Consider the following 55,627-nt stretch of genomic DNA (forward strand, 5'->3'; position numbering starts at 1 on the left):
GGCCGCTGGCAGGGCTTCTTCCGTACGGTGTTCTACCTGCCGGTGATGACCCCGGCGGTGGCCGTCGGCATCCTCTTCCTGCTGCTGCTCAACACCCAGGACGGGCTGATCAACCGCGGCCTGGCGGTGTTCGGGATCGACGGTCCGAGCTGGACCACCGACCCCGACTGGGTGATGCCCGGCATCGTGCTCATGAGCCTGTGGAGCCTCGGCTCCACGGTCATCATCTACCTGGCCGCGTTGCAGAACGTCCCCCGTGACCTGTACGAGGCCGCCGACCTCGACGGTGCCGGCGCGTGGGCGCGGTTCCGGCACGTGACGCTGCCGATGATCTCCGGCTCGCTCTTCTTCACGTTGATCGTCAACACCATCGCGTCGCTGCAGATGTTCACCGAGGTCTACACCATGTACTTCGGGAACCGGCAGACCCAGGGTTCGTTCAGCAGCGACGCCGCCTCGTTCTACGTGATCCACCTGTTCCGGGAGGCGTTCCAGTTCCTGCACATGGGCTTCGCCTCGGCGATGGCCTGGCTGCTGTTCCTGATCATCCTGATCATCACGGCCGTGCAGGTGAAGCTGAGCAACCGGTTCGTCTACTACGAGGGGGAGGACCGGTGACCACGACGAGTCAGCCGGTGGGCACCGGCGTCGCGGGCGCCGTGGCGGCGCCGGCGGCGCCGCCCCGACCCGCGGCCCCGGAGGACGGCCGGCGACCGCGCTGGCAACGGATCCTGTTCGTCGTCGCCCTGGTGGGCGCGGCGGTGATCTTCATGGTGCCGTTCGTCTGGCTGGTCAGCGCGTCGCTGCGGCCCCGGGAGTACGTCTTCGCCCCCGGCCTGCTGCCCACGCCGTTCGCCCCGGACAACTACGCGCAGGCGTGGCAGGCCATGCCGCTGCTCACCTGGCTGTTCAACAGTGTGGTGGTCGGGGTGGCGGCCGCCGCCGCGGCGACCCTGTCCAGCGCCTGGGTGGCGTTCGGGTTCGCCTACTTCCGGTTCCCCGGCCGGAACCTGCTCTTCGGCCTGGTGCTCGCCACCATGATGCTGCCGTTCGCGGTCACCATGATCCCGACGTACCTGATCTGGAACCGGCTCGGGCTCATCGACACCCAGGTGCCGCTCTGGGCCGGCAACCTCTTCGGGTCGGCGTTCTACATCTTCCTGCTGCGGCAGTTCTTCCTCTCCCTGCCCCGGGAGTACTTCGAGGCGGCCCGGGTCGACGGGGCGAGCTACCCGCAGCTGTTCTGGAGGATGGCGTTCCCGCTGGTCCGGCCGGCCCTGCTGGTGGCGTTCGTCTTCGAGTTCAAGGCGAGCTGGACGGATCTCATCAAGCCGCTGATCTACCTGCGCAACGAGCAGCTCTACACGCTGCCCCGCGGGCTCAAGGTGATCCTCGACCGGTTCGGGTACGGCGGCGAGCAGCAGTGGGAGATCGTCCTCGCCGGCAGCGTGATCGCCACCGTACCCATGATCATCTTGTTCTTCCTGGCCCAGCGGCACTTCGTGGAGGGCATCGCCACCACCGGCCGCAAGGGCTGACGGTGATCAGCCCGCCGGCTCGTCGAGGAAGGCGAGGGTGACCGCGGCGAACAGCGGCGAGGTGAAGATGTTGTAGTGGGTGAGCCCGGGCAGGATCGCCAGCGCGTGCCCGCCCTTGGGCCGGCCCTCGTTGCCCCAGCCGCCGTCGCGCAGGCCGCCGTCGAGCAGCCGGAACACCTCCACGTAGTGGCTCGGCGGCGCCATGTCGGCGTCGGCCGCGACGATCAGCGTCGGCACCCGCAGGTCGCCGACCTCGTCGGTCAGGTCGAAGTCCTCCGCCATGAGCGCGCCGATCTTGTCGAGCAGCCGGGGGAAGTCCTCCGGGCGCGGCGCCACCCGCTGGTAGAGCTGGTACATCGGGGTGTCCTTCATGAACTCCGCGGCGGCCCCGGACACCTGGCCCTGCTGCGCCCGCATCTCCGGGTAGACGGCGTCCGACCGCACGTGCGCGGACGCCGCCACGAGCCGGCCGAGCTTCTCCGGGTGGGCCACCGCGGCGCGCAGCGCCACGCCGCCGCCCAGCGAGTAGCCCACCAGGTGCGGCCGGTCGAGCCCGAGGTGGTCGATGAGCGCGGCGATGTCGTCGGCCATGGTGCGCAGGTCGAGCGGACGGTCGACGTCGGCGGTGCGGCCGTGACCCTGCAGGTCGACGGCGATGACCTGGTGCCGCGCGGCCAGCGCGGGCAGCACCGGCCCGAACATCTCGCCCGACCCGAGCCCGCCGTGCAGCAGGATCAGCGGGTGCCCGGTGCCGTGCGTCTCGTAGTAGAGGTTGATGCCGTTGACCTCGGCGTACCGGCCGGTGCCCTCGACGTCCGTGGTCCAGTCAGTGGCGGTCACGCTGACGCTCCTCCCGTGCGCGTTCGGCGGTGCCGACCGTGGCCCCGACGGCGCGGCCGCGAGGTCACGGACTGCGGCCCCACCCTACGCAGACGGTGGCGTCGCCCGCTGCCCGCCGCGCCGGATCAGGAGAAGTGCGTCCGTGGCCGGGGAAGGCGGCTTCCATCCACGACCAGGTCGACCTTCTCGTTGTAGAAGGCGACCAGCCCGGCGATCGGCAGCAGCGCGGCGGTGGGGAAGTCGTACGACCAGGCGAGGTCCGGATGGAGCCGGTCGCTGGCGCGCACCGACCAGTAGCCGCTGGTGCGGCCCTTGTACGGGCAGGCGGTCCGGGTCCCTGACGGCACCAGGTGCCGGAAGCGCACGTCGGTGCGGCTCAGGTAGTAGCGGGTCGGCAGGCCGGTCTCGAAGACCAGCACCGGCGAGGTCGACTCGGCCAGGACCGTCCCGTCCAGTTCCACCCGGACGTGGCGGGTGGAGCGCAGCGCGTCCACCCGGGAGTACGGGTTGCGCGGGTGGACGAAGACCTCCTCGTCCTCCTCGAACCAGGCGTCCAGCGCGGCCCAGTCGAACCGGATGGTGTCGGCCAGTCCGCGGGGCGCGTCGGCGCCGTACCACCGGGCGCAGGCGGCCCGGGCGAACTCGCCGACCCGCAGCCCGTGCAGCCGTGCCGCGCCGAGCGGGGTCTCCTCGGTCCGTCCCTCGTCGACGAGCAGTTCCTGGCGGACGTCGGCGGCGGGGAGGTAGTACTGCGGGTAGGGCGGCCACTCCCACACGTACCGCGCGCGGCCGGTGTCCAGCACCGTCTCGCCGGCCAGGAAGGCGCGGATCCGGCGGGGCGCCGGCTCGATCCGGCCGACCTCGGCGGCCGGCTGCGGGTACTCGGGCACGTGTCTCTCCTCTCGGCGCGACCTGCGGCGGACGGTTCAACGATCCGATGTGACCTGGGGCACCTTCGGCGACCGCGGGAATGATGTCGGCGCCCGGTGATTTGCTGCCAGGTGTGACCACTGCGCAGTCCTCACCCGCCCCGACCGTCGAGACACCCGGTGACCTGATGAGCCGCGGGCAGCAGCTGCGCCTCGTGCTGGTGCTCGGCTCGCTGATCGCGATCGGGCCGCTGACCATCGACATGTACCTGCCGGCGCTGCCGGCCATCACCGCCGACCTGGAGACCACCTCGGCGGCCGTGCAGCTCACCCTCACCGGCACCCTGGCCGGTCTCGCCCTCGGCCAGCTGCTGATCGGCCCGCTCTCCGACGCGGTGGGCCGGCGCCTGCCGCTGCTCGCCGGGATCGCGCTGCACATCCTGGCCTCGCTGCTCTGCGTGGTCGCCCCGACCGTGCAGGTGGTCGGCGTGCTCCGGGTGCTCCAGGGGCTGGGCGTCGCGGCCACCTCGGTGGTCGCCATGGCCGTCGTCCGCGACCTGTTCAGCGGCGCCGCGTTCGCCCGGCTCTTCTCCCGGCTCATGCTCGTGATGGGCGCCGCGCCGATCCTGGCGCCCACCCTCGGCTCCGGGCTGCTGCGCTGGTCGGACTGGCGGGGCGTGTTCGTGGCCCTCGCCGTGTTCGGGCTCCTGCTGGTCGTCGTCGCGGCGGTCGGGCTCCAGGAGACCCTGCCGGCGGAGCGCCGCCGCCGCGGCGGCGTCGCCGCCATCGGCCGGGACTACCGCGCCCTGCTGCGGGACCGGACGTTCGTCGGGCTCGTGCTGGTGGCGGGGCTCGCCATGGCGGCGCTCTTCGCGTACGTGGCCGGGTCGTCGTTCGTCTTCCAGGAGCGGTACGGGCTGGACGAGCAGCAGTTCGGGCTGGCGTTCGGCGCCGGGGCGGTCGGCCTCATCACCGCCACCCAGCTCAACGTGCGGCTGCTGCGCCGGTACACCCCGCAGCGGATCCTGGTCACCGCGCTCGCCGTCGGCACCGCGGCCGGCCTGGTGCTGCTGAGCTTCGCGGCCACCGGCTTCGGCGGCCTGGCGGCCGTGCTGGCCTCGCTCTGGGTGGTGCTCGCCGCGGCCGGGCTCGCCATGCCGAACGCGCCGGCCCTGGCGCTGTCCCGGCACGGGGAGGCGGCCGGCACCGCCGCCGCGCTGCTGGGCGCCGTCCAGTTCGGCGTGGGCGCGCTCGCCGCGCCGCTGGTCGGCGTGCTGGGCACCGGCAGCGTGGCGATGGCCGCCGTGGTCGCCGGCGGCATGGCGGTGGCCCTGGTCGTGCTGCTCACCGTGGTCCGGCCGGCGCGGCTGGCCGAGGTCGAGCCGGTAGCGGTCGCCGTCGCCGCACACTGACCGGCGCCATCGGCCCATTGTTTCCGGGTTGGGTGGCCGATCGGCGGATAGGGTCGGGAACCGTGCGGACCAAGCAGGAGCTGGGAGCGGCCATCCGGGAGGGGCGGCGGGCGGCGCTCGTCGTCAACGCCCACTCCCGACGCGGCCGCCGGCTCTACGAGACCGCCCACTCCCGACTGCGCGCGGCCGGCTTCACGCTGCTCGGCGCGTACCCGGTCGACCGGCCCGGCGAACTGGACCGGGTGCTCGCCGAGGCCGCCGGCCTCGGGCCGGACCTCCTGGTCGCGGGGGGTGGCGACGGCACGATCGGCACGGCCGCCCGGCTGCTCGCCCACCGGGACATGGCGCTGGGCCTGCTGCCACTGGGCACCACCAACAACTTCGCCCGCACCGTCGGGGTCCCGCTCGACCTCGACGCCGCCGTCGGGCTGCTCACCGACGGCAAGGTCATCGACGTGGACCTCGGGCTGATCGGCGACACCCTCTTCACCAACCACGTCGGGATCGGGTTGTCGGCGGACATCATGCTGACCGCGCCGCCACGGCTGAAGCGGGTGGTCGGCCGGCTCGCGTACCCGCTCACGGCGCTGGGGTTGCTGGCCCGGCACCGGCCGCTGCGGGTCACGGTGCGCGCCGAGGGGCGGGAGCACGCCTTCGACACCCACCAGGTGTACGTCGCCAACGGCGGCTTCCACGCCGGCCGCCCGATCACCGCCGACGCCAACGCCGACGACCGGCTGCTCGTCGCGTACCCGGTCGGCGGGCCCAGCCGGCGCGGCCTGCTGCGCGAGACGGCGCGCAACGCGGCGGCCGGCCACCGCCGCACCCTGGGCGACAAGCCGTTCCTCGCCGTCCGCCAGCTCTGGCTGGAGACCGACCGGCCCGCGCGGATCGAGGTCGACGGCGAACCCTACGGGCAGACGCCGGTGCGCATCGGCCTGGACCCGAACGCGCTGCGCGTGATGGCCGCGGCGGACAGCCCGGACCGCTGAACGGTCAGTCCCGGCGGTCCTCGTCCGGGGTCGGGATCTCCTGGTTCTGCTCCACCGCGTCGGCCGGCGTGAGGTCGTCGCGCACCGCGTCGGGCAGGCCGGTGCGGTCGCTGGGCGGGACCAGCACGCCCTGCTCGGCCAGGTCCGCCTCGGTCGCCTCGGGCACCGCGCCCGAGATCGTGTCCGGCGGGCCGACCACCGTCTCGTCCTGCCGCTGCTCCTGCGCGTCGGCTTCCGGCGGCCGGCGCAGCGGCTCCTCGTCACCCACGCTCATCGCCCGCCGCCCGTCACTGGCTGCGCTGGACGTACGGCGCGGTCTGGTCGGCCACCTCGCCGTACTCCGCCGGAAGCTGGGCGACCACGTCCGCGTAGCCGGCCGGGTCGACGGCGTCGCGGAGCACGTCGAAGACGGCCGTGACGCCGTCCTTGGCCCGGTCCACGTCGATGTCGGCGCGCCCGCTGACCCGCTCCACGAAGACGTCGAGCCCGAACCGCTCGCCGGTCTCGCTGCCGCCGAACGCGTACGCCCGCAGCGCCTCGGGGAGCCGGTCGGCCAGATCCCGGGCCTCCCCGCCGTCGATCCGCTCCGCCAGCGTGGTCAACGTGGCGCGCGTGACGGCGGTGGCCTGCTCCGACGACATCCCGCAGCGCTTCGCCACCGAGCCGATGAACTCGTCCTGGTCCACCTCGACGCCTCCCTCTCGGCTGGAGGAAGGCGTGTTCCCGCGCGCCGCCGCCGCAAACGACCCCCGCCCGCCGGCCTCCGGAGCAGGCCGTGGGGCGGCCGTCAGCGGTAGACGTGCACCGGGGTGCCGACGCGGATGGTGGTCCAGAGCCGGTCCATCGCCCGCACCGGCACCCGGACGCAGCCGTGGCTGGCCGGGTAGGCGGGCACGGCTGTCGCGCCGTGCACCGCGTAGCCGCGGTGGAAGTAGTTCGGCCGCCACAGCAGGCCCAGGTCGCTCTGCCGCCAGTCGTCGATGCGCCGGCCCACCGTCCAGTCGCCGGTCGGTGTGGGGGTGCTGGACCTGCCGCTGGAGGCGTCCAGGATGCGGACCACCGCCCCGCGCTTGGCCAGGTAGAGCACCTGCCGGGTGAGGTCGGCCTCGATCGAGTAGCCGGGGTGGGTGTACCGCGGCGTCGGGACGACCGGCCGGTCGAGCGCCGCCCGGGTGCGCGGCCCCACGATGCCGTCCCGGGCCAGCCCGTTGACCTTCTGGAAGGCGACGACAGCGTGGTGCGTCGACGGCCCGAAGATCCCGTCGATCCCGCCCACGTCGTAGCGCAGGGCGGTGAGCCGTGCCTGGAGCGCGCTGACCGCCGCGCCCCGGGAGCCCTGCCGCAGCGTCGGCTGGCCGGCGGCGGCGAGCGTGACGGCGGCGGCGCCGTTGGCTGCGACGGGGGCGGCCGAGGCGGCGGTGGCCGGCACGGCCAGCCCGGCGACCAGGAGGGCCGTCCCGAGCGCGGCGTGCGTGGCGGGGCGGCGGTGGCGAATCGTGCGTGGTGAGACGGGACGCATCGTCCCTCCCTTCCGAGGTCCTACCCGGACGCTAGTTCGGAAGGCGGGGAGAGGTGCCCCTTCGTCCGGTTTACACCCGGTCAGGCCACCCGGGGCGCGGGCAGGGCCGGCAGGACCACGCGCCGGGCCGTGCCCGACACGTCGCCGGTGCGCTCCACGGACGGCTCCGGGACCGCGGCCGCGCTCTCGTCGGTGGCCGTCCCGGGACCGGCCCCGTCGTCCCCGGCCGCGGCGGTGCGGACGGCGGTCAGCAGCGTGAGGAGCCGGTCCACGTCGTCGGCGGGCATCCGGAAGGAGCCGCGGCACAGCGTGCCGTTCCACAGCGACAGCACCACGGCGCCGCGGTCGGGGTGGTAGCTGACCCGCAGCGTCCGGTCCTCGCCGCGCAGGTCGGTGAACAGGTCCCCGAAACCGGGCATCGGTCGCACCTCTCCCATCCACCCAGGATGCCCGGTCGGCGGGCCGGCCGGAAGGGCTCGCCGTGCCGGCCTCCCGCGCCGGGGGTAGCGTGCACGGCGGACTCGCGGCTCAGGGAGGTTCGGAGAGTGCAGACGACGACCGTGGACGTGCCGACCGGTGACGGGGTGGCGGATTCCTTCCTCGTCCGGCCCGACGGCGACGGGCCCTTCCCCGCCGTCCTGGTCTTCATGGACGCGTTCGGGTTGCGCCCGCGGCTGGCCGAGATGGCGGAAGCCATCGCCGCCCGCGGCCACGTGGTGCTGGTGCCGAACCTGTTCCACCGCTTCGGCCGGGCCCCGCTTGTCGACCTCTCCGGCCTCGGCGACGACAGTCGCCGCGGCGCGCTGTTCGCGACGGTGTCCCCGATGATCGGCGCGCTGACGCCCGACGTGGTCGCCCGGGACACCGCCGCCTATCTGGACTTCCTCGCCGCGCAGCCCGGCGTCGCGCCCGGCCCGGCGGCCGTCGTCGGCTACTGCATGGGCGGCACGAACGCGCTGCGGGCCATCGAGGCGCTCCCGGACCGGATCGCCGCGGCGGCCGCCTTCCACGCCGGCCGGGTGGTCACCGACGCCCCGGACAGCCCGCACCTGGGCGTCGGCGCGGTCACCGGCGAGCTGTACTTCGGCCACGCCGACCACGACCCGTCGATGACGGCCGAGCAGATCGCCACCCTGGAGAAGGCGCTCGACGCGGCCGGCGTCACCTACCGCTCGGAGGTCTACACCGGCGCCCGCCACGGGTACACCCAGGCGGACACCCCGATGTACGACGAGCGGGCCACCGAGCGGCACTGGGCCGCCCTGTTCGACCTGCTCGACCGCACCTTCCGGCGCTGACCCCGTCCCGGCCGCCGGCGGGGTGGCGGCCGGCGGCCAGAATGGTGCCGTGGAAACCGATCTGCTGCCGATGATCGCCGCCGAGCGGCGCCGGACGGCCGACCTGATCGACTCGCTCACTCCCGCGCAGCTGGACACCCCGAGCCTCTGCGGCTCGTGGACGGTGCGGGAGGTCGCCGGGCACCTGGTGTCGCCGCTTGTCGGGTCACCGTGGGCGCTCCTGCCGCTGGTGGTGCGCGCCGGTTTCCGGCTGCACGTGGCCAACGCGCGGCTGGCTCAGCAGGTGGCCCGCCGACCCGCCGCCGAGCTGGCCGCCGCCCTGCGCGAGCACGCGGAGCACCGGTTCCGTCCACCCGTGGTCGGATACTTCGGCCAGCTCACCGACCTCCAGGTGCACGGGCTCGACATCCGCCGGCCGCTCGGCCTCCCCGCCGACCTGGACCCCGACCGGGTGCGCACCTCGCTGGACTTCCTGACCGGCGGCCGGGCGGTCGGCTTCGTCGACCGGCGCCGGGTGGCCGGACTGCGGTTCGAGGCCACCGACCTGGGCTGGGCGTCCGGGGCCGGGCCGGTGGTGCGCGGCACCGGCGAGGCGATGCTGCTGACGCTGACCGGGCGCCGGGTGGCCCTGCCGGAACTGGAGGGCGACGGCGTCACGGTGCTGGCCGGCCGCTGGCCCCGCTGACGCCGCGCCGAGCCGGCCGGCGGAGCATGGGCGCCGCAACCCGGACGATTCACCCGCGCCGCGCCGGGTAACCGCCGCCATGGCCGAGGACCGCCCCGACACCGTCCGCTCGCCCCTGGACCGGGTCACCGAGCCGACCGGGCGGGCACTGGCCCACGCCCGCGCCGAGGGCGGTGCGGCCGGCCGGCTGCGGCTGCGCCAACTGGAGGTCACCGTGGTGATCGCCGTCCAGTCCGGGCTCGCCGCCGCGCTCGCCGCGCTGCTCGCCCAGCGCCTGCTCGGGCCCGGCGCGCACGTCTTCGCGCCCGCCGCCGCGGTCGGCACCATCGCCACCGCCATCGGCCAGCGCGCCCGGCGTACCTTCGAACTGCTGGTCGGGGTGGGGCTCGGCATCGTGGTCGGCGACGTGCTGCGCGCCGTGCTCGGCTCCGGGTCCTGGCAGACCGGCCTCGTGGTCACCCTGGCCATCGCGACCGCGCTGCTGGTCGCCGGGCGCGGCGGCGCCCTGGTCGGCCAGGCCGGCGGTACCGCCGTGCTGATCGCGACCCTCGCCCCGGTCGAGCCCGGCCTGGAGCTGCCCCGGATCTTCGACGCGCTGGTCGGCGGCCTTGTCGGCCTCCTCGTGGTGGCGCTGCTGCTGCCGGTCAACCCGCTGCGGGTCCTGGACCGCGCGACCGAGCCGATCGTCACCACACTCACCACCGAACTGGACGCCGTCGCCCGCGCACTCACCACCCGGGACGCCGACGCGGCGGTCCGGTCCCTGGAGCGGATGCGCGGGCTCGACGCCGACGTGGGACGGCTCAACGAGGCGCTCAGCGGGGCCGAGGAGGTGGTCACCCTCGCGCCGGTCCGCTGGCGCCGCCGCGCCCAGTTCCACAGGTACGCCGCCGCCGCGCAACACCTGGAGCGGGTGATCCTGTACGCCCGCTCGGTGGCCCGCCGCTCCGCCACCGCCCTCCAGTACGGCGAGCCGATCCCGCCGACGCTTGCCGACGCCGTGACCCGCCTCGGCGAGGCCGTCCGGGTGATGCGCCGGGAGTGCCGGGACGGCGAGGACCCGGCCGGCACCCGACGGCTGGTCCGGGAGAGTGCCGAGCTGGCGGGGCGGGCCTGGGCGCACGGGGTGCGTTCGTTCGGTGACGGCGTGATCACCGACCTGCGGACGGCGGACAGCGAGCTGCTGCGCGCCACCGGGTGCGACCCGGACGACGCCAACCGCATGGTGCGCCGGGCTGCCGGCGCGGGCGAGGCGGAACGGCGCCCGCCGATGCGGGCGCAGCTGCACCGGCCGGTACGGCGCACCGCGCGGTCCCGGCGGCGCACCTGGCTGGCGCGGCGCGCCCGCGGCCGTCCCGACCCGTTCCGCCCGCCGACGCGCACGCCCCGCCCGGTCTGACCGACGCGCACGCCCCGGCCGGCCTGACTCGGGGCGTCGGCCCGCCCCGCCTGACTCGGCGCGTCGGCCGGCGCGGCCTGACCCGGCGCGGCCGGTGCGGGCGACGAACCGGAGCCACGGGACGCGAACTGGCCCCTCCCACGGTCGGGGCGGCTGGCTAGCGTCGGGCCATGAGCATCGACCGCGCAGAGTTGACCGGGCGGTTCGCCGCGCTGACCACCGCCCACGTCGCCGACGCCTGCCTGCGGGCCGCCGTCCCGGTGCGCTGCGCCCCGGAGGGCGTGCGGCCGGTGCTGGCCGGCGGGCGGCTGGCCGGCGGGGTGCTGCCGGCCCGGCACGTCGGCAGCGTCGACATCTTCCTGGAGGCCGTCGACCGGGCCGCACCCGGCGACGTGCTGGTGGTGGACAACGGCGGGCGCACCGACGAGGCGTGCGTCGGCGACCTGGTGGTGCTGGAGGCGCAGGCCGCCGGCCTGGCCGGCCTGGTGGTGTGGGGCCTGCACCGGGACACCGCCGACATCCGGTCGGTCGGGCTGCCGGTGTTCAGTCTGGGCGCCACCCCCACCGGGCCGCAGCGGCTGGACCCGCGGCCGGCCGAGGTGCTGGCCTCGGCGCGGGTGGGCCGGTGGACGGTCGACCCCGGCGACGTGGCCCTGGCCGACGAGGACGGGGTGCTCTTCGTGCCGGCCGGCCGGGTCGGCGAGCTGTTCGACCTGGCGGAGTCCATCCGGGACACCGAGCGGCGGCAGGCCGACCGGATCCGGGCCGGCGAGCCGCTGCGGGCGCAGGTCGGCTTCGGGGCCTACCTTGCGGGTCGGGCCGAGAACCCGGCGCTGACGTTCCGGGAGCACCTGCGCGCGGTGGGCGGCGCCATCGAGGAGTGAGGCCGGCCGGCGCTCAGGCGCCGCGCGCCCACAGGGCCAGGCGTACCCGGTTCGGGCTGCTCGTCTTGGTCATGAGGCTGGTGATGTGGGTCTTCACCGTGGTGACGCCGATGTGCAGCCGGTCGGCGATCTCGGTGTTGGACAGGCCCTCGGCCACCAGGTCCAGCACGTCCCGCTCGCGTGCGGTGAGGCCGTGCACCGGTCGGGGCGCCCCGGCGCGCGCGTGCACCGCCCGCTGAACCAGCCGCCGCAGCACCTCCGGGCTGAACGGGCTGTCCCCGGCGGCCGCCCGGCGTACGCCGTCGAGCAGGTCGGCCGGGGGCGCGTCCTTGAGCAGGAACCCGCAGGCGCCGGCGGTCAGCGCGGGGTAGAGGTGGTCGTCGTCGCCGAACGTGGTGAGCACCAGCACCCGGGTGGCGGGACGGTCGGCGAGGATCCGGCTGGTCGCGGTGATCCCGTCGACGCCGGGCATCCGCAGGTCCATGACGACCACGTCGGGCATCAGCCGCGCGGCGAGGGTGATCGCCTCCCGGCCGTTGTCGGCCTCACCGACCACCTCCAGGTCCGGCTGCGCGTCGCAGAGCATGCGCAGGCCGGCGCGGATGAGGTGCTGGTCGTCGACCAGCAGGACGCGGATCATGCCGGCTCCGGCGCGTGCGGGCCGGCCGGGCGCGGGCGGGGTGTCGCCGGCTCCGGCGGGCGGGCGGGGGAGTCGGTCGGCTCCGCGACGCCCCCGGCCGGCAGGACCGTGCGGACCCGCCATCCGGCGCCCGTGGGTCCCGCCTCCAGCCGCCCGCCGAGCACCTCGACCCGCTCCCGCATCCCGGTGAGGCCGTGGCCGCCGCCGGCCGGCACCGCGGCCGGCACCGACCCCCGGCCGTCGTCCGACACCTCCCAGTGCACGGCGCCGTCGACCACCGCCACGGCCAGCCGGGCCCGGGCCGCGGTGCCGGCGTGCTTGGCCACGTTCGTCAGTGCCTCCTGGGTCAGCCGCAGGACCGCCTGGCCCCGCACCGCGTCCAGCGACCCGACCGCCGGGTCGACGTCGGCCTCCACGGTGATGCCGGCCTGACGGGCCCGGTCCACCGCCGCGTCGAGCGCCGCCGGGACCGCCGCCGGCTCGATCGCGGTCAGCGTGGCGTCGCCGCGGACCCCCTCAGGGTCGCGCAGCACCGCGACCAGGCGGCGCAGGTCGTTCAGGGCGGCCGTGCCGGTGCCGTGCACGTCGTCGAAGACCTCGCTCACCCGCGGATCGAGGTCCGGCAGCACGTGCCGGGCCACCCCGACCCGCAGCACCATCGACGCGACGTGGTGCGCGACCACGTCGTGCAGCTCGCGGGCGATGGCGCTGCGCTCGCCGGCGCGGGCGGCGCGGCTCTCCGACTCCCGCCGGCGCTGCTCCGCGGCGGCCCGCTCCTCGGCCTGCCGGGCCAGCTCCCGGGTGGTCCGGATGACCAGGCCGAGCAGCAGCGGCAGGCCGACCTCCACGGTCAGGCCGAAGACGCCGGAAAGCAGCCGCCGGACGGGGTCGCCGATCGAGTCGGTCAGGTCGACCGCGGCCAGCAGGCCGGCGGCCAGCCAGATGGTCCGGGGCCGGTCGGCCCACATGGTCAGCTCGAGCAGCGCCCAGCTGGCCCCGACCTGGTTGATCGTCGTGTCGTCGACAAGCGGGAAGGCGACCGCCAGCAGCGCGGCCTGCGCCGCCAGGTTCACCATCGGCCGGCGGTGACACGCCAGGGCGGTGCCGAACGCGACAAGGGCCAGCACCCACTGCGTGGCCGTCGGGGCGTGGTGGCCCTGGGCGCCGAAGACCAGGTAGCCGAGGCCGCTGAGGTCGAGCAGCAGCATCCGCGCGAGCGTGTCGCGTGCGTCGAACAGGCGTCCCACCCAGCCCACGACGCCAGCCTAGGCGGTGCGCTCGGGAGCCGGGGAACCCGCCGGCCGGGCGCTGGTCGTCCCGCCGCCGTCGCCGACGGGGGCCGGCGCCCAGCCGGTCCGCAGGCCGAGGTGGACGGCCAGGCCGAGCGGCCCGAGCAGGATGGTCAGCAGGAGCACGGGCGCCACGAGCAGCGCCGGCATGCTCCGCTCCCGGCTGTCCCGCCAGATCCAGCGGCCGACGAACAGGTCGAACCCGATCATGTGGGCCCAGGCCGCCGCCGCGCCGTCCGCGCTGCCCAGCAGGTCGCGGACGCCCGCCAGGGTCGGCGCGGTGACCACCGGCAGCACCCGGCCGAGCGCCGGAAGGACCAGGACCGCGTAGATCAGCAGGACCGGGAGCACGATCAGCGGCGAGCCGACGATCCGGGCGGTCCACGACCAGCGGGGCAGCAGGATCATCAGCGCCCAGAACGGTGCGGCGACCGCGAAGGTCACTGTGAACAGCGTGCCGGTCATGCGACCACCACCACGTCCGCGCGGCGCTGCCCCCGGGCCAGCACGGCGTCGGTCGCGGTCGCCGTCGCCGCCAGCAGGGCGACCCCGACGGCCACGGTGAGCGCGTCCGGCCGCAGCAACGGCTGCCCGCGCAACGCCTGCCAGGTGAGCAGCAGCGTGGCCGCGCCGTACGCCGCGCCCGCGACGAGCAGCAGCCGGGCGCGGGTCCGCTCGTCCAGCCGGTCGCCGAGGAAGCGGTTGAGCAGCATCGCGAGCAGCGGCAGCGCCTGGAGGGCGTGCAGCCCGACGAAGTGCCCGATCCGCAGGTCGCCGCCGGTGGTGCTCCAGCCGACCAGGGGCAGCCCCGGCCCGCCGTCCGCCACGCCGACGCTGTGCGCCCCGCTGATCCCCTCCGCCGCCGAGTCGGGCGTACGGGTGACCATCGGGATGGCGACCAGCATGCCGAGCAGGGACAGGCCGAGGCCGAGCCGGACGGCGTGGCCGGCGACCCGGTCGGCCATCGGCCGCAGCAGCGCCACGATCCCGATGACCAGTTGGGCGAGGAACAGCACCATGATGGCGGCGCCCATCGCCGAGAACAGCGCGCCGTTCAGCGGGGTGGTGCCGTTGTAGTGGCTCGTGGTGCCGCGCAGCACCTGGGTGACGATGATCGCCATCTCGACCACCGACATGGCGACGATCACCGTGGCCGCCCACTCGGCGGTCCGGCTGCGCCGCGGCAGCAGGGTGAGCATCCAGGCGAGGGTGGTGCCGTAGAGCACGAACGAGATGGCGAACTTCAGGGGCTTGAGCCAGATCGGCACGCCGGTGAGCACGCGGGGATCGGCCAGCACGCCGACGGCCGCGACGACGGTGAGCGCCGCCATCGCCGCGACGAAGAGCATCAGGGGGCGGTGCCAGCGCGCCGCCCGGTTCAGCACGGTAGTCATGCCTGTAGATGCTGGTGGCGTGGCCGCCTCGTCGCGCCCGACCGGAGGCCCCTATGCCGGCCGCGGGTCGGAGACGCCGCCTCCTACCCGGGGAGGAGGCGGCGCCGCGGGCTCACGTCCGGTCGGCCGGCAGCGGCTGGACGAGCTGGATCGGGTTGCCGTCGGGGTCGGCCGTCCAGGCGATGAGCAGCCGGTCCAGCCAGACGTGCGGGGCGGCGAGCGCGGGCGCCCCCGCGGCGGTCAGCGTCGCGTACGCGGCCGCGGTGTCGTCGGTCCACAGCACGACGGCGGCGCGTTGCCCGCTCGGCACCGGGTCGAGCCCGTGGTCGTCGCGGGTGGACGCCACCGAGGCGATGCCGACGCGGTAGCCGTCGAGGGTCAGGTCGACGTGGATCGGCGGGCCCTCGGCGGGCACCCGGAAGGTCTCGGTGAAGCCCAGCCCGGTGTAGAAGGCGGCGGCCCGGGACACGTCCTCGCTGAACAGGATCACCTGTGGGGTGCGGAACATGGACACCGCCGGAGCCTACGGTCAGTCGGGCAGCATGGGCATCTCGAACCCCGGGTCGCGGCCCAGCAGCACCCCCCGGGTGAGCGCCCGCGACCCGAACCGGTCCCGCACCGCGTCCACGGCGGCGTCCAGCGCCGGCCCCGGGTCGCGGGTGAACGGCAGGGTGAGCTGCACGTGCCCGTCGTCCAGGTTGCCCACGGCGACCCCGATCAGCGTGATGCCCCGGGTCTCGATCTCGGGCAGCGCGGTGCGCAGCAGCGACCGCGCGGCGGCCCGCAGCGGCCCGGTCTGCGCGGTCGGCTTGTCCAGCGTGTGCGCGCGGGTGGCGCGGGTGTAGTCGGCGAACCGCAGCCGCAGGGTCACCGTGCGCCCGGTGCGCCGGGCCGTCCGCATCCGCCCGGTGACCCGGTCGACCAGCCCGGCAAGCACGGCGTCCAGTTCGGCGGGGGAGTGCGGCTCGCGGCCCAGCGCGTGCTGGGCGCCCATCGAGGAGCGCCGCCGCCCGACCTGCACGGCGGGCGGGTCGCGGTTGTGGGCGAGGGCGTGCAGGTGGCGGCCGGCGCCCGCGCCGAGCAGCGACACCAGGGTCGGCTCGTCCAGCCGCGCCACCTGCCCGACCGTGCGCAGGCCCCGCTCGCGCAGCTTCGCGGCGGTGACCGGGCCGACGCCCCAGAGCCGCTCCACCGGGAGCGGGTGCAGGAAGGCCAGCTCGCCCTCCGGCGCGACGACCAGCAGCCCGTCCGGCTTGGCCACCCCGCTGGCCACCTTGGCGAGGAACTTCGTCCGGGCCACCCCGACGGTGATCGGCAGGCCGACCTGGCGGCGTACCTCCCGGCGCAGCTCCGCCGCGATGTCGGCGGGCGGGCCGACGAGCCGGCGCAGCCCGCCCACGTCGAGGAACGCCTCGTCGATGCTGAGCCCCTCGACCAGCGGGGTGGTCCGCCGGAAGATCTCGAACACCGCCCGGCTGGCGGCCGTGTAGGCGGCCATCCGGGGCGGCACCACGACGGCGTCCGGGCAGAGCCGGCGGGCCTGCCGGCCGCCCATGGCGCTGCGCACCCCGCGGGCCTTCGCCTCGTAGCTGGCGGCGAGGACCACGCCGCCGCCGACGATCACCGGACGGCCCCGCAGCCGGGGGTCGTCGCGCTGCTCGACGGAGGCGTAGAACGCGTCCAGGTCGGCGTGCAGGATGGTGGCCTCGCTCGACACCAGCACATGTTCGCACAGATGTTCGAACGCCGAGCCGGTCAGGGCATGCTGACCGCGAGTTTGCCCAGGGCGCCGGAGAACTCGGTGAGCGCCCGCGGCACCTCGTCCAGCTCGTAGCGGCGGTCGACCGGCACCCGGACCCGGCCGGCCAGCACGTCGTCGGCGAGCCGGTCGAGCGTCGCCCGGTCCGGCCGCCCGAAGATCGAGACGGCCGCCGGGTGCTGGTCGGGGCCGAAGCCGATGGTGGAGGCCAGCCGCCCGCCGGGGGCGAGCAGCCCCGCCAGCGGCGCGCCGTCACCGGCCAGGTGCACCACGGCCGCGACGCCGTCCGGCGCGAGCGCCCGCACCTGCCCGGTCAGGTCGCCGGTGTAGTCGACCACCTCGGCGGCGCCCAGGTCCCGCACGAAGTCGGTGGCGGGGCCGGGACGGGCGGTGGCCACGACGCGGGCGCCGGCCAGCCGGGCGTACTGCACGGCCAGCGCGCCGACGCCGCCGGTCGCCCCGGCCACCAGCACCGTGTCGTCCGGCCGGACGGCCAGCGCGTCGAGCGCGTCGAGGGCGGTGACGCCGGCCAGCCCCAGCACGCCCGCCGTGGACAGTTCGACGCCGTCGGGGACGCGGGTGATGCCGTCCCCGCCGCCCACGGTCACGTACTCCGCCCACGTGCCCTCGCCCAGGTAGGGACGCATGAGCACACCGAACACCGCGTCGCCGACCCGGAACGGGCTGGTGCCGCCGATGGCCTCGACCTCGCCGGCGAAGTCCTTGCCCAGCACGACCGGATACCGGTAGTCCATCGACCCGCGCATCATCCCGGCCGCCGCCTTCCGGTCGAAGGCGTTGACCGAGGACGCCCGCACCCGGACCAGCACCTCGTCCGGGCCGGGGCTGGGCCGGGCCAGGTCGTCCCGGGCGGCCGGCGCCGCCCCGTCCCGGTCGAGAGTGATCGCCCGCATCCGTCCGTCCCCTCTCGGTCAGGCGCCGCGGGCGCGCGCCCGGCGGGACAGCGAACTCGGAGCGTTCAGGCCCGCGCCGTCGGTCACGCTCATCCCGAGCCGCTCGACCAGTTCGCCGCCGAGCCAGCCGGTGAACCCGGCCAGCACGATGCCGGCGAAGCTGCAGACCAGCGCGCCGGCGTTCGGATCCCAGTTGTCCGCTCCACGGCGCAGCAGCCAGCTCACCGCGAACAGCACCAGCACGACGACGTTGCCGAGCCCGTGCACCGCGCCGACCCGCTTGGCGCGGGTGCCGGCCGGGATGGCCGACCAGTCGATCAGGCCGAACACCGCCGCGACCAGGCCGCCGATCACGCCGGCGGCGATGGTGTACGCGGCGGAGACCTGAAAACCCGTCCGGTCGGTGATCAGGTACAGGATGTCGAAGATCACCGAGGTGGCGAGCAGTCCGAGCGGGAACACGATCAGGATGGGGTGGATGGCGTGCCCCATCGACTTCGCGCGACTCTCCATGCCGGTCCTTCCTTCTCGGCCCCAGGCGCGGCCGGTTTCCCCGCCCTGCCCCGACTACACCTCCCGCCCGGCGAGGGTGATCGCCTGCCGCGGCGGGCGGCGGACCACGGCGAGCCGGTCGCCGCGCACCCGCACCGAGGTACGCCCGCCGCGCCGCCGCCGCACCGTCAGGTCCACCGTCGCGCCGCCCACCCGTACGCCCTCCAGCCGCAGGTCGGGCAGCCACGCGGGCAGGTGCGGGTCGACGAGGACCGCGCGCAGCGGCGCGGCCGGGCGCAGCCCCAGCAGGGCCTGGACCAGGGCCACCACGGCGCTGGCCGACCAGGCCTGCGGGGAGCACGAGTTCGGGTAGACGCCGGGGTGCGGGTGGGCGGCGTCCCGGGGCAGCCCGCTGAGCACCTCGGGCAGCCGGTGCTCGGCGAAGAGCGCCGCGGCGCCGACCATGCCCTCGGCCAGCCGGTGCAGGTGCGGCCAGCAGCCGTACCGGGCCAGCCCCAGGCCGATGGTGCCCGCCTCCACGGGCCAGACGCTGCCCCGGTGGTAGCTGAACGGGTTGTAGGCCGGGTGGTCCGCCGACAGGGTCCGCACCCCCCAGCCGCTGAACATGTCCGGGGCGAGCAGCCGGTCGGCCACCTTTTCGGCGACCCGGGTGGGCACGATGCCGGTGGCGAGGAGGTGGCCGTCGTTGGAGTTGGTCGAGCGGACCGGCCGGTGGTCCGGCCCCAGTGCCATGGCGTAGCAGCGCCGGTCGGGCAGCCAGTACGCCCGGTGGAAGCGCCGGCGCAGGCCCCGGGCCCGGGCCAGCAGGGCGGCGCCCCGGGCCGGGTGCCCGGTGACGGTGAACACGACGGCGGCGTGCCGCAGGGCGGCGTACCAGTAGCCCTGCAGTTCGCTGCTGGCGATCGGGTTCGGCACCACCTCGCCCCGCTCGTCGACGATCGCCGTGTCCGAGTCCTTCCAGCCCTGGTTCTTCAGCCCGCCCGGGGAGCGGCAGTGGTAGTCGAGGAAGCCGTCGCCGTCCGGGTCGCCGTACCGGTCGATCCACTCCAGCGCCCGGCTCGCCGTGGGCAGCAGCTCGCGCACCGTGTCCAGGTCGCCGGTCCACGCCAGGTACTGGCCGAGGAACACCAGGAAGTCCGGGGCGGTGGACCAGTCGCCGTAGTAGGCGTCGTAGGGGTTCAGCCCGAGCAGGGAGACCGGCCCCTGCCGGGCCTCGTGCAGCGGCTTGCCGGGTTCCTCGTCCCGCCAGTCGTCCAGCCGCCGGCCCAGGTGCCGGGCGTTGAGCCGGAGGCTGTCGGCCAGCATGGTGGGGCCGGCCAGCAGCGCCTGCCAGGAGGCGGTCATCGTGTCCCGGCCGAAGATCTCCTGGTAGATGGGGAGGCCGGCGATCGGCGCCGCCGGGCCGGCCGGTTCGCCGAGCGGCAGCACGGCCAGGTCCCGCACGGCGCACCGCCAGGCCGCGGTGACGTCGAAGTTGCTGCTGCTCAGCCGGGCCAGCTCGGCGTCCAGCCGGGCCCTCGCCCGGGCGGCCGGGTCGTCGGGCTCGGCGAAGGTGGCCGGGGGCGCGGGGAGCCGGGTCCCGTCGAAGACCGGCTCGACAAGCAGCTCCGCACCGGCACGGCCGCCCGGCGGCACCGCCAGCTCGACGGTGAACCCGCCGTCGGCGTACGCCACCGGGGCGTCGGCGCGCAGCCGGACCGCCACCGCCCGATCGAGCCCCTCGTGCCGGTAGGTGAGCAGCAACTCCGCGGTGGCCGGATCCCACCGGCCGAGCACCTCGCCGAGCTGGAGCCGGTGGCCCGCCTCGGCCTCGCTGGTGTCGGCGAAGTCCGCCTCGACCGCCAGCCGCAGCCGGAACCGCAGCGGCCGCGCGGCGTAGCTGACCACGGTGAACCGGCTGCGCAGCCCGGGACCGACGAACCGCTCGACGGTCAGGTACGCGGCCCGCGACGGCAGCGCCTCCCCGTCGCCCAGCTCGGCGTAGGAGAGCTGGGCGTGCCCGCCCACGTTGGCGGTGGCGAACGGCACCGGCTCGCGGCCGTCGACGGTGATCCGCTCGCGGCTGAGCACGCGCGTGTTGCGGGCGAAGAAGCCCTGCGGGTCGGCACCGGCGATCCGGCCGCGGACGTCGGTGACCAGGGTGCTCCACCCGCTCGCGACGTAGAGCAGGTCGGGCCGGACGCGCAGGTTGCGGACCCAGGTCATCGGGCCGCCGTTACCCCTTCGCGCCCCCGCTACACCCGGCTCAGGGCGCGGTGCGGGCCCGGTCCCGCACGAGCAGCTCGACGGCCACCGCGATGGCCACCGCCTCCACGGCCAGCAGGGTGAGCAGGATCAGCAGCTGGGTGGCACCGGCGCGGACCGGCCCGGCGCCGCCGAGCAGCACGCCGACGAACGCGCCGGGCAGGGTGACCAGCCCGACCGTGCGGGTCTGGTCGAGCGCCGGGACGAGGGCCTGCCCGGCGGCCGGGCGGCAGATCTCCAGCGCGGCGTCGCGGGGGAGCAGCCCCAAGGCCAGCCCGGCCTCGTACTCGCCGTGCCGGGCACGCAGCTCGTCGAGGGTACGCCGGCCGGCCAGGCTGGTCGCGGTCATCGCCCCGCCGATCAGGATGCCGGCGGTGGGCAGCACCACGAGCGGGGTCGCGGGCAGGGCCCGGCTGGCCAGGAGCACGGCCAGGCTGGGCGCCACCCCGGCCGCGAGCGCCAGCGGGGCGACCCGGGCCGGCGCGCCGGCCCCGATCCGCCGGCGCGCGGTGAGGGCGGCGACGACGTACATGAGCAGCACGAACGCGGCGGTGCTCCACCAGGCGCGGAGGACGGCGACGATGACCAGCGAGACGGCGCCGAGCTGGACGGTGGCCCGGGCCGCCGCGGTGAGCACGGTCCGGGCCCGGCCGAGGCCGGTCAGTCGCAGCACGGCGGCGCCGGCCGCTGTGAGCGCGGTGAGCGCGACGACGAGTGCCGGGCCGATCGGTACCGTTCCGCCGCCGCCCATCCGACGACCTTATGCCGGGTGGCCGGCCGGCGGGTGGGTCCCGCCGGCCGGCCGCCGGTGTCACCGCCCGTAGACCTCGAACTCGTAGAGCGAGAAGCCGTACGAGGTGGCCCGCTTGACCCCGTACACCCGCACGTAGCGGGCGCTGACCGGGGCGAGGGTGACGTTGTCCGTCCCGCCGTTGCCGGCGGTGGTGCTGAACACCGGTTGCCACGTGCCGCCGTCCGCGGAGACCTCGATCCGGTACGCGCTGCCGTACGCGGCCTCCCAGCGCAGCACCACCCGGCCGACGGTGCGGGCCGTGCCGAGGTCCACCCGGATCCACTGGTTGTCGTTGTAGCTGCTGGACCAGCGGGTGCCGAGGCTGCCGTCGACCGCCTTGTCCGGGGTGTTGCTGGTGAGGAACTGGGTGCTCGACGCGGTGGCCGGGCGCCCCTGGGCCAGGTTGGTGACGTCGTCGCCGCGGCGCGCCGGGAACGACACGACCTGCTGGTAGGTGGGGCGGTTCTGCCAGGCGATCAGCGGGTGGGTGATGCCGCCGAGACCGGACTGGGCGATGGCGTCGGCGCACCACTGGTCGCCCGCCCCGCAGGACTTGTCGCCGGGGTAGACGGTGGTGGCCGGCGCCGCGGCCGCCTGGGCGAGGGTGTCGAGCAGGCTCTGCCGGCAGGCGCCGAGGTTTCCGCCGCCGCAGTACGTCCGGCCCAGCCCGCCGGCCACCGGGTCGCCGAGCACGGTGCGGATGTCCTTGTTGACGTAGCCCCACCAGCCGTACTGGAACGAGGAGCCCTTGTGCGGCTGGCCGGCGAGGGACCAGACGGCGGTGCCGTCGCGGCCGCCGTTCTGGCCACCGGACGGCGCCTCGTTCACCTCGATGGCGTCCACGAGTGCGGCGTAGAGGTCGGGGCCGAGGCCGGGCCGGAACTCCGCGGCGGCCAGCAGCGGCCACCAGGCGTCGAAGATCCGGATGGCGTCGGCGTGCTGGTAGACCTTGGAGCCGGGGGCGGTCTCCACGCGCCGGGCGCCGGCCTGCTGCCAGGCCCGCAGCTTGGTCACGGCGTCGGCCAGCGCCGGGTCGGTGACCGGGGCGCTGCCGAGGACCCGGAGCAGGTCGCCGAGGACCTGCTGGCCGCGCAGGTCGGTGACCGCGGCGTCGGCCATGATCCGCACGACGTCGGCCCGGCCGAGCTTGCGCTGGGCGATCGCGGCGCGCACCGGGCCGTCGAGGAGTTGGCCGCGGTGCACCGAGCCGAAGCTGAAGTTGCCGTCGGCCGCGCCGAAGTCCTTTGCCTGCTTGTTGTTCCAGCTGACGTAGTAGTCCTGGTTGACCGACTGCGGATGGGCGGCGGCCGGGGTGTAGGTGGCGGTGTTGGTGTCCGGGTCCCAGCCGACCCACTCGTTGGCCGCCTCGGCGCGGGTGGGCAGGTTGGGGTCGGCGGTGGACGGTCGGACCGGGTTCGACCCGGAGTTGAAGTAGGCCGCCTCGGTCGAGTTGACGTAAAACCAGTTGAACGCGTAGCCGACGCTCGCGGCGGACTGCTGGAAGGCCGCCGCGGAGCCCATGGCGGCCGGGTCGTTGTACGCCTGGAAGCCGATCGCGGAGTCGGCCTCGTGCCGGTACGTCGAGCGCAGCTTGGTGAAGGCGGTCGGCTGCCCGTTCACCAGCCCCCGGTACGCGACGAGCCCGTACCTGGTGCGCAGCGCGCGCAGCGTGTACGAGCCGGCCGGGGTGGAGTCGGCCAGGGTCGGCGACCAGGAGTTGGTGTGCTGGAGGACCTCCATGGCCACGCACTGCCCGTGCCACAGGTACCTGTTGGAGGCGAGGGTGGGTGCGCTGCCGTCGGTGGTGCACAGCGGCACGGCGTAGGTGTCGGTGAGGTCCTGGGAGGCGGAGGTGGCGCTCCACGCGTAGTCCTGGCCGCGGCCGAGCAGCACGTAGAGGTTCAGCCCGGCGAAGGCGGCGCCGCGGGCGCTGACCCCGGGCCCCTGCAGCTCCTGGAGCATGAGCAGCTGCGGGGCGAAGTAGCCGGTCTGCGGGCCGAACACGGCGACCGGGTTGCCGGTGGTGGTGTGCTGTCCGGAGACCACCACGGCGTTGGACATGCCGTGCGACCGCAGCCCGGCCAGGCCGCTGAGCAGCGGCTGGGTGCTGGTGCTGCCGCTGGTGGTCCGGGCGGTGGTGGCCCCGCCGGTCTGGTCGTAGGCGAGGGGCTCGGCGACGACGCTGCCGGCGTCGGGCAGCACCGTCCCCGTCGCGCCGGCCGGGGTGGTTCCGTACGGGAAGCTCTGCCCGTCGTGCAGGGTGAGCACCGTCTCCGGGTCGTTCTGGGACCGGAACGCCTGCCAGACCCGGTCGCCCTCGGTGGCGCCGTACTTCGCCCGGGCGGCCACCCGGACCAGTGCGGACTGGATCTCGGAGCCGCCACCCCCACCGAACAGCCCACCGATGACGCCGGCCGTGGCGATCAGGTCGGTCATGGTGAAGTGCGTCGGTTTGCCGGCGCCGGCCAGCACGTACTCGCCGGGGTAGTTGTCGTCGGCGATGGACTTGTCGATGTAGGCGTTGACGCCGGCGATGTAGTCGGTGACGTCGGTGTAGAGCTGCTGCCCGCGGGCGCCCTTCTGGCGCAGCGCGTCGACCTGCGCCTGGAGGTCCGCCTCGGTGTACGGCGAGTTGGCCCAGATGCTCTGCTCCAGCTCCCGGTTGCCGGGTGCGCCGCCGGCGAACGAGGTGAGCGTGCCGCGGCCGGCGTGCCGCAGCAGGTCCATCACCCAGAGCCGGTCCTGGGCCCCGGCGTAGCCGGCGCCGAACATGGTTCCCGAGCGGGTGGTGCCGGTGACGTGCGGCACGCCGGTCGCCCTGTCCCGCACGATGGTGACGTCGGCGCGGGGCCGCACGGTGCTCTCCACCTGCGCGTCGGGCACGCCGAACGAGGCGTCGTTGTAGAACTGCGCGATCTGCTCGTCGGTGAGCCCGGCGTAGCCGTAGACCAGGTTGGCGTACTCGTCGAGCTGGTCGCTGGAGTGGGCGGGCCGGGTGCCGAGCGCCTGGTGGGCGAGGATCGCGGCGAGGGTGGCGTTGCCGTTCTCCCCGGGCGGCAGGATGTCGGCGCACTGGCCGAGGCAGTAGTCGTTGCCGGTGAAGGTGGTGGCGGCGGCGGCCGGTGACGGTGGGACGACCGTCAGGGCGCCGGCGGTGAGGGTGGCGGCGGTCAGCGCCGCCAGCCGGGCACGGGTGGTGGGACGGGGCATGGCGATTCCTCCGGGGTGCGGAGTCGGGCCGGTTGTACGCCCGGCTGTCGCTTGCCGACGTCTCGCCCTCCGTGCCCGGGCGTCATACCCGGAGGTGAGAGTGACTCATGTCTACCTCCGGGTAATAATTGATGGCGTTCCATGCGTGGGGATAGGTGCCGTTCACCACGCGCGAATGCCGACGTTTCGCTCTCGGTCAGGGCAGGGCGAGCACGGCCTGGTGTCCGAGATGGTCCGAGGCCCACCGGCCGCCGGGGGTCTGCCGCTCGGTGCCGAAGACCTCACTGGACACCGGCGTCACCGGGCCGCGGACGAGCACCATGTCGATCCGGTGCTCGACGTCGTCGGCCGGCTGGGTCAGGTCGTCGCCCAGGCCGGAGGTGTAGCCCGGGTCGCCGGGGTGCAGGACCGGCCAGGTGTCCACCATCCCGCCGGCGACCAGGGCCAGGTACGCGAGCCGGTTGTTCGGGTCGGGCAGTTCGGGGCCGCTGTTCAGGTCGCCGACGAGGACCAGCCGGCCGGGCACGCTCAGCGGGCCGCGCAGCAGTTCCTGGGCCTGGAGCAGGCGTACGCCGGGGTGGAACGCCTCGAGGTGGGTGTTGACGAACCGGAAGGTGCGGCCGCCCAGCGTGGCGTCCACCGCCGTCCAGCCGCGGGTGCTCGTGGCGGAGCCGCCGGTGGCGGCGAGCGGGAAGACCAGGTTGTTGACGAAGTTGCCCGACGAGGTGGCGTTCACCTTGATCCGCCCGCCGTGCCGCACCAGGATCACGTCCCGCATGGTGAGCCGGACGTCCCGCAGGTGGGGCGCCCCGGCCGGGGCCTCCAGGTCCGCCTCGTCCTGCGCCACGACCACGTCGTACGGGTGGCCGGACTCGGCCAGCTCCGCCATGAGCAGGGCCAGGTAGTCGTACCGGACCTCGGTGGCCGGGGCCGGGTCGCCGAGCGGCCCGGTGCGCCAGAGCGCCACCTCCTGGAGCCCGACCAGGTCGGGCTTGCGCTCACGGATCTCGTCGGCGATGAGCGCCGCCCGGGCCGGGAAGTCGACAAGGTCCACGTGGCTCAGCAGCGCGGAGTTCGCGGCCAGGAACGCCGGCAGCGTCGGCGCGGCGATCGACGGCGTGAGGTCCCCGCCCAGGTAGAGGTTGCGGGTCAGCACGGCGACCTTGGGTCCGGCTTCCGCGTGTGCCGGCGGGGCGACGAGCCCCAGGCCGGCCACCGCGAGGGCGGCCGCGGTGGCCAGCCTGGCCAGGCGTCGAAGGTGTGCGCGAGGGCTGCCGTCCATGACTGTCGTCCTCTCCGGCGGGATCCGTGGATCCGCGTACGCTAACGCCGGTCCCACCAGCGTGGACACCGCCGTTCGGGCCACCCCCGCCGACGGTCAGGCCTGGGGCTGGCCGATGTTGACCATCCAGGACGTGCCGAAACGGTCCACGCACATGCCGAACTCGTCGCCCCACATCTGCTTCTCCAGCGGCATGGTGACGGTGCCGCCGTCGGCGAGCTGCTCCCACCAGCGGCGCAGGTCGTCGGCGTCGTCGCCGCTGAGGCTGACCGCCATGGTGGTGCCCGGGGTGAACTCCATCTCGGGCGGGGTGTCGGAGGCCATCAGGGTGAAGCCCTGGTCGGTCTCCAGTTGCGCGTGCATGATCAGGTCGGCCACCTGCGGGTCCGGGTTGCCGAACTCGCCGAAGGTGTTCATCCGCAGGTCGCCGCCGAACACCCGCTGGTAGTGCTCCATCGCCTGGCGGGCGTTGTCGCGGAAGCTCAGGTACGGATTCAGTCGGGACGTCATCTCGCCTCCTCGGTGTCGTGACCTGGGCATCGTCGCAGAGAGACGGGCCGCGGCCTACGAGGCGCGACGGGCGAGTGTGGACGGCAACGGTGGGGGTGGCGCCGTTGCCACCCCCACCGTCTTCCCCGCCGGTGCGCCGTCAGCTCTCCTGGAACGACTGGCGCACCACACCCCCCACCAGGGCGCACCAGGTGGTGGTGCTGACCTTGCCGTTGGTGTCCAGACCGTGCAGTTCCTGCAGGTCCTGGAGGGCCTTCTTGGTCGGGTGGTCGTACTCGCCGGTGATCGCCACGTCGGCGTAGCCCTTGGAGTTGAGCATGAACTGCACCGCCTGCACCGGGATGCCGGTGGCGTCCTTCTCCAGCTCCGGCGCGAGGGTCTCCCAGGTCGGCGCCGTCAGGGTGGCGTCGATGTCGACCGGGATGCCGTTGCGCGCCTGCCAGTCCTGCACGGCCGCCACGGTGGCGGCGTCGAACACGCCGGTGACCGGGACGGTGTAGCCGCGGAAGGTGAGCAGGTACTGCGCCACCTTCACCACCGGGCCGCCGACGAAGCGCCAGATGTCGGGCCAGCGGCGGGCCGGCACGTCGCCCAGGTCGGTGCCGAGCTTCGCGAACACCCGCCGGCGCAGCGCCGGGAACTCGCGGTAGAACATGGCGCCCGGGCACTGGGTGGCCCGGAAGTCCCAGTGGCCGAAGATGTCGTGCGCGTGCAGCCCGTACTGCTGGCAGATGGTCGTGCAGAGCTTGACCAGGGAGTCGAGCAGCTCCTGCGGCGGCGTGTCGGTGACGTAGGTGCCCTCGTTCTCGATGCCGATGGCCCGGCCGTTCTCGCCGGGGCAGTGTGCCGAGATCATCTGCCGGTCGCCGGCCTGCAACCGCTCCAGGCTGCCGTGCCGGCCCTCCAGGACGTGGCCGCCCCGGCTGACCGTGAAGTGCTGCCCGGTGTCCGACCACCGGTTCACGTCCATGTGCAGGTTCTGGCAGTCGCGGGCGAGCTGCTTGGCGTGTTCCTCGGAGTAGTCCGTGCTGTTGGGGAACGCCATGTGGTGCACGATGATCTTGTTGGTCGCGATCGCGCTGATCGACAGCGGATCCGCCGGCGGGCGGGCGCCCCACTCGTCGCAGCTGATGATCCAGTCGAGGTCCGCGTCCGGCGCGGCCTGCGCGGCGGCCGGGAAGGCGAGTTCGGTCCCGACGACCGCGACCGCGGCGGCGCCGAGGCCGGCCCGCAGCAGGGTACGGCGGTCGAGCTCGGGGTGGTCGAAGTGCATGGCATCTCCTCGGTGGCCCGACGGGTGTGCGGGCGTGTAAAGGAACTCCAAAAGCTGCGCGCGAAGTGGAGAATATTGCCAGGATCGGTCGGCGCGCCAGAGGACAAATGCGACGACTGTCGATCGTGGGGCCATCGGTGGGCCTGCCATTCCCACCGTCGGAGTAGGCGATGTCACGTCCGGTGGGTGGGACGGTGGGATTCCCGCCCGGTCGTCGTGGGAGCCTGGACCCGTGCAGCCGCCCCGCCTGACCGGTGTCCTCGTGCTCGTCGCGGTGCTCGCGGCCGCCACCGTCCTTGGCTGGTGGCGGCGCCGTCGCGACGGTCGGCTGCGTGCCGTGTCCCCGGCCGCCGCCGCGCCGCACCGGGCCGCGCTGGCCGCTCTCGGCGTCCGTCCGGGCGTGGTCACGCTGGTCCAGTTCTCCGCCCCGGTCTGCGCGCCGTGCCGGGCCGCCCGCCGGGTGCTCGAGGACGTCGCGGGCCGCGTGGACGGGGTCGCCCTCCTGGAGGTCGGGGCCGAGGAGCATCTCGACCGGGCCCGCGAACTGGACGTGTGGCGCACCCCGACGGTGCTGCTGGTGGACGGCGACGGCCGGATCGTCCGGCGGGCCGCCGGTGTGCCCGACCGGGCGGACCTGCTCGCCGCGCTCACGCCGCTGACCGCCGAGGCGCGGGCGTGACAGGCGTCCGGCTGATCCGGCGGCGGGTGGTCGACCACGGGCGGCTCGCGGCGAGCCTCTGTGCGCCGGTCGCCGCCGCCTGACCGACCCTTCGCCGCCGAACGGAAGCCCCCATGCTGCTCGACCCTCGCGGGCCGCGGTTCGCCGCCGCCCTCACCACCGTCGTCCTCGCCGTCGCCCTGGTCACCGGCTCCGGCTGGCTCGTCCTGGCCCAGGCCGTCGTCTTCGCGCTGACCGCCGCCCACCCGCGACTCGGGCCGTACGGCCTGCTCTTCCGCGCCCTTGTCGCGCCCCGGCTGTCCCCGCCGGCCGAGCTGGAGCCGGTGGCGCCGGTCCGCTTCGCCCAGCTCGTCGGCCTGGCCTTCGCCACGGTGGGCGCCGCCGGCTGGCTCGGCGGCGTGCCGCTGCTCGGGCTGGTCGCCACCGCGGCGGCGCTCGCCGCCGCCTTCCTCAACGCCGCCTTCGGGCTCTGCCTCGGCTGCGAGGGCTACCTGGCCTTCCGCCGCCTCACCGGCCGTCCCCTGGCCGCGCGGACACCGGCCCGCCCGGGCTGATCCCGTCCCCGCCCAGCTCACCGCCGTTGGAAACGTTTTCGTAACGAGCCCTTGACCTGACCGTCGGGTCGGGCGCAGACTCCCGGAAACGTTTACAGCAGACAGGCGGAGGTGCGGGGCGTGGGTCGTAAACGTTTACAGGAGTCGGCCGACGGCCGGCCCACCGTCCACACCGTCGCCGCCCGCGCCGGTGTCTCCATCGCCTCCGCCTCCCGCGTGCTCAACGGCGTCGGCGGCAGCCCGGAGACCGTCCGCAAGGTGCGCGAGGCCGCGGCCGAGGTCGGCTACGTGCCCAACGCCATCGCCCGCTCGCTCCAGTCGCAGCGCACCGGCCTCGTGGCGCTCGCCGTCGAGGACATCGGCAACCCGGTGTACGTCGAGATGATGCGGGCCATCGAGTCCGTGGTGGCCGCGTCCGGCCGGCAGCTGCTGGTGCACGCCACCGGCGGGCAGATCGCCAACGAGACCGCCCTGCTGCGCCGGCTGGCCCACCGCTACGTCGACGGGATGATCGTCTCCCCGATCCGGGTCACCGACGACCACCTCGCCGCGCTCGTCGACAGCCCGGTGCCGGTGGTCGTTGTCGGCCAGCTCGCCGCCGACGCGCCCGTGGACAACGTCCGCACCGACTCGCGTACCGGCGTGGGGCTGGCCGTCGACCACCTGGTCGCGGCCGGGCGGCGGCGGATCGGCTTCGTCAACGGCCCGCTGGACACGGTGCCCGGCGCGGCCCGCGACGCCGGCTTCCGGGCCGCCCTCGCCGGGCACGGCATCGCGCTCGACGAGCGCCTCGTCGAGGTCGGCGACTTCCGGTACGAGCCCGGCCGGGCCGCCACCGAGCGCCTCCTCGCCCGTGCCGAGCCCGACGCGCTGGTCTGCGCCAACGACCTCATCGCCGTCGGCGCGCTGCACGCCCTGCTGGCCGCCGGCAGGCGCGTCCCCGAGGACGTGGCGGTCGTCGGCATGGACGACACCGAGCTGGCCCGGATGATGTTCCCGCAGCTCTCCAGCGTCTCCCTCGGCTCGGCCGAGCGCGGTCGCCGCGCCGCCGAACTGCTGCTCCAGCGCATCGCCGACCCGACCCTGCCGCCACGCCGCGAGCAGGTCGCCCCCAGCCTCGCCGTGCGCGCCTCCAGCGCCGCGACACCCTTCGTCCCCGCGCCGGCCGAGCCGGCGCCCGCGCCGCGTACCCCGGAGGTGACGGCATGACCACGGTGGCCGAACGGCCCGACGTCGCCCGCTCCGACGGGCCCCGCAGGGCGCGGTCCCGCTCCGACCGGCTCGGCATCTACCTGCTGCTGCTCCCGTCGCTGCTGCCCATCGTGGTGCTGTCGGTGTTCCCCCTCGTTCGCGGCATCTACCTCGGCTTCACCGACGCGCGGGCCGGGCGCAACGTCGAGATCAGCTTCACCGGGCTGGCCAACTACCGGGAACTGCTCGGCGACGAGCTGTTCTGGAACTCGTTCAAGATCGGTCTGCTCTGGGCGGTCGGGGTGACAGTGCTCCAGTTCGTGCTCGCCCTCGGCCTGGCCCTGCTGCTCAACCAGCAACTGCGCTTCCGCGGGCTGGCCCGGGTGCTGGCCGTGGTGCCCTGGGCGATGCCGCCCGTGGTCGTCGGCATCCTCTGGAAGCTGGTCTACCACCCGGACGCCGGCCTGCTGAACGAGTTCTTCCACCGGATCGGCGCCGACGGGCTGCGCACCAACTGGCTCGGCGACTTCAGCACCGCCCTCGTCGCGGTCATCGTCGTCGGCGTCTGGGCCGGCATGCCGCAGACCACCGTCGTCCTCCTGGCCGGGTTGCAGGGCGTGCCGCGTGAGCTGCACGAGGCGGCCGCGGTGGACGGTGCCTCCACCTGGCACCGGTTCCGCAACGTCACGCTGCCCGCCATCGCGCCGGTTGTCGTGGCGATCACCTCGCTCGACTTCATCTGGAACTTCAACTCGTTCGGCCTGGTCTACGTGCTCACCGCGGGCGGGCCGGGCGGCAAGACCATGCTGCCGATGCTCTTCGCCTACGAGGAGGCGTTCCGCTACGGCAACTACGGCTACGCCGCGGCCCTCGGCAACGTCATGGTCGTGATCATCGTCGCGCTGCTCGCGGTCTACCTGCGTCGCCGGTTGAGGGAGGCGAACTGACATGTTCGGAAAGCCGAGCCGCACCGGGCGGACGCTCCAGTACGTCGCGCTGACCGGGTACCTGATCTTCCTCGGGTTCCCGCTGGTCTGGCTGCTCTCCACCGCGTTCAAGCCGCCGCGCGAACTGGTGCAGCTGCACCCCACGCTCATCCCGAGCAACCCCACCGTGCAGAACTTCGTGCAGGCCTTCACCGAGCAGCAGCTCGGCCGGGCCGCGCTGAACAGCCTCCAGGTGTCCCTCGCCTCGGCGGTGCTCACCGTGCTGGTCGCGCTGCCCGCCTCGTACGCCCTCGCGCGGTTCCGGACGAAGCTCGGCACCGTCGCGCTGGGCTGGGTGCTGCTGTCGCAGCTCTTCCCGTTCGTGCTGCTGATCATCCCGATCTTCCTGATCCTGCGGCAGGTCGGGCTGGCCAACACGCACGCCGGGCTGGTGCTGATCTACGTGGTCTGGGCGCTGCCGTTCGCCCTGTGGATGCTCCAGGGCTTCGTCCGCAACATCCCCCGGGAGCTGGAGGAGGCGGCCAGCGTCGACGGCGCCACCCGCCTCCAGGTGCTGCGCCGGGTGGTCTTCCCGCTGCTCGCGCCGGGCATCGTGGCCACCGCGCTGTTCTCCTTCATCTCCGCCTGGAACGAGTTCTTCTTCGCCCTCGTGCTGGTCAAGACGCCCGAGCTGGCGACCCTGCCGGTCGCCCTGGCCCGGTTCGTCGGCATCGAGGGCACCGCCCGCCTGGGCCCGCTGGCGGCCGGTTCGCTGCTGGCCACCCTGCCCAGCCTGATCTTCTTCGCGGTCATGCAACGCCGCCTCTCGTCCGGGTCGCTCGCCGGCGCGGTCAAGGGCTGACCACACCCCCAACCACCACCAAGGAGGAATCCCCCATGCTCCGTAGCAGATTCCGCCGACTCGCCGCGGCCACCGCGGTCGCGGTCGTCGGGCTCGGCGCCCTCACCGCCTGCGGTGACGGCGGCGGCGAGGACGAGAACTCGTCCGGCCCGGCCAAGCTGCGCTTCCTCAGCCTCGCCTGGCAGAAGGAGTCGCTCCAGGCCAACAAGGACCTGGTCGCCAAGTGGAACAGCGAGCACCCGGACATCCAGGTCGAGTACGTCCAGGGTGACTGGAACTCGATCCACGACCAGCTCGTCACCTCGTTCGAGGGCGGCGACGTGGCCGACATCGTCCACTACGAGGCCTCGGCCATCGGCGAGTTCAGCAAGCAGGGCTACCTGACCGACCTCTCCAAGCTGCTCGGCGACGACTTCAAGAGCCAGATCGACCCGGGCGTCTGGGACACCGCCACCTTCGACGGCAAGGTCACCGGCGTGCCGTTCCTGCTGGAGTCGCAGGTCGTCATCGCCAACAAGAAGCTGCTCGACGCCGCCGGCATCGCCGTACCGCCCGCCGACGGCGGCTGGACCTGGGACGAGTTCCAGGCCAACGCCCAGAAGCTCACCAAGCCCGGCCAGTACGGCGCGGCCTGGGCGCTCAAGTCGCCCACCAACCGGGTGCTGAACCTGGCGTTGAACTACGACGGCAAGTTCTTCTACACCGAGGGCGGCAAGACCGAGGTCAAGGTCGGTGACGCGGAGAAGGAGGTGCCGAAGCGGATCCACGACATGCTCTACACCAGCAAGTCGGCCTCCCCGGAGGCGCTGGGCATGAGCGGCGCGGACACCCTGCCCGGCTTCTTCGGTGGCAAGTACGCCATGCTCCCCGGCTCGGTCTCGCTGCGCCAGCAGATGGTCGAGCAGGCTCCCGCCGGCTTCGAGTGGGTGACCCTCCCGCCGATCAAGGGCCTCTCCAGCAAGCAGGCCGCCAACCCGCAGACCCTGTCCATCGCCGAGGACAGCAAGCACAAGAAGCAGGCCGCGCAGTTCCTGGAGTGGTTCCTCAACCCGAGCAGCATGGCCGCCCTGGCCAAGGGTGACTGGCTGGTGCCCACCGGCAAGCAGGCCAACGAGGAGCTGGTCAAGCTGACCGGCGGCAAGCAGGGCTGGGACGTGGCCGCGGACAGCGCCGCCGACCTGACCGTCGCCCCGTTCCAGAAGGCCGACGGCTACCCGGAGTGGAAGACCAAGTACGCCACCCCGGCCCTCCAGCAGTACTTCGCCAACAAGATCACCCTGGACCAGCTCGGCACGCAGCTGGTCGACGGTGGCAAGCAGGTTCTGAGGTAACCATGTCACTCTTGCTCGACACGTCGGTCGGATGCCTGGTCGGCGCCGCGGTGGGCGACGCCCTCGGCGGGGCCACCGAGACGGCCCTTCCGGAGCAGATCCGCGCCCGCTTCGGCGGCTGGGTCGAGGGGATCGTCCCCCCGTACCACGCCGACTGGGCCACCGCGCGGCCACTCGCGCCGTACCACAAGGGCGACGGGCACATCACCGACGACACGTTGATGACCCACGCCCTGGTCCGGGCGTACGCGGCCAAGCGGGACCACCTCGACGCGTACGACGTGGTGGAACTGCTCGTCCCCGACCTGATCGAGCGGGTGGTGTACATCCCGGACCTGGAGCGGGAGGGGGTGACCTTCCACCGCCTGGCCGCGGCCGAGCGGTGGCTGGTCACCCGCCTGCACCACGCCCACGCCGACCCGCGTGAGGCGGGCGTGGGCAACATCGTGAACTGCGGCGCCGCCATGTACATGGCCCCGGTCGGCATCGTCAACGCCGGCGACCCGGCCGGGGCGTACGCCGAGGCCGTGGAGATCGCCGGGGCGCACCAGCACAGCTACGGCCGGGAGGCCGCGGCGGTCTTCGCCGCCGCGGTCGCCGCCGCCGCGACCCCCGGCGCGAGCGTCGACGACGTCGTGGCCGCCACCCTCGACCTGGCCCGCGACGGCACCCGCGCCGCCATCGACGCGGTGGTCAAGGAGGCCCGCGGGCACGACGACTGGAAGGCCGCCATTCCGGCGCTGCGCGCCGCCGTGGCCCCCTACGACACGGTGGGGGAGGAGTACCGCAGCCCCGGCCTGGGCGCCCGCCGCCCGAGCCGGCTGCACGCCATCGAGGAACTGCCGGTGGCGCTCGGCATGCTCGTGGTGGCCGGCGGCGACTACCGGGCGGCCGTGCTCGGCTCGGTCAACTACGGCCGGGACGCCGACTCCACGGCCACCATGGCCGGCGCGATCGCCGGTGCGCTCGGCGGCGCGGCGGCGGTGCCGGCCGAGTGGTCGGAGGTGGTCGCGCAGGCGTCCCGCACCGACCTGGTCGAGCCCGCCCGCGTCCTCGCCGGGGTGGCCACCGAGGTGTTCGACCGCGACCGGGAGCGCTTCGCCCGGCGCGCCGAGCGGTTCGGCAGGCTGGCATGAGCGCTGCCGGGACACCGGCCCGCGGGCTCCGGCTGACCTGGGTGCAGCCGGAGGACCTGCTGCCGCACGAACTGGCCGCGAGCCGCGACGAGGGCCGCGACGTCACCGCACTGGCCGACCGCTGGACGGCGGCCGGCGGCGACGTCACGGCCCCGGTCAGCGGGGCCTCGCCGGTGCCGGCCCCGCCGGAACTGCGGGCCCTCGCCGTCGACCTGCTCGACGCCGCCGACGCGCTGCCCGGCCCCGACGGCGCGGACGAGCCCGACGACCTCGACGCGGTCCGCAAGACCTGGCCGGGCGCCTGGGACCTGCCGACCACTGTCGAGCGGGACCGGCTGCACGGGGCCTGGCTCGGCCGGGCGGCCGGCTGCCTGCTCGGCAAGCCGGTGGAGAAGATCCCCCGCCACGGGATCCGGGAGATCCTCTCCGCCACCGGCCGGTGGCCGCTGCGCGACTGGTTCACGGCGCGAGGGCTGCCGGCCGACGTGGCCGCCCGCTGGCCGTGGAACCGGCGCAGCGCGCCGACCAGCCTCGCCGAGAACATCGCCGGCATGCCCGAGGACGACGACCTCAACTTCGCGCTGCTGGCGCTGCGGATCCTGGAGACCCACGGGCCCGGCTTCACCAGCGCCGACGTGGCGCAGGCGTGGCTGGACTGGCTGCCCGCGGGGCGGGTCTTCACGGCCGAGCGGGTCGCCTACCGCAACCTGCTGCTCGGCCTCACCCCGCCGGAGACCGCCCGCCGGCACAACCCGTTCCGGGAGTGGATCGGCGCGCAGATCCGCACCGACGTGTACGGCTGGACCAACCCGGGCCGCCCCGACCGGGCCGCCGAGGCCGCCTGGCGCGACGCCGCCGTGAGCCACGTCCGGGCCGGGGCGTACGGGGCGATCTGGGTGGCCGCCCTGGCCGCGGCCGCGCCGGTGGCCGGCGACGTCGACGCCGTGCTGGACGCCGGTGAGTCGGTGCTGCCCCCGGGCAGCCGGTTCACCGCGGCGGTCCGGGAGGCGCGCGCCCTCGGCGCCGGGGGCGAGGACTGGGAGAGCATCGTGGACACCCTCTACGCGCGGCACGGCCACCTGCACTGGGTGCACGTCCGCAACAACGCGGCCCTCGTCGCGGCGGCCCTCGCGTACGGGCGGGGCGACCTGGAGCGGTCCATCTGCGCGGTGGTCGCCGGCGGCTGGGACACCGACTCCAACGGCGCCACCGTCGGCGCGGTCACCGGGGCGCTCACCGGCGCCGGTCGGCTGCCGGGGCGCTGGGTCACGCCGCTGCGCAACCGGCTGGCCAGCAGCATCGCCGGCTTCGACGGCATCGGCTTCGACGAGCTGGCCGACCGTACCCTCGCCCTCGCCCACGGGAACCGGGCATGAGCGCCCGGGTGGTCGTGGTCGGCAGCGCCAACCTGGACCTGGTGGTCACCGCGCCGCAGCTGCCCCGGCCCGGCGAGACGGTGCTCGGCGACGACTTCCGGATGGTGCCCGGCGGCAAGGGCGCCAACCAGGCGGTCGCCGCGGCCCGGGCTGGCGCGGACTGCGCGTTCGTGGGCGCGGTCGGCGGCGACGGGTTCGGCGGGCTGCTGCGGGACAACCTGGCCGGCGCCGGTGTCGACCTGCGCGGCCTGCGCACCGTCGACGGGCCGTCCGGGGTCGCGCTGATCGCCGTCGACCACGCCGCGGAGAACTGCATCGTGGTCGCCCCGGGCGCGAACGCCGCGCTGACGCTGCACGACGCCGACCGCGCGGCGGTGGCCGAGGCCGACGTGCTGCTGCTGCAACTGGAGGTGCCCCTCGCGGAGGTCACCCGGGCCGCCGGCTGGGCCCGCACCGGCGGCGCCGCCGTGGTGCTCAACGCCGCCCCGGCCCGGCCGCTGCCGGCCGAACTGCTCGACCTCGTCGACGTGCTGGTGGTCAACGAGCACGAGGCCGCCACCGTGGCCGGCGTGTTCACCGACGATCCGGCGGCGCTGCTCGACACCCTGGTCGGCCTCGTGCCCCGGGTGGTGCTCACCCTCGGCGCGCGCGGCGCAGCCTACGCCGACCGCGACGGCGCCCGGATCGAGGTGCCCGCCCCGAAGATCGACGCGGTGGACACCACGGCCGCCGGCGACGCGTTCACCGGCGCGCTCGCCGTCGCCCTGGCCGAGCGTGGCGGCCTCACCGGGGACACCGCCACGGCCGTGCTGCGCTGGGCGTGCGCCGCCGGCGCGGCCTGCGCCCAGCGCCCCGGCGCCTCCACCGCCCTGCCCGAGCGGGCCGCCATCGACGCGCTGTCCGCCGCCACCTACGGAGAGGTCGAGTGAGCTTCAACCCGTACGTGCCCCGGCCGATCGACCGGCCCACCGAGGTGCCGCTCGGCGCGCACGCCGACCTGACCACCCTGGACGAGGCGAAGATCTTCGCCGCCCCCGACAACCCCGCCGACTGGCCGGCCTGGCGGGAGCAGCTCACCCGGTGGCGGGCCGACGCCCGCGCCCGGCTCGGCTACACCGGCGCGCACTACGACGAGATCGCCGGGGACTGCTTCACCGTCTGCCTGGCCTGGTTGTGGGACGAGACGCTCTACGACCACGACCGCGGCGAGTTCACCGTCGCGGCGTTCCTCGACGCGGCGCGGCGCGACTTCGGCGGCTTCGACGGGGTGGTGCTCTGGCACGCGTACCCGGTGATCGGCCTGGACGACCGCAACCAGTTCGACTGGTACCGCGACGTGCCCGAACTGCCCCAGGTGGTCCGCGCGTTCCAGGACGCCGGGGTCCGGGTGTTCGTCGACTACAACCCGTGGGACACCGGCACGCGGCGCGAGCCCGGCGCCGACGCGGAGGAGGTCGCGGCGCTGGCCGACCGGCTCGGTGTCGACGGCGTCTTCCTGGACACCCTCAAGGAGGGCGCCGGCGAGCTGCGCAAGGCCCTCGACGCGGTCCGCCCGGGCCTGGTCCTGGAGGGGGAGAGCCGGGTGCCGCTGGCCCGGATCTCCGACCACGCCATGTCGTGGGCGCAGTGGTTCGCCGACTCGGACACCCCCGGTGTGCTGCGAGCCAAGTGGTTCGAGCGCCGGCACGTCCTGCACCACACCCGGCGCTGGCACCGCGACCACCTCGACGAGCTGCACTCGGCCTGGCTCAACGGCTGCGGCGTGCTGGTCTGGGAGAGCGTCTTCGGCGTCTGGGTCGGCTGGAACGAGCGGGACCGGGCTGTGCTGCGGGCCATGCGCCGGGTGCAGGCCAGCCACGCCGCGTGGTTGCGCGCCGAGGACTGGGTCCCGCTCGCCGACCACCCCGGCGCCGGCCAGGTGTACGCGTCCCGCTGGACCCACGACGGCCAGCCGCTGTGGACGGTCGTCAACCGCGGCGCCGACCACGACGGCCCCTGGCTGCTCACCGACGCCCGGCCCGGGCGCTTCGTCGACCTGGTCACCGGCGCCGAGCTGACCGTCACCGAACTCGAGGACGGTCGGGTCGCGGTCGGCGGGCCCCTGCCCGCCGGGGCGATCGCCGCCGTGGTCGCCACCGACACCCCGGTGCCCCGGCACGAGCCGCCGACCGGCGACCCGTCCTTCCCGGCCCGCGCCGCCGTGCGCGCCCGCACCCCGTGGTCGCCCCTGGCCGCCCTGCCCGACGGCATGGTCACCGTCGACGGTGGCAGGCACGACCTGACCGTCCACCACCGGGTCCGGGAGACCGGCCTCTACGGCGAGGCCCCGTACGTCGACGAGTGGAAGCCGCTGCCGCCCCGCCTGCACCACACCGGCACGCTGCGCCGCCCGGTCCGGCTCGGCCGGTTCGCCATCGACACCCACGAGGTCACCCACGGGCAGTACGCGCGCTTCCTCGCCGCCACCGGCTACCGCCCGGTCCGGCCCGAACGGTTCACCGCCGGGCAGGGCCCCGCCGACGCCCCGGTCACCGGGGTGGACCTCGCCGACGCCCGCGCGTACGCCGACTGGGCCGGGCTGCGGCTGCCCACCGAGGACGAGTGGCAGGTGGCCGCCGAGGCGGGCCTGCTGGTCCGGCGGGAGCCCCTGGTGTGGAACCTGACGGAGAGCGAGCACTCCGACGGGCGGACCCGCTTCGTCATCCTGAAGGGCGGCTGCGCGTACCGGGCCGAGGGCTCCGACTGGTACCTCGACGGCGGCCCGCAGCCGCCGGACGTGTCGGTGAAGCTGCTGCTCACCGGCGCCGGCCTCGGCCGCTCCACCTCGATCGGCTTCCGCTGCGCCGCCGACCTGCCCGAGGTGGCGCGATGACCGCTCCGCTGCACGGCATCAAGGTCGTCGACCTGGCCACCCTGTTCGCCGGCCCGCTGGCCGCCGCGTTCCTCGGCGACTTCGGCGCCGACGTGGTCAAGGTGGAGCACCCCGCCAAGCCCGACCCGTCCCGGGGCCACGGCCCCGCGAAGGACGGCGTCGGCCTGTGGTGGAAGGTGCTCGGCCGCAACAAGCGGACCGTCACGCTCAACCTGTCCCACCCCGAGGGCGCCGACCTGCTGCGCCGGCTGCTCGCCGACGCCGACGTGCTGGTGGAGAACTTCCGCCCCGGCACGCTCGAACGCTGGGGTCTCGGCCCCGACGAGCTGCACGCCGTCAACCCGCGGCTGGTGATCGCCCGGATCAGCGGCTTCGGGCAGATCGGCCCGTACGCGCCCCGGCCCGGGTTCGGCACCCTCGCCGAGGCGATGAGCGGCTTCGCGGCGGCCACCGGGGAACCCGACGGGCCGCCGACCCTGCCGCCGTTCGGGCTGGCCGACTCGGTCACCGCGCTCGCCGCCGCGTACGCGGTCATGCTGGCCCTGCGCGGCCGCGACCTGACCGGCCGCGGCCAGGTCGTCGACCTCGCCATCATCGAGCCGATCATGGCGATGCTCGGCCCGCAGATCACCTGGTACGACCAGCTCGGCTACGTCCAGCCCCGGCTGGGCAACCGGTCCAACAACAACGCGCCCCGCAACACCTACCGGTGCGCCGACGGGCGGTGGGTGGCCGTGTCCACCAGCGCGCAGAGCATCGCCGAGCGGGTGGTCCGCCTCGTCGGCCGCTCCGACCTGGTCGACGAGCCGTGGTTCGCCACCGGCAGCGGCCGGGCCGCGCACGCCGACGAACTCGACGCGGCGGTCGGCGGCTGGGTGGCGAAGCGGGACCGCGACGAGGTGGTGGCGGCGTTCGAGGCGGCCCAGGCCGCCGTTGCCCCCGTCTACGACGTGCGGGACATCCTCGCCGACCCGCAGTACGCGGCGCTCGGCACCGTGGTCACCGTCCCCGACGAGGAACTGGGGGAGGTACGCATGCAGAACGTGCCGTTCCGCATGTCGGACAGCCCGGGGGAGATCCGGCACGCGGGCCGCCGCCACGGCCAGGACACCGACGCCGTGTTCGGCGCGCTCGGGCTGACCGGCGACGAGCTGGCCGCGCTGCGGGAGCGCGGGGTGATCTGATGCTGCTCACCCTGCTCTACGTGCCCGGCGACCGCCCCGACCGGTTCGCCAAGGCGGTCGCCGCCGGCGCCGACGCGGTCATCCTCGACCTGGAGGACGCCGTCGTGGCCGGCCGCAAGGCGTACGCCCGGGAGGCGGTCGCCGAGTTCCTGGCCGACCCGCAGCCGCTGCCCGTGCAGGTCCGGGTCAACGAGCTGACCGGCCCCGACGTCGCCGCCGACCTGGCCGCCGTCGCCGGCCGGCCGGGGCTTTCCGGGCTGCGCCTGCCCAAGGTGGAGTCCCCGGCGACCGTCGCCGCCGTGGCCGCCCGGGTCGACACCCCGCTGCACCCGCTTGTCGAGTCGGCCGTCGGGCTGGAGTCCGCGTACCCGATCGCGGCCGCCCACCCGTCGGTGGCCTCGCTGGGGCTCGGCGAGGCCGACCTCCGCTCCGACCTGGGTGTCGCCGACGACGACGGCCTGCTCTGGGCCCGCGGCCGGATCGTGGTCGCGGCCCGCGCGGCCGGCCTGCCGCCGCCGGTCATGTCGGTGTACGCCGACGTCACCGACCTCGACGGCCTGGCCGCCTCCTGCGCGGCCGGCCGGCGGCTCGGCTTCCTCGGCCGGGCCGCCATCCACCCGCGCCAGCTGCCGGTGATCGCGGCCGCGTTCCGCCCCGCCGACCGGGAGGTGGACCGGGCCCGGGAACTGCTCGCCGCGCTCGCCGACGCGCAGACCCGCGGCTCCGGCACCGTGGTGCTGCCCGACGGCCGGTTCGCCGACCGCGCCATGGTGGCCGCCGCCCGCCGCGTCGTCGACCTCGCCGCCCGCTACGCCGCCTGAGACAGCGGCGGCCCATGACAAACTCGGTGTCACGGCACTCGCTGATCGGTCATGCTGGACGGCGTGGCCGACATCATCCGGGCATGGCGCAGCACGGCACTGGCCCGGAACAGCGGCGCGATCGAGACGGAACTCGACGTGGCCTGGGCGTGCCTGCTCAGCGAGTGGGACGTGGCTGTCGGCTCCCGGTCAGAACTTCAGTTGGTGGGCCGCCGAGCTGCGGAGTGAAATGTCGCCGCCCCCCCGTGTCACTGGAGAGCGTTCCGCCAGACACTTCCGTGCGCACATCGTGCTGCCACGCTCGTGACTCTGCCCTTGGGCAGCCGGCCGTCGCAGCCTCCCTGAGCGGACGGTGCGCGCCGGCTGGCGAAGTCCATGTCGGCCAGGCCAGTCCGTCACCTCGGCAACCGGCCGCCACGACCACGGGTCGATGACGGGGTGCCGCAGCAATCGTCCATGGACCGGCAGCGGCTCGCCGGGCGCCCCCCGGCCGGGCTGGATGACTCACGGCCCGTAGCGTGCGGCGGACCGCATGCTGCGCGCGCCATCGCAGGAAGCACGTGCGCGAAAGCCGTGGTCAGCGGCTTGGCGCTGGGTTCGACCTTTCGGTCGGGGCCGTCGTAGTACGGGCGTACCGTGTGTCAGAACACGTAAAATCCTTGCGAGCTACTGTTACAGGGGTATAACCGCACGTCAGAGCGGCCGGGACGATATCGCACAACAAGACGTTCGCCAAGTTGGATCTGGGGTTCCCTACTGCCAAACGGCATGGTTATGGCATAGTGCGGGTGCTGTCGACGTGTCGCAGCCAAGTTGGAAAACGAAGAACGCTCCACCCTCGGCCGGCCAAGCTTCGGAGTGGAGCGCCCTTCACCGTCATGTAGCCGCGCCCTCAGGCGCGGCTACATCCCTTTCCAGGTCCGGTAGAGCCTCACCGCGTGGCCCGCGAGGTTCAGAACCAGCGTGGCCGAGTTGATGATGCTCTTCCACCTCACCCGCGGACGGGTGGAGCGGTCGGGCCTGGGGGCGCTCCGGCGTTGCTGCCGGCGAGCCCGGGTTGAGCGGCTGAACATGACGTACCTCCATCTCCCGGGGTCTCGAGTCGTACCCGGGCGCCCTAAGCAAGTGGGTGCGACCCGGAGTTCGTCCCGAGGTTGGGAGGGAACGTCACGTCGGAGGGATACTCTACTGCCCCGCCGCCGCGGCGTACGCAGACCTAGGCGGACGCGTAATCGGCCTCAGCCCTCTGTGGACGTTTTCGCAGCTAGAGCCCGGTGGGTGAGTGACCCCAGTGACTCAGCTGACTTCGGCAGAAGTCGGCCCGGGTCGACGAAATGCACCCACGCGCCGCGTCCACGCGAGTGCCGTGACACGTCCGCGCGTCTCCGAGATCAAGGCGGGCACGCTCGCGCTGGCGCCCTTCGAGCCCGAGCTGGTGCAGCCGTCCAGCATGGTGACCCGGTCAGCGACGGCGTCGTTCTTCACCACCACGGCGGCCGCCCCGTACGCCCGGACGATCAGCCGACAGTGCGGCGATCCGGGCCACCTCGCGGCCGGCGAGACACAACCGGCGGAGCACCCCTACTGTTCGCAGGGACCCGGGGGCGAGCCCGTAAGCCGCCTTTCGGCAGGTGAGCTAGCGGGCAGCCCGGAGCAGCAGGAAAACACGGGGCCTGCCGCCCCGGTTCCCCGGGAAGCTGACACCGGAGGAGTGCGAGCGGGTCGCCACCTTCAGCGACGTCGAGGAACTCGCACGGACCCGCTGACAGCGCCATCGGAGCGTGCTCCCCAGTAATCCGACTCTCCGACCCGGCAGCCGTGCGTCGGCGCGCCTGACCTGGTGGTCCCCGCCGACCGCACGATCGCCGGATCCCCGGGCGGTGCCGCCGCCCGTACGCTGGCCCGGGCCGGCTGGGGAGCGGGGGAGCGGCATGGGGGATCGGGCACGGCTGGACCGGCGCAGCCTGCTCGTGGCCGCCGGTGGCCTCGCGGTCGCCGGGATCGGCGTACCCGTGGGCCTGGCCGCCACCGGCGACCCGCCGCCGGTCGCCCGCGGACGCCGGCCGATCAGCATGGCCATGCACCTGCACGCGTCGTTCAGCGAGGGCGTCGCCAGCTACGCCGCCCACCTCGACCAGGCCCGGCGCAACGCCGTCGACGTGATCTGGTGGACCGACCACGACTTCCGGGTGGCCGCCCACGACCACCGCCGCGTCGTCCACTTCGACGGGCCCGAGGAGGCCGAGGGCGGGCTCGCGTGGACCTGGACGGAGTCCACCGAGGGCGCGCTCACCGCCTCGGCCGCCGACTTCGTGCCCGCCGCCGCCGACGACCCGGGCCGCGCGTTGCGGCTCACCGCCGCCGGCGCCGGCATCCTCTGGTACGCCGGCAAGGCGTGGAACTGGACGCACACCGGGAACATCTCCGACACCACGCTGTACCTCGACGTGCTGCCCGAGACCGCCGGCCCCGACGCCACCCTGATCGTGGAGATCGCGCTGTCCCACCACCCGGCCGGCGCGGGCCGCCCCGCCGGCCAGCTCGTGCTGCGCTACCGCCTGGGCGCGGCGACCGACACCCGGCACCACGCCGACGGTCGGCACGGCACCGTCGACCTGCCCGCCCCGGCCGGCGCCTGGCGGCGGCACACCCTCGACCTGCTGTCCGACGTGCGGCGGCTCTGGCCGGACCTGGTGGCGGGCGACAACTCGCTGCGTGGGCTGCGGCTCGGGGTGCAGGTCGCCGGCGGCTCGCGGGGCGCGTACGTGGTCGACCGGCTCGTCTTCGACCGGGCCCGGCGCGCCGGGCAGGCCGGCGAGGAACTGCGCGCCGAGGTGCTGCGCGGCTACGCCGGGGCGTACCCGGGAGTGACCCGCCACCGCGCCTACGAGGTGTCGATGGTCCGGCACCTCAACTGGTTCGGCGGCGACCAGACGCTGCCGCGCTTCCCGTCGCCGCCGTACCGGGACAACGACGTCGGGGCCACCGAACGGATGGTCGAGTTCCTCCACGACCACGGCGGGGTGGTCTGCTGGAACCACCCGCTCGACGTGGAACGCCGCGAGTCCCTCGCGCGGCTGCTGGTGGAGCGGCACGCGCTCGGCGTCGACCTGATCGAGATCGGCCGCGAACCGGTCGACGACCACCTCTGGGCGTACGACGTGGCGGCCCGCAACGCCGTCCCGGTGACCGCCGTCGGGGTGACCGACGACCACGACGGCACCGACTGGCGGGCCGGGCGGGACCGGCACGTCACGTACGTGTGGGCGGCCTCCACGGGTCGCGACGACCTGGTGGCGGCGCTGCGGGCCGGCCAGGCCTGGTTCACCGACCTGGCCCGCTACCGGGGCGCCCTCGACCTGGAGATCGGCGGTCGCAGCGCGATGGGCGCCGTGCTGACCACCGACGCCGGTGAGCTGACCGTGCGACTGCGTGCCACCGACCTGCCGGCCGGCGCGACCCTGGAGGTGGTGACCGGGGCGGTCGACCTGGCGGGCGTCGCCGATCCCACCCCGGCGATCGAGATCGGACAGGTGCCCTGGCGTCAGCTCCGGCAGGGCTGGCACGACCTGCCGGTCTCGCCCGGCGCGGGCAGGTACCTGCGGACCCAGGTCCGGGGGCGGGACGGCGTGATCATCGGGGCCGGCAACCCGGTCTGGCTGCTGCGCCAGCCCCCACCCCGCGGCATCCCCCCGGCCCGCCGCTTCTGAGCATGCCGGCCGCCCACACGAAAGGGGAAGTGGCTCGTGAGCCTGCACTACGAGGTCGTCTTCAGCTGTTTCCTGGACGACGAGACGCCACCTGACGTCCTCGACGTTCTCCGGTGGCATCTCGGGATGCGTGACGAGCGGCCCGCCACGCTGGACGCGGAGGATCACCCGTACCGGCTGCTGGCGCCGGACCCGGACAGCTACCTGCCCGGCGGTGACGTGGCGTCGCTGCGCCGGCAGCGGGTCGGCTTCACGGCGACCGGCGAACGGTTCCAGTGGGGCCTGCACAGCCGCAACTACTGGCTGGACGACGACCTGGGCGAGCTGGTCAGCATCCTCGACCTCATCGCGCCGCACGTCGTCGAGGACGGGTACGGCGGCCACCTCCGCGAGGAGTACGACACCGACCTCGTCGTCTTCGAGTTCCGCGACGGGTCCTACGTCGGGAACCGCGCCCACTGACCCGCCGACAGCCGTGCCCCCGGATCTTGGGACAGTTTCCGTTCGGTGCTGGCGGAAAGTGTCCAAGATTGCGTGGCTGGGCCCACGAGACACCAGGCGTGAAGTGCGGGGGAGTGGGTACGCGCGCGGCCGGGAGGCGGGCGCCTCCGGGATCGAGGGGACCATGGCAGCCGCCGCCGTCATCGCGCTGGTCATCGTCGTCGCGCTCGTGGTGCTCGTGGCCTCGCTGAGCGTCCGGCTGGTGCAGCAGTACCAGCGTGGCGTGGTGTTCCGCTTCGGCCGGGTGCTGGAGCGCATCCGCCAGCCCGGCTTCCAGCTCATCGTCCCGGTCGCCGACCGGATGGTGCGGGTGAGCATGCAGACCACCGTGATCGGGGTGCCCGCGCAGGGGGTGATCACCCGCGACAACGTCACGCTCACCGTCGACGCGGTCGTCTACTACCGGGTGGTCGACCCGGTGAAGGTGCTGGTCAACGTCCGCGACTACCCGTCGGCGGTGCTCCAGGTCGCGCAGACCGCGCTGCGGTCGGTGATCGGCAAGGCCGACCTGGACACCCTGCTGCGCGACCGGGACCGCATCAACGCGGAGCTCAAGTCGGTCATCGACGCGCCCACCGAGAAGCCGTGGGGCCTGCTCATCGAGCGGGTGGAGGTCAAGGACGTGTCGCTGCCCGAGGGGATGAAGCGGTCGATGTCCCGGCAGGCCGAGGCGGAACGGGAACGGCGGGCCCGGGTGATCGCCGCGGACGGCGAGTACCAGGCGTCCCGCCGGCTCGCCGACGCGTCCCGGGCCATGGCGAACACGCCGGGGGCGTACCAGCTGCGGCTGCTCCAGACGGTGGTGGACGTGGCGGCGGAGAAGAACAGCACCCTGGTCATGCCGTTCCCGGTCGAGCTGCTGCGCTTCTTCGACCGGCTCGCCGGCGGGGAGGGCGACCGGGCCCGTCCGGCGGGGCAGGCGGGGCAGGCCGGCGGGGGCCCGACGGAGCAGGCCCCGTCGCTCGGACCGGTCACCGGGAACGTCGCCGCGGCCGCGGACGGGGACGGACGCCGACCCGCGCCGTGACGGGCCGGCGTACACACCGGCAGCCGGCCGCCGGCCGGAAATGTGAGTGCTCAGCCCGCTGCCACCGGCGCCGGCTCGCCCGCCTGCTCCGGCACGCTCACCGTGGGCGCCGGCCTCGGCAGGGTGAAGACGAACCGGGCGCCGTCGGCGTACCCGTCGTCCAGGCGCAGCGCGCCGCCGTGGAACTCGACGATCTTCTTGCAGATGGCCAGCCCGATCCCGGTGCCGTCGTAGGCGCCCCGCGGGTGCAGCCGCTGGAAGATCAGGAAGATCTTGTCGGCGTACCGGGGGTCGATGCCGATGCCGTTGTCCGCCACGGCGAACTCCCAGCCGTCCGTGTCCTCGGTGACCGCCACCCGGATCCGGGGCGGCCGGTCGGGGCTGCGGAACTTCACGGCGTTGCCGAGCAGGTTCTGCCACAGCATGGTGAGCAGTGTCGGGTCGCCGTGCACCACCGGCAGCGGGTCCGCCTCGATCTCGGCGCCCGCCTCGGCGATCGCCTCGGAGAGGTTCGACTCGGCCTGGGCGAACGTCGCGGCCAGGTCCACCTCCCGGTCGTCGCGGTAGATCCGGCCGATCCGGGAGAACGCCAGCAGGTCGTTGATCAGGTTCTGCATCCGGGTGGCCCCGTCGACCGCGTAGTCGATGTACTGCCGGGCCCGGTCGTCGAGCTGGTCGCCGTAGCGGCGTTGCAGCATCTGGCAGAACGACGCCACCTTGCGCAGCGGCTCCTGGAGGTCGTGCGAGGCCACGTAGGCGAACTGCTCCAGGTCCTCGTTGGACCGGCGCAGCTCGGCGGCCTGCTGTTCGAGCGCGTCCCGGTGCCGGCGGCTGGTGTTCAGCGCGTCGACCACCCGCTGCCGCATGGTCTCCACGTCGACGGTGAGCCGGGCGATGTCGGCCGGCCCCTCCGGGGCGAGGCGGTGCTCGAAGTCGCCGCCGGCGACCCGCCGCACCGAGGCGCCGAGCCGGTCCAGCGGGCGCAGCACCGTGGTCCGGACCAGCACCGAGATGACGATGCTGGACAGCAGCAGGGTGGCCAGGATCGCCACGAAGAGGAGGTCCCGCAGCGCGCGGGCCCGGTCGAGGTCGGCCCGGCCGGCCGCCTGCACCCGGTCGAGCCGGGCCTCCAGGCTGGTCAGCGCGGCCTGCGCGGCGTCGAACGCGAGCCGGCCCTGCCGTACCACGGGCGCGAGTTCCGCCGCGCTGGTGCCGGTCCGGCGGGCGGCGATCAGCCGGGTCGGGTACTCGGCCCGCCAGCGCTCCGCGAGGGTCAGCGCGGCGTCCAGCTCACGCCGGGCCGCCGGCTCGTCGGCGAGCAGGTCGCGGGCGCGCCGCGCGGTCGCGCGCTCGGCGGCCACCCCCTCCTCGTACGGGCGCAGCAGCTCCGGATCGCCGGTGATGACGTACCCGCGGACCGCCGCCACCTGCTCCAGCAGTCCGCTCTCCAGCCGGCTCACCGCGGTGCGGGCGGGGGAGATCCGGTCGGCCAGCCGGTTGGAGACCGCGGCCGTGTGGGACAGGGCCGCCGCACCGACCCCGCCGCCGACGAGCACCAGCACCGTCATCCCGAGCATCATGACGCTCAGCCGGCGGCTCGTGGTCATCCGCGCCCGGCGGCCCGCGGTGCCGGTCGCGGGCGCCCCTGCTGTGCTGCTCACGGCAGCACAGTAACGGACCTGTCCGGTTCGTCGCGCGGCGCTCAGTCGAGCAGCCCGCCCCCGGTGGGCAGCGGCAGCCCGGGCAGCGGCAGCCCGGGAACGGAGACCGACACGGACACCGACGGCAGTGGCAGGCCGGGCAGCGGCAGCAGCGGGCTGTCGGCCGGAGCCGGCGAACCGCTCGTCCCGGGCCTCGGCGAGCCGCCCGAGGTGGCGGGGCCCGGCCGGGGCGTGCGGGTGACGGTGGGGCTCGGGACGGCGGTGGGCGCGGGGCTGGCCGGGGCGGAGGCCGGAGCGGCGCTCGGCGGCGCGGTGACCCCCCGGGCCGCCGCCAGGTCGCGGGCCACAACGTCGAGCGCGGCGCCCAGCCGGGTGACGGCCGCCGGGTCCTCCACCCGGGCCAGGTCCCGGCGGGCCTGCGCGATCAGCGCCTCGGCGTCGTCGAGCCGGCCGGCGTTGAGGGCCGCGCGGGCCCGGTCGATGGTGTCCTCGATGCCGCGCACCTCGGCCTGCTGCGGGTGCAGGAGCTTGGTCAGCGACCAGAGCGGGCTGCCCGGGCCGGCGTCGCGGCTGCTGATGCCGAGCCCGGAGACCAGGGCCAGCAGCGCCACGGCGGCCGCCGCCAGCCGCAGCGCCCAGGGGCGGGGCCGCCGGACCGCCCGCCGCACGGGCGCGTCCCCGACAGGGTCCGGCGCGGCGGGGCGTACCCCGGTGGGTTCCTCGGCGAGGTCGGACCGCCAGGCGGCGAGCAGCCCGGCGAGGGCGTCGCCGTCGGGCGCGGGCTCGCCGCGGCCGAGGGCGTCGAGCAGCGCGTCGTCGCGGGCGATGGTCCCCAGGTCCATCGCCTCGTCGCCGTCGCCCGGCGTCCGCCCGGTCATGCCGCCACCTCGTCCAGTGAGCCCCCGGCCAGGGTACGGAGCCGGGCCAGGGCGCGGGACTGGGCCATCCGGACCGCGGCCGCCGACATGCCGACCACGTCCCCGACCTCCTCGGCGGACAGCCCCACCGCGACCCGCAGCAGGACGATCTCCCGCTGGACGTCGGGAAGCCGGTCGAGCAGGGCCGACAGCCGCCGGGCCAGGTCGCTCGCCACGGCCTGCTGCTCGGGCCCCGGCGCGGCGTCGGGCCGCTCCACCGGGGTGTCGGTGGGGGTGACCGCGGCGTCTCGCACGGCGGAGCGCTGGGCGTCGGCCACCTTGTGCGCGGCGATGCCGTAGACGAACGCGGCGAACGGGACGCCCTGCTCACGGTAGCGGGGGAGGGCGCGCAGCACGGCCACGCACACCTCCTGCGCGACGTCGTCAGCCGTGGTGTACGCCCCGCCCACCCGGCCCAGCCGGGCCCGGCAGTAGCGGACCAGTCCCGGACGCACGCCGACCAGCAACGCCTCCACCGCCGCCGGGTCGCCCGCGGCGGCCCGGCGGACGAGTTCGGACTCGATCACTGTCGTCATGGCGTTCGCGGAACATCCTCATCACCGGCCGGTTTCCGGCACGTTATCCACACCTCCGGGGTTTTGCATAGCTCGCCGGCCGTCCCCGGCCGGTGACTCAAAGTAGTTGTTGCGCCCCGTCGTCCCCGCCCGATGTTCCAGGTGAGACACGAAGGGAGGGGAACGATGGGCGTCGAGGTCGCGGTACGTGGACTGACCAAGTCCTTCGGCGGGCACCCGGTCTGGTCGGACCTCACCCTGACCCTGCCCGCCGGGGAGATCTCCGTCCTGCTGGGACCCTCCGGCACCGGCAAGTCGGTGTTCCTCAAGACGCTGGTCGGGTTGCTCCGGCCCGACCGGGGCTCCGTCGTCATCGAGGGACGGGACCTGCCGAAGCTCTCCGAACGCGAGCTGTACGAGGTGCGCAAGCTGTTCGGCGTGCTGTTCCAGGACGGCGCGCTGTTCGGCTCGATGACCATCTACGACAACGTGGCGTTCCCGCTGCGCGAGCACACCCGCCGCTCCGAGTCGGAGATCCGGGCCGTGGTCACCGAGAAGCTGGAGATGGTCGGCCTCGTCGGGGCCGAGCACAAGCTGCCCGGTGAGATCTCCGGCGGGATGCGCAAGCGGGCCGGGCTGGCCCGCGCCCTCGTCCTCGACCCGCAGATCATCCTCTTCGACGAGCCGGACTCCGGGCTGGACCCGGTGCGCACCGCCTACCTCAACCAGCTCATCGTCGACCTCAACCAGCGGACCGGGGCGACCTTCCTGATCGTCACCCACGACATCAACACGGCCCGGACCGTGCCGGACAACATCGGCCTGATCTACCACGGGCACCTGGCCATGTTCGGGCCGCGGGAGATGCTGCTGTCCAGCACCGAGCCGGTGGTCCGGCAGTTCCTCAACGCGCAGCGGATCGGTCCGATCGGGATGGCCGAGGAGAAGGACGCCGAGGAGTTGGCGGCCGAGGCGCAGGCCGGGGTGGAACTCCCGCCGCTGCCGCCGATCCCGCTGCAACTGCCCCCGTCGGACGGGCGGCCGCGCGCCGCCGAACGCCCGCCCGGCCAGTGGTGCCGCGAGCACGGCGTCACCCCGCCGCCCGGGTCGTTCGAGGGCCGCTGGGCCGATTCGAGCGAGGTGGCGGTATGAGCGCTCCCGTCGCCGCCGTGCGGCACACCGGCGAGTTCTTCGCGTTCTGCCTGGACACCCTGCGCGGGCTGGGCCGCCGGCCGGTGCAGGTCCGCGAGTTCGTCCAGCAGGCCTGGTTCATCAGCTCGGTGTCCATCCTGCCCGCCGCGCTGGTCTCCATCCCGTTCGGCGCGGTCATCGCGCTCCAGCTCGGCACGCTGGTCCGCCAGCTCGGCGCGCAGTCGTTCACCGGCGCCGCGTCCGTGCTCGCCGTGGTCCGCGAGGCCGGCCCGATCGTCACCGCGCTGATCATCGCGGGCGCCGGCGGCTCGGCCATCTGCGCCGACCTCGGCGCGCGGAAGATCCGCGAGGAGCTGGACGCCATGCAGGTGCTCGGCATCGACCCGATCCACCGCCTCGTGGTGCCCCGGGTGCTCGCCTCGATGCTTGTCGCGGTGCTGCTCAACGGGCTGGTCAGCGTGGTCGGCGTGACCGGCGGCTACGCGTTCAACGTGGTGCTCCAGGGCGGCACGCCCGGGGCGTACCTGGCGAGCTTCCAGGCCCTCGGCCAGCTGCCCGACCTGCTCGTCGGCGAGGTGAAGGCGCTGCTGTTCGGGGCCGCCGCCGCGCTTGTCGCCAGCCACCAGGGGATGACCGCCAAGGGCGGGCCGAAGGGCGTCGGTGACGCGGTCAACCGCAGCGTGGTGATCACCTTCATGCTGCTGTTCGCGCTGAACTTCGTGGTCACGGCCGTGTACTTCCAGGTCGTCCCGCAGAAGGGGAGCTGACATGGCGGTCCTGCGGCATCTCGACGACCTGGGCGGCCAGCTCGCCTTCCACCTGCGCGCCCTGGCCTGGGCGCCGCGCACCCTGCGCCGCTACCGGCGCGAGGTGATCCGGCTGCTGGCCGAGGTGAGCTTCGGCACCGGCGCGCTCGCCGTGTTCGGCGGCACCGTCGGGGTGATCTGCTTCCTCACCTTCTTCACCGGCACCGAGGTGGGGCTCCAGGGCTACCAGGCCCTCGACCAGCTCGGCAGCAGCGCGTTCACCGGCTTCGTCTCGGCGTACTTCAACACCCGGGAGATCTCGCCGCTGGTCGCCGCGCTGGCGCTGTCGGCCACCGTGGGCTGCGGGTTCACCGCCCAACTCGGCGCCATGCGGATCTCCGAGGAGGTTGACGCGCTGGAGGTGATGGGGGTGCCCTCGCTGCCGTTCCTGGTCACCACCCGGATGATCGCCGGCTTCATCGCGGTCATCCCGCTGTACGTGCTCGGGCTGCTCGCCAGCTACCTGGCCACCCGCACCATCGCGGTCGGCTACTACGGGCAGTCCGCCGGCACCTACGACTACTACTTCCACCTGTTCCTGCCGCCCGCGGACGTGCTCTGGTCCTTCGGCAAGGTGCTGGTGTTCAGCGTGATCGTGGTGCTCGTGCACTGCTGGTACGGCTACCACGCCCAGGGCGGGCCGGCCGCCGTCGGCGTCGCCGTCGGGCGGGCCGTGCGGACCGCGATCGTCGCGGTCAACGTCGTGGACTTCTTCCTGTCCCTGGCCATCTGGGGCGCCACCACCACCGTCCGGATCGCGGGGTGACGACCATGCGACACCGTGTCCTCGGCCTCGTCTTCGTCGCCCTGCTCACCGCGGCGCTGACCGCCGCCGTGCTCCAGTACCGCGGGGCATTCACCCCGGTCGACCGGGTCACCCTCCGCGCCGACCGCGCCGGCCTGCACCTGCTCGAAGGCGCCGACGTGAAGGTACGCGGGGTGGTGGTCGGCGACGTCCGATCGGTGCGCAGCGACGGCCGCGGCGCGGTGATCGGGCTGGCCCTCGACCCCGCCGCCACCGCCCGGATCCCCGCCGACGTGACCGCCCGGCTGCTGCCCAAGACCCTGTTCGGCGAGCGGTACGTCGAACTCGTCCCGCCCCCGGGCAGCGCCGCCGGGCCGATCCGCGACGGCGCCGAGATCACCCAGGACCGCAGCCGCACCGCCGTCGAGCTGGAACGGGTGCTCGACGAGGCGCTGCCGCTGCTCCAGTCCCTCCACCCCGACCAGCTCGCCACCACCCTCGGCGCCATCGCCACCGCCCTGGAGGGGCGCGGCGAGCGGCTCGGCGCGAACCTCGCGCGGCTCGGCGCGTACCTGCGGCAGCTCAACCCGCAGCTGCCCACGATCGCCGAGGATTTCCGCCAGCTGGCCGCCGTGCTGGACAGCTACGACGCGGCGCTGCCCGACCTGCTGGCGCTGCTGCGCGACGTGACCGTCACCGCCGGCACCATCGGCGACCAGCGCGACCAGCTCGCCGCGTTCCTCGCCGACACCACCGACACGGCCGACACGGCGCGCGGCTTCCTGGACCGGCACGGCGACCAGCTCATCCGGCTCGGGCAGGTGAGCCGCCCCGTGCTGGAGCTGCTGGCCGCCTACGCGCCCGAATACCCGTGCCTGGTGCACGGGCTGGTCGCCCTGCAACCGCGGGTCGAGGAGGTCTTCGCCGGTGGCCGGATGCACATCACCCTGGAGGTGACCCGCGACGGCGGCCCGTACGAGCGGGGCCGCGACGAGCCGGTCTACGGTGCCCACGACGGCCCGGACTGCCGGGGCATGCCGCACCCGAAGGTGCCCGCACCGGAGGTGCCGGTCGCCGACGGCTACGACTACCGCGGCGCGCGTACCCCGAAGCCCCTGCCCGTCGGCGTGCCGGCCGGCGGCGCCCCCGCGGCGCCGGCGCCCCCGGCGATGGGCCGGGCCGGCACCGCCGAGGAGCGGGCCCTGGTGGCGCCGCTCGTCGGCGGGCTCACCGGGACGCCGCCCGCCGAGGTGCCCGACTTCGCGGTGCTGCTGTGGGGCCCGCTGCTGCGCGGAGCGGTGGTGACCGCCCGATGACCGGGAAGACGACCCCCGCGCTGGTGAAGCTCGTGGTGTTCGCGGCCGTCACGCTGCTGGCCACCGCGCTGCTCGCGCAGACCCTCGGCGCGTTCCCGCCCGACGGCGCCACCTACCGGGCCCGGTTCACCGACGTGACCGGCCTTCTGGCCGGCGACGACGTGCGCATCGCCGGGGTGCGGGTGGGCAAGGTGGCCGACATCCGGGTGGTCGACGACACCACCGCCGAGGTCGCCTTCACCGTCGACCGGAACGTGCCGCTGGCCGTCGGCGTGCGCGCCGCCGTCCGCTACCGCAACCTCGTCGGCCAGCGCTACCTGGCGCTGACCGAGGGCCCCGGCGACCCCCGCCCGCTGCGGCCCGACGGCCTCATCCCGCTCACCCAGACCAGGCCGGCGCTGGACCTGACCGTGCTGTTCAACGGCTTCCGGCCGCTGTTCACCGCCCTCGACCCCGCCGAGGTCAACAAGCTGGCGTACGAGATCGTCCAGGTGCTCCAGGGCGAGGGTGGCACGGTGGCCAGCCTGCTGCGGCGCACCGCCTCGCTCACCAGCACCCTGGCCGACCGGGACGCGGTGATCGGCCGGGTGGTGACCAACCTCAACCAGGTGCTGGGCACCCTGGCGGCGCACGACAACGAACTCGACCAGAGCATCAGCCAGCTCCAGCAGTTCGTCTCCGGGCTCTCCGCCGACCGCACCGCCATCGGCGAGGCGCTGGTCAGCCTCGGCGAGCTGACCGACACCACCGCCGGGCTGCTGCGCCAGACCCGGCCGCCGCTCGCCGCCGACGTCCGCGCCCTCGACGAGCTGGCCGGCACGCTGAACCGCAACTCCGCCGTCATCGACGCCACCCTGGGCCGGCTGCCGCAGCGCTACGAGTCGCTGACCCGGGTCGCCTCCTCCGGCTCCTGGTTCAACTTCTACCTCTGCGACTTCGACGGCCGGCTCGCCGTCGACGGCCACGCGCCGCTCACCGTGCCCGGGGTGGACGCCACCGCCGCCCGCTGCGCCACGGGAGGTGCCCGGTGAGGCCGTTCCGCGAACGCAACCCGGTGATCGTCGGCGCGGTCGGGCTGACCGTGCTGGTCGCCGTCCTGCTCGGCGCGTTCCAGCTCGACCGGATCGCCGCGCTCACCGGCCGCGCGTACGCCGCCGCGTTCCACGACGCCAGCGGCCTGGCCACCGGCAACGAGGTCCGGGTGGCCGGCGTGCGGGTCGGGGTGGTCACCGCCGTGGAACTCGCCCGGGCACCCCAGCCGTACGTGCGGGTCCGGTTCCGCGTCGACGACGACGGCGTACGCCTCGGCCGGGACACCGGCGCGACCATCCGGATCAAGACCGTCCTCGGGCAGAAGTACCTGGCCCTCGCCCCGGCCGGCGTGGGGAAGCTGCCCGAGCGCGGGCAGATCCCGCTGGACCGCACCGCCGCTCCGTTCGACGTGGTGCAGGCCGTCACCGGCCTCGCCGACACCCTCGACAAGGTCGACACCGACCAGCTCGCCCGCGCGTTCACGACCCTGTCGGAGACGTTCGCCGACACCCCGCCCAGCGTGAGCACCTCGCTGACCGGGCTGTCCCGGCTCTCCCGCACGGTCTCCTCCCGCGACGCGGAGCTGCGCACCCTGCTGTCCCGCGCCCGGGGCGTCACCGGCGTGCTGGCCGAGCGGGACGAGGAGTTCAGCAAGCTGGTCACCGACGGGGAGAAGCTGCTCACCGAGGTCACCCGGCGGCGGGACGCCATCCACCAGCTCCTGGTCGGCACCGACCAGCTCGTCACCCAGCTCTCCGGGCTGGTCGCCGACAACCGCTCCCAGCTGCAACCCGCGCTGCGCAAGCTGCGCGACGTGGTGGCCGTCCTGCAACGCAACCGCGACGACCTGGAGCAGACCATCCGCCGGATGGGCCCGTTCGTCACCGCGTTCGCCAACGTGGTCGGCAACGGCCGCTGGTTCGACTCGTACGTGGACGGTCTGCTCCAGCCCTACCTGCCCGCCGCCACCGGAGGTCGCTGATGCCCGGTCGGATCCAGCGCTGGCGGCGCCCGCTCGCCGCGGCCACCGTGCTCGTCATCGCCGTCGCCGCCGGGGCGGCCGTGTGGCGCCACGAACCCCCGCAGCGGCGCGTCGTCGCGTACTTCACCCGCGCGGTCGGCGTCTACGCCGGCTCCGACGTGCGGGTCCTCGGCGTCCGCGTCGGCGAGGTCGAGAAGGTCGTCCCGCAGGGGCGGGTCGTCCGGGTGGAGATGCGCTACGACCCGGAGCTGCGGCTGCCGGCCGGCGCGCAGGCGCTGATCGTCCCGCCCAGCGTGGTCAGCGACAGGTACGTGCAGCTCACCCCGGCGTACACCGGCGGCGCCGCGCTCGACGACGGTGCCCGGATCCCGGTCGACCGGACCGCCGCGCCCATGGAGATCGACGACATCTACGCCGCGCTCGACGAGTTCAACCGGACCCTCGGCCCGACCGGCGCCAACGCCGACGGCGCCCTGTCCGACCTGGTCGCCACGGGCCGGGCCAACCTGGACGGCAACGGCGGGAACCTGCACGACACCCTCGACGGGGCCTCCCGCGCGCTGGCCACCCTGTCGAACGGGCGCGGCGACCTCTTCGGCACGGTGGTCAACCTGCAACGCTTCACCACCACGCTGGCCCGCAGCGACCAGGAGGTACGCCGCTTCCAGCAGCAGCTCGCCGACGTGGCCGAGCAGCTCGCGGGGGAGAAGGAGGAGCTGGCCCGGGCGCTGCGCAACCTGGCCGCCGCGCTCGGCGACGTGACCACCTTCGTCCGGCAGAACCGCACGGCGCTGACCTCGAACGTCACCGCGCTGGCCGACATCACCACGGTCCTGGTCCGCCAGCAGCAGGCGGTCATCCAGATCCTCGACGTGGCCCCCCTGGCCATCGGCAACCTCAACCTCGCCTACAACCCCCGCTCGGGCACCCTGGACACCCGGGACAACCCGCTCGGCCCGTACGACCCGGCGACCTTCGCCTGTTCCCTCATGGTCGCCCAGCTTCCGGCCGCGGAGGTGCCGGCGATCTGCACCAAGCTCGCGCAGACCCTGCGCCAGCGCGGGCTGCCCCTCA

The 55,627-nt window shown here is 74.5% G+C and carries 54 protein-coding genes and 1 pseudogene (2 of these 55 only partly in view); 32 read left to right on the top strand and 23 right to left on the bottom strand.

The genetic code is table 11. The features are described from left to right. Both GA0070603_RS02440 and GA0070603_RS02445 read left to right on the top strand, forming a co-directional pair. A protein-coding gene (locus GA0070603_RS02440) for a carbohydrate ABC transporter permease (RefSeq protein WP_091306381.1) crosses the window boundary here: on the top strand, positions 1-618 show its 3' portion. Its footprint begins 333 nt before the window's first position; 618 of the gene's 951 nt are visible here — the last part of the coding sequence; its start codon lies off the left edge, out of view; it ends in the stop codon at positions 616-618. After that, positions 615-1,538, top strand: coding sequence for a carbohydrate ABC transporter permease (locus tag GA0070603_RS02445; protein WP_244282362.1), 924 nt, complete (start codon positions 615-617; stop codon positions 1,536-1,538). The genes GA0070603_RS02440 and GA0070603_RS02445 overlap by 4 nt, the downstream gene beginning before the upstream one ends. Positions 1,539-1,544: 6 nt before the next feature. Here the strand turns inward: GA0070603_RS02445 and GA0070603_RS02450 are convergent, their stop codons facing one another. Then, positions 1,545-2,315 (bottom strand): alpha/beta fold hydrolase, encoded by a 771-nt coding sequence (locus tag GA0070603_RS02450; protein WP_244282672.1) that lies wholly within the window; start codon positions 2,313-2,315, stop codon positions 1,545-1,547. Positions 2,316-2,503: 188 nt separating this feature from the next. Next, positions 2,504-3,268 carry a DUF427 domain-containing protein gene (locus GA0070603_RS02455; protein WP_091306386.1) on the bottom strand — a complete coding sequence of 255 codons (765 nt, stop codon included), beginning with the start codon at positions 3,266-3,268 and terminating at the stop codon, positions 2,504-2,506. Positions 3,269-3,435: 167 nt separating this feature from the next. Here GA0070603_RS02455 and GA0070603_RS02460 point away from each other — a divergent pair, with 167 nt between their 5' ends. Next, the gene (locus GA0070603_RS02460; protein WP_091306388.1) at positions 3,436-4,659 is read left to right on the top strand and encodes a multidrug effflux MFS transporter; all 1,224 of its coding nucleotides are present in this window, start codon (positions 3,436-3,438) and stop codon (positions 4,657-4,659) included. 62 nt (positions 4,660-4,721) lie between these two features. Next, positions 4,722-5,651: a diacylglycerol/lipid kinase family protein gene (locus tag GA0070603_RS02465; RefSeq protein WP_091306391.1), complete on the top strand. Its 930-nt coding sequence runs from the start codon at positions 4,722-4,724 to the stop codon at positions 5,649-5,651. Between the two features lie 4 nt (positions 5,652-5,655). Here the strand turns inward: GA0070603_RS02465 and GA0070603_RS02470 are convergent, their stop codons facing one another. From GA0070603_RS02470 to GA0070603_RS02485, 4 genes are all read right to left on the bottom strand, one after another. Further along, complete coding sequence (locus tag GA0070603_RS02470; protein WP_091306394.1) at positions 5,656-5,925, bottom strand: hypothetical protein; 270 nt, start codon at positions 5,923-5,925, stop codon at positions 5,656-5,658. 13 nt (positions 5,926-5,938) lie between these two features. Continuing rightward, positions 5,939-6,337, bottom strand: a complete 399-nt coding sequence (locus GA0070603_RS02475) for a DUF2267 domain-containing protein (protein ID WP_091306396.1) — start codon at positions 6,335-6,337, stop codon at positions 5,939-5,941. A gap of 101 nt (positions 6,338-6,438) precedes the next feature. Next, entirely contained in the window at positions 6,439-7,170 is a 732-nt protein-coding gene (locus GA0070603_RS02480) for a L,D-transpeptidase family protein (RefSeq protein WP_091306399.1), read from the bottom strand. A gap of 80 nt (positions 7,171-7,250) precedes the next feature. Then, on the bottom strand, positions 7,251-7,589 hold the full coding sequence (locus GA0070603_RS02485; protein ID WP_091306401.1) for a hypothetical protein: 339 nt from the start codon (positions 7,587-7,589) through the stop codon (positions 7,251-7,253). A gap of 126 nt (positions 7,590-7,715) precedes the next feature. On the opposite strand from GA0070603_RS02485, the gene GA0070603_RS02490 reads away from it, so the two are divergent. From GA0070603_RS02490 to GA0070603_RS02505, 4 genes are all read left to right on the top strand, one after another. Next, entirely contained in the window at positions 7,716-8,468 is a 753-nt protein-coding gene (locus GA0070603_RS02490; protein ID WP_091306404.1) for a dienelactone hydrolase family protein, read from the top strand. 49 nt (positions 8,469-8,517) lie between these two features. After that, positions 8,518-9,153 carry a maleylpyruvate isomerase family mycothiol-dependent enzyme gene (locus tag GA0070603_RS02495; protein WP_208862785.1) on the top strand — a complete coding sequence of 212 codons (636 nt, stop codon included), beginning with the start codon at positions 8,518-8,520 and terminating at the stop codon, positions 9,151-9,153. 79 nt (positions 9,154-9,232) lie between these two features. Next, the gene (locus tag GA0070603_RS02500; RefSeq protein WP_091306407.1) at positions 9,233-10,552 is read left to right on the top strand and encodes an FUSC family protein; all 1,320 of its coding nucleotides are present in this window, start codon (positions 9,233-9,235) and stop codon (positions 10,550-10,552) included. 170 nt (positions 10,553-10,722) lie between these two features. Further along, a complete protein-coding gene (locus GA0070603_RS02505) occupies positions 10,723-11,436 on the top strand; it encodes an RraA family protein (RefSeq protein WP_091306410.1) in 714 nt (237 codons plus the stop codon). 13 nt (positions 11,437-11,449) lie between these two features. Here GA0070603_RS02505 and GA0070603_RS02510 read toward each other — a convergent pair whose 3' ends face one another. The 14 genes from GA0070603_RS02510 to GA0070603_RS02575 all read right to left on the bottom strand — a co-directional run bounded on the left by GA0070603_RS02510 (position 11,450) and on the right by GA0070603_RS02575 (position 27,257). Then, a complete protein-coding gene (locus GA0070603_RS02510) occupies positions 11,450-12,076 on the bottom strand; it encodes a response regulator (RefSeq protein ID WP_091306413.1) in 627 nt (208 codons plus the stop codon). Further along, complete coding sequence (locus GA0070603_RS02515) at positions 12,073-13,332, bottom strand: sensor histidine kinase (RefSeq protein WP_091306416.1); 1,260 nt, start codon at positions 13,330-13,332, stop codon at positions 12,073-12,075. Before GA0070603_RS02515 ends, GA0070603_RS02510 begins: the two co-directional genes overlap by 4 nt. Before the next feature lie 9 nt (positions 13,333-13,341). After that, on the bottom strand, positions 13,342-13,830 hold the full coding sequence (locus GA0070603_RS02520; protein WP_091306418.1) for an ABA4-like family protein: 489 nt from the start codon (positions 13,828-13,830) through the stop codon (positions 13,342-13,344). After that, entirely contained in the window at positions 13,827-14,759 is a 933-nt protein-coding gene (locus GA0070603_RS02525; RefSeq protein WP_091306420.1) for a hypothetical protein, read from the bottom strand. The genes GA0070603_RS02520 and GA0070603_RS02525 overlap by 4 nt, the downstream gene beginning before the upstream one ends. Before the next feature lie 112 nt (positions 14,760-14,871). After that, a complete protein-coding gene (locus GA0070603_RS02530; RefSeq protein WP_244282673.1) occupies positions 14,872-15,267 on the bottom strand; it encodes a VOC family protein in 396 nt (131 codons plus the stop codon). A gap of 21 nt (positions 15,268-15,288) precedes the next feature. Beyond that, positions 15,289-16,476 carry a DNA polymerase IV gene (gene dinB / locus GA0070603_RS02535; RefSeq protein WP_091321430.1) on the bottom strand — a complete coding sequence of 396 codons (1,188 nt, stop codon included), beginning with the start codon at positions 16,474-16,476 and terminating at the stop codon, positions 15,289-15,291. 38 nt (positions 16,477-16,514) lie between these two features. Next, the gene (locus GA0070603_RS02540; protein ID WP_091306426.1) at positions 16,515-17,432 is read right to left on the bottom strand and encodes an NADP-dependent oxidoreductase; all 918 of its coding nucleotides are present in this window, start codon (positions 17,430-17,432) and stop codon (positions 16,515-16,517) included. Between the two features lie 18 nt (positions 17,433-17,450). Further along, complete coding sequence (locus GA0070603_RS02545) at positions 17,451-17,945, bottom strand: DUF2231 domain-containing protein (RefSeq protein WP_091306430.1); 495 nt, start codon at positions 17,943-17,945, stop codon at positions 17,451-17,453. A gap of 54 nt (positions 17,946-17,999) precedes the next feature. Further along, positions 18,000-20,150 carry an amylo-alpha-1,6-glucosidase gene (locus GA0070603_RS02550; RefSeq protein WP_091306433.1) on the bottom strand — a complete coding sequence of 717 codons (2,151 nt, stop codon included), beginning with the start codon at positions 20,148-20,150 and terminating at the stop codon, positions 18,000-18,002. A 40-nt stretch (positions 20,151-20,190) separates the two neighbouring features. Next, positions 20,191-20,940 (bottom strand): ABC transporter permease, encoded by a 750-nt coding sequence (locus GA0070603_RS02555; protein WP_091306437.1) that lies wholly within the window; start codon positions 20,938-20,940, stop codon positions 20,191-20,193. A 60-nt stretch (positions 20,941-21,000) separates the two neighbouring features. After that, positions 21,001-24,192, bottom strand: coding sequence for a penicillin acylase family protein (locus GA0070603_RS02560; protein WP_091306440.1), 3,192 nt, complete (start codon positions 24,190-24,192; stop codon positions 21,001-21,003). 196 nt (positions 24,193-24,388) lie between these two features. Continuing rightward, positions 24,389-25,474 carry an endonuclease/exonuclease/phosphatase family protein gene (locus tag GA0070603_RS02565; protein ID WP_091306444.1) on the bottom strand — a complete coding sequence of 362 codons (1,086 nt, stop codon included), beginning with the start codon at positions 25,472-25,474 and terminating at the stop codon, positions 24,389-24,391. A 96-nt stretch (positions 25,475-25,570) separates the two neighbouring features. Further along, positions 25,571-25,984, bottom strand: coding sequence for a VOC family protein (locus tag GA0070603_RS02570; protein WP_091306446.1), 414 nt, complete (start codon positions 25,982-25,984; stop codon positions 25,571-25,573). A gap of 139 nt (positions 25,985-26,123) precedes the next feature. Further along, on the bottom strand, positions 26,124-27,257 hold the full coding sequence (locus GA0070603_RS02575) for a peptidoglycan recognition protein family protein (RefSeq protein ID WP_091306449.1): 1,134 nt from the start codon (positions 27,255-27,257) through the stop codon (positions 26,124-26,126). A 232-nt stretch (positions 27,258-27,489) separates the two neighbouring features. Between GA0070603_RS02575 and GA0070603_RS02580 the strand changes: the two genes are divergently transcribed. From GA0070603_RS02580 to GA0070603_RS02650, 17 genes and pseudogenes are all read left to right on the top strand, one after another. Continuing rightward, the gene (locus GA0070603_RS02580; RefSeq protein ID WP_244282363.1) at positions 27,490-27,936 is read left to right on the top strand and encodes a TlpA family protein disulfide reductase; all 447 of its coding nucleotides are present in this window, start codon (positions 27,490-27,492) and stop codon (positions 27,934-27,936) included. 113 nt (positions 27,937-28,049) lie between these two features. Continuing rightward, positions 28,050-28,490 (top strand): DUF4395 domain-containing protein, encoded by a 441-nt coding sequence (locus GA0070603_RS02585; RefSeq protein WP_091306452.1) that lies wholly within the window; start codon positions 28,050-28,052, stop codon positions 28,488-28,490. A 120-nt stretch (positions 28,491-28,610) separates the two neighbouring features. Continuing rightward, entirely contained in the window at positions 28,611-29,699 is a 1,089-nt protein-coding gene (locus GA0070603_RS02590; protein WP_091306455.1) for a LacI family DNA-binding transcriptional regulator, read from the top strand. After that, positions 29,696-30,628 (top strand): carbohydrate ABC transporter permease, encoded by a 933-nt coding sequence (locus tag GA0070603_RS02595; RefSeq protein ID WP_091306459.1) that lies wholly within the window; start codon positions 29,696-29,698, stop codon positions 30,626-30,628. The genes GA0070603_RS02590 and GA0070603_RS02595 overlap by 4 nt, the downstream gene beginning before the upstream one ends. A 1-nt stretch (position 30,629) precedes the next feature. Further along, positions 30,630-31,469 carry a carbohydrate ABC transporter permease gene (locus GA0070603_RS02600; protein ID WP_091306463.1) on the top strand — a complete coding sequence of 280 codons (840 nt, stop codon included), beginning with the start codon at positions 30,630-30,632 and terminating at the stop codon, positions 31,467-31,469. 35 nt (positions 31,470-31,504) lie between these two features. Continuing rightward, positions 31,505-32,800 carry an ABC transporter substrate-binding protein gene (locus tag GA0070603_RS02605; RefSeq protein WP_091306466.1) on the top strand — a complete coding sequence of 432 codons (1,296 nt, stop codon included), beginning with the start codon at positions 31,505-31,507 and terminating at the stop codon, positions 32,798-32,800. 2 nt (positions 32,801-32,802) lie between these two features. Next, on the top strand, positions 32,803-33,936 hold the full coding sequence (locus tag GA0070603_RS02610) for an ADP-ribosylglycohydrolase family protein (protein ID WP_091306470.1): 1,134 nt from the start codon (positions 32,803-32,805) through the stop codon (positions 33,934-33,936). Beyond that, positions 33,933-35,312: an ADP-ribosylglycohydrolase family protein gene (locus GA0070603_RS02615; protein WP_091306473.1), complete on the top strand. Its 1,380-nt coding sequence runs from the start codon at positions 33,933-33,935 to the stop codon at positions 35,310-35,312. The genes GA0070603_RS02610 and GA0070603_RS02615 overlap by 4 nt, the downstream gene beginning before the upstream one ends. Then, on the top strand, positions 35,309-36,241 hold the full coding sequence (locus GA0070603_RS02620) for a ribokinase (RefSeq protein WP_091306477.1): 933 nt from the start codon (positions 35,309-35,311) through the stop codon (positions 36,239-36,241). Before GA0070603_RS02615 ends, GA0070603_RS02620 begins: the two co-directional genes overlap by 4 nt. Continuing rightward, positions 36,238-38,184, top strand: coding sequence for an SUMF1/EgtB/PvdO family nonheme iron enzyme (locus GA0070603_RS02625; RefSeq protein ID WP_091306480.1), 1,947 nt, complete (start codon positions 36,238-36,240; stop codon positions 38,182-38,184). Before GA0070603_RS02620 ends, GA0070603_RS02625 begins: the two co-directional genes overlap by 4 nt. After that, positions 38,181-39,368, top strand: a complete 1,188-nt coding sequence (locus GA0070603_RS02630; protein ID WP_091306484.1) for a CaiB/BaiF CoA transferase family protein — start codon at positions 38,181-38,183, stop codon at positions 39,366-39,368. Before GA0070603_RS02625 ends, GA0070603_RS02630 begins: the two co-directional genes overlap by 4 nt. Beyond that, positions 39,368-40,189 (top strand): HpcH/HpaI aldolase/citrate lyase family protein, encoded by an 822-nt coding sequence (locus GA0070603_RS02635; RefSeq protein WP_091306488.1) that lies wholly within the window; start codon positions 39,368-39,370, stop codon positions 40,187-40,189. The genes GA0070603_RS02630 and GA0070603_RS02635 overlap by 1 nt, the downstream gene beginning before the upstream one ends. A gap of 63 nt (positions 40,190-40,252) precedes the next feature. After that, entirely contained in the window at positions 40,253-40,417 is a 165-nt protein-coding gene (locus tag GA0070603_RS31370) for a hypothetical protein (protein ID WP_167544472.1), read from the top strand. Between the two features lie 1,138 nt (positions 40,418-41,555). Beyond that, positions 41,556-41,651 (top strand): annotated as a pseudogene (locus GA0070603_RS32530) (dCTP deaminase); the annotation flags it as partial. Between the two features lie 469 nt (positions 41,652-42,120). Then, positions 42,121-43,899 carry a CehA/McbA family metallohydrolase domain-containing protein gene (locus GA0070603_RS02640; protein WP_091306491.1) on the top strand — a complete coding sequence of 593 codons (1,779 nt, stop codon included), beginning with the start codon at positions 42,121-42,123 and terminating at the stop codon, positions 43,897-43,899. Positions 43,900-43,935: 36 nt separating this feature from the next. Further along, on the top strand, positions 43,936-44,361 hold the full coding sequence (locus tag GA0070603_RS02645) for a hypothetical protein (RefSeq protein ID WP_091306495.1): 426 nt from the start codon (positions 43,936-43,938) through the stop codon (positions 44,359-44,361). Positions 44,362-44,524: 163 nt separating this feature from the next. Next, positions 44,525-45,427 (top strand): SPFH domain-containing protein, encoded by a 903-nt coding sequence (locus GA0070603_RS02650; protein WP_091306498.1) that lies wholly within the window; start codon positions 44,525-44,527, stop codon positions 45,425-45,427. A 50-nt stretch (positions 45,428-45,477) separates the two neighbouring features. On the opposite strand, the gene GA0070603_RS02655 is transcribed toward GA0070603_RS02650, so the two are convergent. From GA0070603_RS02655 to shbA, 3 genes are read right to left on the bottom strand one after another with little or no spacing between them, the layout of a single operon-like run. Then, positions 45,478-47,088, bottom strand: coding sequence for a sensor histidine kinase (locus tag GA0070603_RS02655; RefSeq protein WP_208862786.1), 1,611 nt, complete (start codon positions 47,086-47,088; stop codon positions 45,478-45,480). Positions 47,089-47,129: 41 nt separating this feature from the next. Beyond that, on the bottom strand, positions 47,130-47,966 hold the full coding sequence (locus tag GA0070603_RS02660) for an anti-sigma-D factor RsdA (RefSeq protein ID WP_091306503.1): 837 nt from the start codon (positions 47,964-47,966) through the stop codon (positions 47,130-47,132). Continuing rightward, entirely contained in the window at positions 47,963-48,541 is a 579-nt protein-coding gene (gene shbA / locus GA0070603_RS02665) for an RNA polymerase sigma factor ShbA (RefSeq protein ID WP_091306507.1), read from the bottom strand. The genes GA0070603_RS02660 and shbA overlap by 4 nt, the downstream gene beginning before the upstream one ends. A gap of 165 nt (positions 48,542-48,706) precedes the next feature. Between shbA and GA0070603_RS02670 the strand changes: the two genes are divergently transcribed. The 7 genes in view from GA0070603_RS02670 to GA0070603_RS02700 are tightly spaced (at most 5 nt apart) and all read left to right on the top strand, a layout consistent with a single transcriptional unit that may run on beyond the window. Beyond that, positions 48,707-49,672, top strand: a complete 966-nt coding sequence (locus GA0070603_RS02670) for an ABC transporter ATP-binding protein (RefSeq protein ID WP_091306511.1) — start codon at positions 48,707-48,709, stop codon at positions 49,670-49,672. Further along, positions 49,669-50,439, top strand: a complete 771-nt coding sequence (locus GA0070603_RS02675; RefSeq protein WP_091306514.1) for an MlaE family ABC transporter permease — start codon at positions 49,669-49,671, stop codon at positions 50,437-50,439. Before GA0070603_RS02670 ends, GA0070603_RS02675 begins: the two co-directional genes overlap by 4 nt. 1 nt (position 50,440) lies before the next feature. Continuing rightward, the gene (locus GA0070603_RS02680) at positions 50,441-51,244 is read left to right on the top strand and encodes an MlaE family ABC transporter permease (RefSeq protein ID WP_091306518.1); all 804 of its coding nucleotides are present in this window, start codon (positions 50,441-50,443) and stop codon (positions 51,242-51,244) included. A 5-nt stretch (positions 51,245-51,249) separates the two neighbouring features. After that, positions 51,250-52,539, top strand: a complete 1,290-nt coding sequence (locus GA0070603_RS02685; RefSeq protein WP_091321434.1) for an MCE family protein — start codon at positions 51,250-51,252, stop codon at positions 52,537-52,539. After that, positions 52,536-53,570, top strand: coding sequence for an MCE family protein (locus GA0070603_RS02690; RefSeq protein WP_091306522.1), 1,035 nt, complete (start codon positions 52,536-52,538; stop codon positions 53,568-53,570). The genes GA0070603_RS02685 and GA0070603_RS02690 overlap by 4 nt, the downstream gene beginning before the upstream one ends. After that, a complete protein-coding gene (locus GA0070603_RS02695) occupies positions 53,567-54,553 on the top strand; it encodes an MCE family protein (RefSeq protein ID WP_091306525.1) in 987 nt (328 codons plus the stop codon). The genes GA0070603_RS02690 and GA0070603_RS02695 overlap by 4 nt, the downstream gene beginning before the upstream one ends. Then, positions 54,553-55,627, top strand: partial view of an MCE family protein gene (locus tag GA0070603_RS02700; RefSeq protein ID WP_091306528.1) — the 5' portion only. 170 nt of this gene lie beyond the right edge of the window; the window shows 1,075 of its 1,245 coding nt (coding positions 1-1,075); its start codon is at positions 54,553-54,555; its stop codon lies beyond the right edge, outside the window. Before GA0070603_RS02695 ends, GA0070603_RS02700 begins: the two co-directional genes overlap by 1 nt.

This window comes from Micromonospora chersina, from assembly GCF_900091475.1.
In the GTDB taxonomy this organism is placed as follows: domain Bacteria; phylum Actinomycetota; class Actinomycetes; order Mycobacteriales; family Micromonosporaceae; genus Micromonospora; species Micromonospora chersina.

Bases quoted from the DNA above. Each gene is read 5' to 3' on its own strand.
- GA0070603_RS02460 (WP_091306388.1), top strand. From the start codon at position 3,436: ATGAGCCGCGGGCAGCAGCTGCGCCTCGTGCTGGTGCTCGGCTCGCTG.
- GA0070603_RS02470 (WP_091306394.1), bottom strand. From the start codon at position 5,925: ATGAGCGTGGGTGACGAGGAGCCGCTGCGCCGGCCGCCGGAAGCCGAC.
- GA0070603_RS02480 (WP_091306399.1), bottom strand. From the start codon at position 7,170: ATGCGTCCCGTCTCACCACGCACGATTCGCCACCGCCGCCCCGCCACG.
- GA0070603_RS02485 (WP_091306401.1), bottom strand. From the start codon at position 7,589: ATGCCCGGTTTCGGGGACCTGTTCACCGACCTGCGCGGCGAGGACCGG.
- GA0070603_RS02500 (WP_091306407.1), top strand. From the start codon at position 9,233: ATGGCCGAGGACCGCCCCGACACCGTCCGCTCGCCCCTGGACCGGGTC.
- GA0070603_RS02505 (WP_091306410.1), top strand. From the start codon at position 10,723: ATGAGCATCGACCGCGCAGAGTTGACCGGGCGGTTCGCCGCGCTGACC.
- GA0070603_RS02510 (WP_091306413.1), bottom strand. From the start codon at position 12,076: ATGATCCGCGTCCTGCTGGTCGACGACCAGCACCTCATCCGCGCCGGC.
- GA0070603_RS02520 (WP_091306418.1), bottom strand. From the start codon at position 13,830: ATGACCGGCACGCTGTTCACAGTGACCTTCGCGGTCGCCGCACCGTTC.
- GA0070603_RS02525 (WP_091306420.1), bottom strand. From the start codon at position 14,759: ATGACTACCGTGCTGAACCGGGCGGCGCGCTGGCACCGCCCCCTGATG.
- GA0070603_RS02530 (WP_244282673.1), bottom strand. From the start codon at position 15,267: ATGTTCCGCACCCCACAGGTGATCCTGTTCAGCGAGGACGTGTCCCGG.
- GA0070603_RS02540 (WP_091306426.1), bottom strand. From the start codon at position 17,432: ATGCGGGCGATCACTCTCGACCGGGACGGGGCGGCGCCGGCCGCCCGG.
- GA0070603_RS02545 (WP_091306430.1), bottom strand. From the start codon at position 17,945: ATGGAGAGTCGCGCGAAGTCGATGGGGCACGCCATCCACCCCATCCTG.
- GA0070603_RS02550 (WP_091306433.1), bottom strand. From the start codon at position 20,150: ATGACCTGGGTCCGCAACCTGCGCGTCCGGCCCGACCTGCTCTACGTC.
- GA0070603_RS02555 (WP_091306437.1), bottom strand. From the start codon at position 20,940: ATGGGCGGCGGCGGAACGGTACCGATCGGCCCGGCACTCGTCGTCGCG.
- GA0070603_RS02560 (WP_091306440.1), bottom strand. From the start codon at position 24,192: ATGCCCCGTCCCACCACCCGTGCCCGGCTGGCGGCGCTGACCGCCGCC.
- GA0070603_RS02565 (WP_091306444.1), bottom strand. From the start codon at position 25,474: ATGGACGGCAGCCCTCGCGCACACCTTCGACGCCTGGCCAGGCTGGCC.
- GA0070603_RS02570 (WP_091306446.1), bottom strand. From the start codon at position 25,984: ATGACGTCCCGACTGAATCCGTACCTGAGCTTCCGCGACAACGCCCGC.
- GA0070603_RS02575 (WP_091306449.1), bottom strand. From the start codon at position 27,257: ATGCACTTCGACCACCCCGAGCTCGACCGCCGTACCCTGCTGCGGGCC.
- GA0070603_RS02585 (WP_091306452.1), top strand. From the start codon at position 28,050: ATGCTGCTCGACCCTCGCGGGCCGCGGTTCGCCGCCGCCCTCACCACC.
- GA0070603_RS02595 (WP_091306459.1), top strand. From the start codon at position 29,696: ATGACCACGGTGGCCGAACGGCCCGACGTCGCCCGCTCCGACGGGCCC.
- GA0070603_RS02600 (WP_091306463.1), top strand. From the start codon at position 30,630: ATGTTCGGAAAGCCGAGCCGCACCGGGCGGACGCTCCAGTACGTCGCG.
- GA0070603_RS02605 (WP_091306466.1), top strand. From the start codon at position 31,505: ATGCTCCGTAGCAGATTCCGCCGACTCGCCGCGGCCACCGCGGTCGCG.
- GA0070603_RS02610 (WP_091306470.1), top strand. From the start codon at position 32,803: ATGTCACTCTTGCTCGACACGTCGGTCGGATGCCTGGTCGGCGCCGCG.
- GA0070603_RS02615 (WP_091306473.1), top strand. From the start codon at position 33,933: ATGAGCGCTGCCGGGACACCGGCCCGCGGGCTCCGGCTGACCTGGGTG.
- GA0070603_RS02620 (WP_091306477.1), top strand. From the start codon at position 35,309: ATGAGCGCCCGGGTGGTCGTGGTCGGCAGCGCCAACCTGGACCTGGTG.
- GA0070603_RS02630 (WP_091306484.1), top strand. From the start codon at position 38,181: ATGACCGCTCCGCTGCACGGCATCAAGGTCGTCGACCTGGCCACCCTG.
- GA0070603_RS02635 (WP_091306488.1), top strand. From the start codon at position 39,368: ATGCTGCTCACCCTGCTCTACGTGCCCGGCGACCGCCCCGACCGGTTC.
- GA0070603_RS02640 (WP_091306491.1), top strand. From the start codon at position 42,121: ATGGGGGATCGGGCACGGCTGGACCGGCGCAGCCTGCTCGTGGCCGCC.
- GA0070603_RS02650 (WP_091306498.1), top strand. From the start codon at position 44,525: ATGGCAGCCGCCGCCGTCATCGCGCTGGTCATCGTCGTCGCGCTCGTG.
- GA0070603_RS02660 (WP_091306503.1), bottom strand. From the start codon at position 47,966: ATGACCGGGCGGACGCCGGGCGACGGCGACGAGGCGATGGACCTGGGG.
- shbA (WP_091306507.1), bottom strand. From the start codon at position 48,541: ATGACGACAGTGATCGAGTCCGAACTCGTCCGCCGGGCCGCCGCGGGC.
- GA0070603_RS02670 (WP_091306511.1), top strand. From the start codon at position 48,707: ATGGGCGTCGAGGTCGCGGTACGTGGACTGACCAAGTCCTTCGGCGGG.
- GA0070603_RS02675 (WP_091306514.1), top strand. From the start codon at position 49,669: ATGAGCGCTCCCGTCGCCGCCGTGCGGCACACCGGCGAGTTCTTCGCG.
- GA0070603_RS02680 (WP_091306518.1), top strand. From the start codon at position 50,441: ATGGCGGTCCTGCGGCATCTCGACGACCTGGGCGGCCAGCTCGCCTTC.
- GA0070603_RS02685 (WP_091321434.1), top strand. From the start codon at position 51,250: ATGCGACACCGTGTCCTCGGCCTCGTCTTCGTCGCCCTGCTCACCGCG.
- GA0070603_RS02690 (WP_091306522.1), top strand. From the start codon at position 52,536: ATGACCGGGAAGACGACCCCCGCGCTGGTGAAGCTCGTGGTGTTCGCG.